We start from the raw sequence: 57,671 nt of genomic DNA on the forward strand, positions 1-57,671 counted from the left end.
AAAGTGGGATAGCATGCGATTCTAACGCTAACAGTGATTGATAAGCTTGTAACAGTTGCTGGTAGGCAGGATCTTGTGGGGTATTTTGATCGATCAAATCGGCCAGTGTTTGAGTACTAAGTGCGTTATGCAGAGCAACCAGTGCCGCCTCACTTGGCGCGGCGAGGGGGTTAGCGAGCTGCCCATCAAAAAACCAGCGCAGTCCAATAGTACCCGCCTGCTCAGCATAGCTGAGATACTGTAATAGCGTATCGGTTGCCAACAGATCATATTCATACCACTCTCCTTGCCGGCGATAGGTTTGCATCAACGCGAGTTGGCGACTAAACAGTGGACTAAAACCGGCACGACGCATCACTTCTAACTGATCTTCAAAACGATTGGCACTCGCCATATCACGCCACAATCGTTGGTCATCATGACGCCGATAAACCTGCTCAGTGATTTGCGGATTCATCATCTGCTGATAGATAGGAGAAGTCGAGTCAACCCAACCTAGTTCAACAAAATGTTGCATCGCCCAACATGGAATAGAAAATAATAATAATCCAATCGCAACAATTCTGCTTTTCATCTCAATACTCAACTGACTAACCATGCAATCAGTATGGCAAAGGAATACGCTAAATTTAAGCAATCGGATCAGATATTTTGATTATAAGTAAGGTTTTTGAGTGGTGAGTAGAAGTTACGCCTAAACGAGAAAAGGCCCTAGATTTTTCGGGCCTTATCATACCGTTTTTGATGCAAACCAAGTGCAGAAAATTACAGTTTTAACTGATGATTACCATGGGAAACTTTGGCTTTTAAATAATTTTCGTTGCCCGCTTTGATGTGTGCTGCCGTATGTACCACTTCAACAATTTCAATGCCATGCTGTTGCAACTCACGGATCTTTTTCGGATTGTTTGTCACCAGGCGGATTTTATTAACGCCTAATGCTTTGAGCATTTGCGCCGCTTCACCAAATTCTCGCAGATCATCACTAAAGCCAAGATGATTATTGGCTTCATAAGTATTCATTCCCTGGCTTTGCAAGCGATAAGCATCAATTTTATTGTATAAGCCAATGCCACGCCCTTCTTGGCGCAGATACAAGATGATGCCACCCGCCTCGCCCATCCGTGTGATGGTTTCTTCTAACTGCTCACCACAATCACAGCGTGAAGAGTGAAACACATCACCGGTCAAACACTCCGAATGCAGACGAACTAATGGAGCCTGCTGGCTTGTATCGGCAGATTTAAAGATCACCGCAACATGCTCTTTATCCGATGCTAATCCATGAAACGATAGGATCTCTGCGTCAATATTGCTTTGGGCACCGACTTTAAAATCAACTCTGGCTCTGACTTCCGCCATATTTATACTCACTTGAATTTCAGTAACGAAATGCATGTTTCTCAACAATTGCATAACGGGTCTCTACTCGTGAGTTAACTATGGGGGCGGATAGCCGATTTTTCAAAGAAAAGATCACCTTGAGCTGAAATTGTTAACGCATAACTCATTCTTTTGAGTAATAAAAAACCCAACCATCACGATTGGGTTAATTAAGTCAGTCAAATGGAAGCGACATCGATCCAATCATGCCTCTCAAAAAATGGCATCGCTATCCGTTTTGTGATTGCTTCCAAACACACAACTCGACCCACATCTGTTCTAATTGACGTAACTCTTCTTCCGTTAAAACGGCTAAGGTTGGCTTAGATTGTGGGGCAGCCTGAGCTTGCCACGCGCTTAATTGCGCGTGAAACTGTTTTTTCAACTGGGCAACAACCGAATTGTCCACCGTTTCTCTCCACCGCCACACCCATTTCTCAAAAAGGATACGCTCTTTAATGATTATTTCTCATCACGCCATAAGATATGGGAGTATGCTCACACAATTATTATACTACGCAAAATAATTACCGATTACCGCCGCCAAATGGTCAAACCACTCACCTCACTGACACTTTACTTTGCATCGCCAGACTGAGACTGACCTTGTGCTGTAATTGGCTAAACAAAACCAGCAAGAATAGAGCAATCACGACCCCGAAGAAAGATACGTATAACGTACTGAAATAGTTGAAATATTCACCAACAACGCCCACCGATAAACTGGCCACTAATGAACTGACACTCAGTAAGCTAGAAAACAGTGTGGAAGCGGTTCCCAGTCGATCTTGCATCATGTCCTGCAAGATCACCATGCCTAACGTCGCACAGACACCGATAAAAAAACCATTCAGTACTTGTGCTCCCATCATCGCGATAAAACCAGTATGGGTTAACATCAGGGCATAGAAAACAATGCCACTGGAGATACCCAGCATCAGCAATTTACTGGTTCCCCAGCGTTCAGTGAGCTTACCGGCCATCAGCATCACCGGGATCTCACACAGTGCCGCGACACCAAACAATAAGCCTAACCAGTGCTCAGGCACCATCAACTCACGTGATAAATAAAGAGGCATGCTGGTGATATACAAATTATTGGCTGCGAAGGTGAACACTAAGGTTACACAATACAACGTGATCAGTGCGCGTTTATGCAACGAATATTGAACTAACTTGACTCGCGGCTCTTGCCCGGACGCAGGCTGCGAAGTTTTCTCACCCGCCGGTAAATACCGAGCGATCAAGACGATTCCGAGCGCAACAATCAGTGCCGAAACCGCAAACGCGGCACTAAAACCGAAACTAGCTTTGAGCATAAATGCTGCCGGCGGGCCAAATACCCAAGCAATCGCAATCCCAGCCCGCATAGCACCTAAAAAAGTGGTTTTGTCATCCAGATGCCGATCCGCATATTCGCGGCCCAGCGCAAACAGTTGACCAAATGAAGCACCACTGACACTAGCAAACAGCACCACAATCACAATCGCCAAACTATAACTGCGGATAAAGATAAAACTGACCACGGTAATGAAATAGCAACTCAGCGCGACTAATAAAATCGTCTTACGCTGCCAATCACGATCCGATTGACGAGCAAGCCACTGCGATACCAGCACCGAACTGACCACCGCCACTACCATATATAGGCTGAGCTGCAGTGGTGAAGCATCCAGTGCCTCGACAATAAATAGACTAGAGAGTGGATAAAAGAATGCCCCACACAAGCCAGTCACCAAGGTGGACATAATAAACAGTAAGGCAGTTTTGTCTCGATGCATAGGTAGGGGGCTCCGGAACAGTAATCAGTCATCATTTACCGCGCTAGTGTACTCAATCTTACGCTCAGAGATTGATGTTATTCGAGCCACTTCTAATACTATTCATGCAAAAAATATTGATAGTTTGACAGAAATAGGCCATTAAATAGCCTAACTTGCCAATCAACCAAAACCATTTAGAGCAAACAAGGAATGTATCGTGCGCCCGTTAATTGAAAATGTTATGAGTGGTATCAGCCAAGATTGGGTGCTGCGTGAATTTCATAGCCAAGATCATAATCAAGAATTTGCCTGCCCATGGCACTACCACACCGAATATGAGCTGGTCCTCTACCAAAACCCGGATCAGCGCTTTGTCGGTAACTATTTTGCTGGTGATGCGATTGGCGGCATCGAGCAAAGTACTCTGCTACTCTATGGCCCAGGCTTACCCCATATGATTGCCGGTCGCCAGCGATTAAATAAAGCCAAAACGCTGCATTCCACCATTATCTGGTTTAAACAACAGTGGCTGGATAAACTGCAACTGGTGTTGCCACACACTCAAGCGTTGCAACGGCTGCAACAAAATTCGGCTTACGGGCTACATCTCAGCCCGCAAAGTACGCACCAAGTCATCCAATTGCTGACCAATATTGAGCAGCAAGCCCATCATTATCAAACCTTGCGCATCATTGAAGCGCTGTTGGTGATGGCCGATGATCAACAAGCACAGCGCCTTTCAGTCGCTCCTTATCTGATCACCGCATTTACTAGCAATAGCGATACCCACAAAAAAATTCAATTAGCCAAGCAATATATTGAACAGCACCATGCGCAAGCCATCAAAATCACCGATTTATGCCATCACTTACATTTGAGTGAAAGTTCAGCTTATCGCTTATTTGAAAAGCACTATGGAATGAGTTTTTCTGAGCATCTGAAACAATTTCGGATCGGCAAAGCGTGTGAGCTGTTGGCAAGCTCCTCTGTACCAATCGCCTTAATTGCTGAGCGAACCGGTTTTGGCAATTTATCCAACTTTAACCGCCAATTTAAAGCCCTCAAAGCGATAACCCCAAGAGTATTTCGCCAGCGTTTTCAAGCCGTGAGTAGCTAGCGGTGAATAGCTGCGGTCAAGAAAATCACCCTAGATAAAAACTGAGCTACATCAAGTACTTGAAATGGTTGAGGATCAAAAAAGCCGGACGATGGTCCGGCTTTGTAAGCGATAACGTTTAATAACGATTGGATGTTTGCAATCATGAATAGCAATAGCTAAGCCAATTACTCTTCTTCACCACTCTTATCCGTTACCACTGGTGTTTCGCCATCAAGCAGAGCTTCCTCACCTTCCGGTAATTCCGACTCTTCAACTTCATCGATACGCTGTAGGCCTACGACACTTTCCCCTTCCGAAGTCCGGATCAGAGTCACGCCTTGGGTATTACGACCGACTTGGCTAACTTCCGCCACGCGAGTCCGTACTAGTGTGCCTGCATTGGTGATCATCATAAATTCATCACCTTCAGTCACCTGCACAGCACCGACGACGCTACCATTACGTTCAGAGACTTTGATCGAAACCACACCCTGAGTACCACGACCTTTGGTTGGGTATTCAGACAGGCTAGTACGCTTGCCGTAGCCATTTTCGGTTACGGTTAATACGTCACCCTCGCTCTTCGGTACGATGAGCGATACCACTTGATCGCCTTCAGCCAGTTTCATGCCTCGAACACCTGCCGCGGTACGACCCATCGGTCTTACCCCTTTGAACTTGATCTCTGGCTGGCCATTTTCATCAAGGACAGGTTGACCATTTTCATCCACCACTGCGGTTTCTTCCGACTCTTTAAAGCGAACCACTTTGCCGAATTTAGAGAACAGCATAATTTCGCTTTCACCGTCGGTGATATCGACGCCAATCAATGAGTCTTCATCACGCAGGTTGAGTGCAATCAAACCATTAGCACGTACGTTGGCGAACTGATCTAGCGAGGTTTTCTTCACTGTGCCGTCACCGGTTGCCATAAAGATAAATTTATCTTGGCTAAATTCGCTGACAGGCAAGATCGCAGTAATGCGTTCATTCTCTTCCAAAGGAAGCAGGTTGACGATCGGCTTACCACGTGCAGTACGGCTCGCCAACGGCAGTTGGTAAACTTTCATACGGTAAGTCTTACCGCGCGTCGAGAACAGCAGAATGTTATCGTGAGTATTGGCCACCAGAAGACGCTCAATGTAGTCCTCTTCTTTCATTTTGGTGGCGCTCTTACCTTTACCACCACGACGCTGTGCTTCGTAGTCGCTGAGTAATTGATACTTCACATAGCCTTCATGTGACAACGTCACTACAACATCTTCACGGGCGATCAGCTCTTCCATGTCAATATCGTGCGTTGCTGCAGTGATCTCGGTACGGCGCGCATCGCTAAAGCCAGCACGGATCGCTTCTAGCTCTTCACGGATCACTTCCATCAAGCGCTCAGTGCTAGCCAAGATATGCATCAATTCGGCAATTTCTTCGAGCAGTTGTTTGTACTCATCGAGGATCTTTTCGTGCTCTAAGCCAGTCAGCTTATGCAGACGTAAATCCAGAATCGCTTGCGCTTGTTGCTCGGTCAGGAAGTATTGGCCATCACGAATACCGTATTGTGGCTCTAGCCACTCAGGGCGCGCTGCATCAGTGCCGGCACGCTCAAGCATTGCTGCCACGTTACCCAGATCCCAGCCACGAGCGATTAAGCCTTCTCGTGCTTCAGCCGGGGTTGCCGCACGACGGATCAGCTCAATGATCTCATCGATATTGGCCAGCGCCAGTGCCAAACCTTCAAGGATATGGGCACGTTCACGTGCTTTACGCAGTTCGAAAATCGTCCGACGAGTCACCACTTCACGACGGTGATCGACGAAACACTTCAGCATCTCTTTGAGGTTAAACAGCTTAGGCTGACCGTTATCGAGTGCCACCATGTTGATCCCGAAGGTAGTTTGCAGCTGAGTGTTGGCATAGAGGTTGTTTAGAACCACTTCACCAACCGCATCACGCTTACACTCAATCACAATGCGCATCCCGTCTTTATCAGACTCATCGCGCAGTGCACTGATCCCTTCGACTTTCTTCTCTTTCACCAGCTCAGCGATTTTTTCAATCAAGCGCGCTTTGTTCACTTGATAAGGAATTTCGCTAACAATGATGGTCTCTTTGCCGTTTTTATCCGCTTCGATATCAGCTTTCGAGCGCATATAAACCTTGCCGCGACCAGTTTTGTAAGCATCAATGATGCCTTTACGGCCACTGATCAGCGCAGCAGTTGGAAAATCTGGACCAGGAATGTAGCTCATCAGCTCATCAATGGTGATCGCTTCGTTATCGATATAAGCCAAACAGCCATCGATCACTTCACCTAAGTTATGAGGTGGAATGTTGGTCGCCATACCAACCGCAATGCCAGATGAACCATTGATCAACAGGTTCGGGATCTTGGTCGGTAGTACCGCTGGGATCTGTTCTGTACCGTCATAGTTCGGCACATAGTCAACCGTTTCTTTATCGAGATCGGCCAACAGTTCGTGTGCAATTTTCGACATCCGCACTTCGGTATAACGCATTGCCGCCGCAGAGTCGCCGTCAATCGAGCCAAAGTTACCTTGACCATCGACCAACATGTAACGGAGTGAGAAAGGCTGCGCCATACGCACGATAGTGTCATAAACTGCACTATCACCGTGTGGGTGATATTTACCGATTACGTCACCTACCACACGGGCAGATTTTTTATAGGCTTTGTTCCAGTCATTGCCCAATACATTCATCGCAAACAGTACGCGACGGTGTACTGGTTTAAGGCCATCACGCACATCAGGAAGAGCACGACCCACGATGACAGACATCGCGTAGTCCAAATACGAACTGCGTAGCTCGTCTTCGATGTTTACGGGCGTGATCTCTTTAGCAAGATCGCTCATAGAGCCATTATCCCTCTATAGTTTGATCGGTATACCCAAATTCTTACTCAAATGGGGCTCACTATAAGATTGAGCGCCAACTCAGTCGAAAGCTGGATATTCTTGATACATATAAGGTGAAAAAATATAACACATGTTTCGCCGCTTCGGCATTACTTTCCCTGACCTTTTATCAGGTTGTGACCTTGGTTGCGTCTTAAGTGCCGACAATTTACACATTCCTTACGATTGGCAACGTTAGATGGTTGTTTTTTAAACGATCATTCTCAAGAGCAGTATCTCAACTGGTGCGATTTATTCAGCGCGCTATAATAAGTACCCTACTCTCGGATGCGTAATACAGGCGATACCAGATGACTACCACACCGATCGTTGCTGCACATAATGTCGATCTTAATGAAATAAAAAAATTCGAGGATATGGCATCCCGTTGGTGGGATCTTGAGGGCGAATTTAAACCATTGCATCAAATTAACCCACTCCGTCTCAACTATGTGTTGGAAAAGGCCAATGGCCTATTTGGCAAAACCGTATTGGACGTCGGCTGTGGCGGCGGCATTTTAGCCGAAAGTATGGCGCGGGAAGGCGCACAAGTCACAGGACTGGATATGGGTAAAGAGCCGTTAGAAGTCGCTCGTTTACATGCTTTGGAAACGGGCGTCGTTTTAAGCTATATCCAGAGTACCGTCGAGCAGCATGCGCTGACCCATGCGCACACCTATGATGTGATCACCTGCATGGAGATGTTAGAACATGTACCCGATCCACTTTCGGTGATTCAAGCGTGTGCCAAGCTGGTCAAACCCGGCGGCCATGTGTTTTTCTCAACCCTCAATCGCAATATTAAGTCCTATTTATTCGCGATCGTCGGTGCAGAGCAGCTGTTAAAAATCGTTCCCGCTGGCACTCATGACCACAGCAAATTCATCCGCCCATCCGAGCTGATGAAGATGATCGACCAAACGGCTCTGCAAGAACAAGGAATGATTGGTTTACACTACAATCCACTGAGCAATACTTATCGCTTAGGTTCAAATGTCGATGTCAATTACATCGTCTATACGACTCTTGTTTAATCGACCCGGCACGCTAAAAAGCGGCGCAACACCACCCGATTGCGCGCTTTTTTAGCCGCAGCTGCATTAGGCTGATTCCATTTTAAACGATCCATTTTTAAGATCAGTTTTTGCTTAAAGATCAAGAGATTTTTTTTCGTTACTGGTTACCAAGAAAGCAATGTGCAAACGCCGATTTTTCACAATCAACTCTACCCTTTGATCATCAGTAAGCGAGCACTAACTGATTTTTTAAATTTTGCCACTTATCCACAATCTGTCCTTGAACTGTCACTTGCAATAGCCTGCCCATAGCACTATCTTGTAACTCGAACACCAAACAGCCCCTACATATAGTGTTTCCAACTCTATAAGTAGAGCGAGCTTGATCACATAAGCCGTGATTCCATTTACTAGAATTATACCAAAATACGGCTTTAATCAGTTTTGTTAGGAAAATGAAGCAGAATGAACCAACAACTTACTGTCACCAAGCGTGATGGCCGCAAAGAAAGTATTGATCTCGACAAGATCCACCGCGTGATCACTTGGGCCGCTGAAGGCCTACACAATGTCTCCGTTTCACAGGTAGAACTGCGCGCTCATATTCAGTTCTATGATGGCATTACCACGTCTGACATCCATGAGACGATCATTAAATCGGCGGCCGATCTGATTTCCGAAGAGACACCAGATTATCAATATCTTGCGGCACGTCTTGCAGTTTTCCACTTGCGTAAAAAAGCCTATGGCCAATACGAACCGCCAGCTCTGTTTGATCATGTGACAAAAATGATCGAAAAGGGCAAATACGACCGACATTTACTGCAAGACTATAGCCGTGAAGAATTGATGCAGATGGATCTGTTTATCGACCATCGCCGTGATCTGGATTTCTCTTACGGCGCGGTAAAACAGTTGGAAGGAAAATATTTCGTACAAAACCGGGTTACCGGACAAATCTACGAAAGTGCCCAGTTCCTGTATATTCTGGTAGCGGCTTGCCTGTTTGCTAAGTATCCAAAAGAGACACGCCTTGACTACATCAAACGTTTCTACGATGCGACGTCAACCTTTAAGATCTCCCTGCCGACACCCATCATGTCCGGCGTACGGACTCCAACTCGTCAATTTAGCTCTTGCGTGCTGATTGAATGTGGTGACAGCCTCGACTCGATCAATGCCACCGCCAGCTCGATTGTACGCTACGTATCGCAACGCGCCGGAATTGGCATCAACGCGGGACGCATTCGCGCACTCGGTTCGGAAATTCGTGGTGGTGAAGCATTCCACACCGGTTGTATCCCCTTCTACAAATACTTCCAAACAGCAGTGAAGTGCTGCTCGCAAGGTGGTGTACGCGGTGGTGCTGCGACAGTGTTCTACCCACTGTGGCACGGAGAAGCCGAATCTCTGCTGGTACTAAAGAACAACCGAGGTGTAGAAGAAAACCGAGTTCGTCATATGGACTATGGGGTACAACTCAACAAACTGATGTATCAGCGCCTAGTTGAAGGTGGCAACATTACCCTGTTCTCCCCTTCGGATGTGCCAGGACTGTACGATGCTTTCTTCCAAGATCAAGCGGAGTTTGAACGTCTATACGTACGCTACGAAAACGATCCTAGCATTAAGAAGAAAACCGTTAAGGCGCTGGAAATCTTCACATTGCTGATGCAAGAGCGAGCGTCTACTGGCCGTATCTACATCCAACACGTTGACCACTGTAATACACATAGCCCATTTGATGCGGCCGTGGCGCCAGTTCGTCAATCTAACTTATGTCTGGAGATTGCACTGCCAACCTCACCGCTGGAAAACGTGGAAGATGAAAGCGGTGAAATTGCCCTGTGTACCCTTTCTGCGTTTAACTTAGGCGCAATTCAGTCACTGGATGATTTCGAAGAGTTATCGGATCTGGTGGTGCGTGCGCTCGATGCCCTGCTCGATTACCAAGATTATCCACTACCGGCTGCGCGTCGTTCTTCAATGAACCGTCGTACCCTTGGTGTGGGTGTGATCAACTACGCTTATTACTTAGCTAAACATGGCGTGAAATACTCTGATGGCAGTGCCAATGCACTGACTCACCGCACCTTTGAAGCCATGCAGTATCATCTACTGCGCGCTTCCATGAAATTGGCGCAAGAGCAAGGTCGCTGCCCGCAGTTTGATCAAACCAACTACGCTAAAGGTTTGATGCCAATCGATACCTACAAAAAAGATATCGATTTGGTGTGTGATGAACCACTGCATTATGACTGGGATAAACTGCGTCACGAGATCATGCAACATGGTTTGCGTAACTCAACCTTAACTGCGCTGATGCCATCAGAAACTTCATCGCAAATCTCTAATGCTACCAATGGGATTGAGCCACCACGGGGTTATGTCTCGGTCAAAGCATCAAAAGATGGCATTCTTAAGCAAGTGGTGCCAGAATTTACCCGCTTAAAAGACAACTATGAACTGCTGTGGAACATCGGTTCAAACGATGGCTATCTGCACTTAGTCGGCATTATGCAAAAGTTCGTTGACCAAGCGATTTCTGCCAATACCAACTACGATCCAAGCCAGTATGATTCAGGCAAAGTGCCAATGAAAAAACTGTTGCAAGATCTGCTGACCGCCTACAAGTTTGGGGTAAAAACGCTGTACTACCATAACACGCGCGATGGTGCGAAAGATGAGCAGACGGAAAGCGTCAAAGTATCAGAAGACGATTGTGAAAGCGGCGCGTGTAAGATCTAAGCTTATAAGCACCAGATAATACTCTTTGATTTGCATGCCTCTTGCTTAAGCAAGAGGCCAAACGGATGAAGGCAACCATGGCTTACAGTACTTTTACCCAGAAAAAGAATGACCAATTAAAAGAACCGATGTTTCTTGGTCAACCGGTTAACGTGGCGCGTTATGACCAACAAAAATACGAAATTTTCGAAAAGCTGATCGAAAAACAGCTCAGTTTTTTCTGGCGTCCAGAGGAAGTTGATGTCTCAAGCGATCGCATCGATTATGGCAAGCTCCCTGATCATGAAAAGCACATTTTTATCTCGAACCTGAAATACCAAACCCTGCTCGATTCGATTCAAGGCCGTAGCCCAAACGTCGCGCTACTACCACTGGTCTCACTGCCAGAGCTAGAAACATGGATTGAAACTTGGTCATTCTCGGAAACGATTCACTCACGTTCGTACACTCATATTATCCGTAATATCGTTAATGATCCGGCGGTGGTGTTTGACGATATCGTTGAAAACGAACACATCATCAAGCGTGCCCAAGATATCGCCCACTATTATGATGATTTGATCCAACTGACCAATGACTACCACCGTTTTGGTGAAGGTCAGCATCAGGTCAACGGCGCAAGCGTTGACGTGTCGTTGCGCGAGCTCAAGAAAAAACTCTATCTGTGCTTGATGTCCGTCAACGCGTTAGAAGCGATCCGTTTCTACGTCAGCTTTGCCTGCTCGTTTGCATTTGCCGAGCGTGAGTTGATGGAAGGTAATGCAAAAATCATCAAATTGATTGCCCGTGATGAAGCGCTGCATCTTACTGGTACTCAGCACATGATCAATCTGCTACGTAATGGAATGGATGACTTTACTTTCCTACACATCGCTGAAGAGTGTAAACAACAGAGTTTTGATCTGTTCAAAGAAGCCGCCGAGCAGGAGAAAGAGTGGGCAGAGTATCTGTTTAAAGACGGCTCAATGATTGGCCTCAATAAAGATATTCTGTGTCAGTACGTGGAGTACATCACCAATATACGTATGCAAGCGGTTGGTTTAGAGCCTGCTTACCCAAGCGCGATCAATAACCCAATTCCATGGATCAATGCTTGGCTCTCCTCTGATAACGTGCAAGTTGCACCGCAAGAGGCCGAGATCAGCTCTTACCTTGTCGGTCAGATCGATAACGAAGTCAGCAGCGATGACTTTAAGGGCTTTGAACTGTAATGGCCGCGATTAAAATCAACAAACTGCTGACCATTGAAGCGACTCCGAGTCTTACTTTACTTGAGAGTATGGAACAGGCAGGGTTGGCACCAGAATACAATTGTCGCGATGGGCACTGCGGTGCCTGTCGTTGCCAGTTAGTCGCTGGTGAGGTCGAGTATGTTGGTTTTGCGATGGCTTATACTCAAGCCAATGAGATACTACCTTGCATTTGCCGTGCAAAAACGCCACTAGAATTAGAACAAGTCGTTTATCAACGCAATTTAGCCAGAGCTTAAGCTCTGGCTAGCTTCACACCACCCAACATCGCATCCGCTGTACGCATGGATACCCATTTATGACCAATTTCACGACCGCCATCATCCAACAGCGATAACCAATAACCTTGATTACTCGTATGATCAAATTGAGTTGGCGCGTGTAGCCACAACGCAACCACATCCTCCGTTGCGTTGCTATAAACCTCTCCCAATACCATTTTTTGGCTGGCAATTTTGTACCATACCAAGATTTTTGAGTGATGAAACATGTCAGCCTCCTGCCGCCACTGTTGGGTCCTTAATGGAGTGTAGTTCATCAACACCAACTGTAACGGATCTATTTTGAGACAACACCTCTATACTCATCCCTCACTCAACCACTCAGTTTTGATTCCATCCTATTTATTGCAGTGCACTATTGGGCAAATACATTTCTTTCACCCGCTGAACACCACTGTACTCAATAAACATTGGCCGGCCAGTGAGATAACGCAGCAACATGTCAGCCGCCAGCGTCGCAATCCACTCTTTTTGCTCTGCTTGGCTCAAATGGCCGACCAATTTGACGGTTTGCCCCCATTCCCCATTCGGGGTGGAAAGTGCAACCGAAACCTCTCCTTGCTTGAGTGTTCCGGTGACTAAGGCCATTTGTGTGCCGCATTTATCTTTCGTCGCGCCGGCTAAGGCAAACGCCGCGGCAAGAGGCTCTTGTTGAGCCAGCTCAGTGGCAACTCGATGACTCAGCACCCATGAATGTCCGGCTAATGCTTCTATCCGTGGCTCACTGAGCAGCCAATGTGACAGCCAGCCTTGAGTCGCTTGCTCGGCCAATGCCAGCGATAAGCCTTTTTCCGCCATCATATCACCAAGGTTGGCCAGCATTGGCTCATCCACACTCACCACATGCTGCTCTAAATGAGCATGCAAGATCTTCAGCAAACTTAAACGCCGTTGTGGATCGGACTTGGGGCCAAATAGTTTAACTTCAATAAATGGCAAATATGAGCGGTAACCTAAATGGTAACCGGCCGGTAACTGGATTTTATCCAGCTTGTCTGCGATCGAAGACTCGGATGAACCGAACGTATAAAGCCGGCTGCACTGCACGGGCACACAAGGAAATCGCTGCTGCAGATCAGGCAAAATTTGCTCACTGACCATACGGTAAAACTCTTGCGGTACCCCAGGGGTAAAATAGAACCAACAATCATTAAGCGACATTTTAAAACCACATGCGGTACCAATCGGGTTAGCAATGATCTCAGCGTTGGCCGGTAACATCGCCTGTTTACGATTACTTTGCGGCATGCTTTGACCGCGGTTGGCAAAAAACTGCTCAAGTTGACCCAGCCAATCGTGACTGAGCTGTAACGGCTGCTCAGCCGCTTGGGCCGCGGCTTGAGCGGTAATGTCATCACTGGTTGGGCCTAACCCACCATTGACGATCACCACATCCGCGTTAAAACTCAGCATCATTAACTCTTCCACCAACGCCGATAGTGCATCACCAACCGTAGAACGTTTATACAGAGGAAAGCCATGCTGATAAAACTCACGCGCTAACCAAGCAGCATTCGAGTCGACAATATCACCGTGTAAAACCTCTTCACCGGTACTGAGCATGATTATTTTCAACATATTTGCCATCCTGATGTAAATACTGCATTTCTATTGACCAAGAATAAGCCAATCGACAAGAAAATGTTATTGATCAAGCAATTTCGTACAACCGTTAATTAGCGGTTTTCTTGTTGATCAATTTTATGGATAATTGTGACCCTGATCGACCTATCACCTATAACTGGAGACATCTGTGCTCAAGAAAAACATCACACCCATGATGTTGTTGACATTTTCCGCCTGCGTAAACGCACAACAAGATGTGAACTTCCAATCTGATTTTGCCTACCAATTGGGCTGTGAACAGAGCAACTGCTACTCAAGCAATTATTATACCGATTCGCTCAACCCTGCTTTTTCTTTGAGTGTTAACGATGCTTCAACACTAAGGTTAGATGATCCACTGCCTAAATATTTACTGGTGCAAGACAGCCGGGACTGGGATTATCTCACAGGTCAAACCTATACCATTTTAGGCCTAAGTGTCATGACCGCAGGGTTGATGACACTGCTCCCGGAATCGATCACCAAATGGGATGCAGATGATCGCAAACTGAGCAACCTTGGTAAAAAATGGAAAGATAACGTCACTTCTGGCCCAACTTGGGATCGTGACGAGCATTTTCTGAACTACATTATGCACCCTTATTTCGGTGGGGTTTATTACACTGCTGCACGTCATGCTGGATTTAATGAGTTTGAGTCTTTCCTTTACTCAGCCACCATGTCGACCTTCTTCTGGGAATATGGGGTTGAATCATTTGCCGAAATCCCGTCATGGCAAGATATTTTTATCACCCCATTTTTTGGAGCAGTGGTTGGCGAACTGATGTTTGATGCCGAACAAAATATTGTGGCCAATGGCGGCCAAGTCATGGGTTCAAACGCAGCCGGTGATGTTACGCTGTTTTTCCTCAATCCGATCGGTCATATTCATGGCTGGGTGAGCGATGCTTGGGGTGGTTCGGCCGATGTCTCTTTCCAAAGCAACCCTTGGGCCAACAACCCAGAAGCGGCAAAGTATGCGATGGATGCCGGCGCAAACTACGACTCACAGTACTACGGGTTAAACGTCAAAATTACCTTCTAATCGCTTAAAACGGCGATACAAGGTGTCGCCTTTTTATGACCAGCACTGCGATCAGCATGGGCATTGTGCAATGAAAGTGCTACCCTTACCACATTATCTACTGCGAGAGAACAAAATGAGCAAATTAACGGCAGATATCGACGCGAATTTAGCGCTGTTTATTGAAGAAACCCAAGTAAACCAATTGGTTTGGGGATTACGTAACGAAGAAGGCTGGCTCTCTTGTGAATCAACAGAATTTGCAGAAAGTGAAGTGATGCCTTTTTGGTCATCCAAAGCTGATGCACAAATTCACAACGTGGAAGAATGGGCGGACTTTGAAGTCGTTGAAATCCCGTTTGATGTGTTTGTGGAAGATTGGTTAATCACCCTCGATGAAGATGGTGTGTTAGTTGGCCCGAACTGGAATGCTAGCCTCGAAGGTAAAGAATTAGAGCCAGCTCAACTGGCAAAACTCTACCTTTAATCGATGATTGACTGGATTGCTCAGTCTTAGTGTACACATCAACCCACGTAACCATCGAACAATAATCGAACCATACAAGGCGCGTTTTCGCGCCTTTTTGTCATCCCTCCCCCAGCAATCTCACCACTGCCATAGCCCGACGACACCAGCTTTGTTACACTTGCAGCCCTGTTAAATACCATCTGGAACGCAAGCATGCAATTAACTAAGCTGACGCAAGAGATCTTCGACCACCTGTACCGTGACATTCATCAATTTCGCCAAACCTTTGATCTGCCGGTTGCCGCACCACACACTTTAAACTCGCAAGCCGATACTTTGCACACGTCGTTAGCCATTGAAGAGTTGACCGAGCTTGCTCAAGCAGATAATAAAACCGAACAAGCAGATGCAATTGTCGATACTGTGTACGTACTGATGGGACGCTTAGTGCATTTAGGGCAAGCCAAAATTGAAGACAATCTCGCCATCAGTTATTTGATCGATTTGTTGTTGCATGTTGCGGATAATTTAAATATTGCGTTTTTAGCTTGCTGGGATGAAGTACATAGTTCAAACATGAGCAAAGTATGCCGCAACCAGCAGGAATATTTAGAGACCGAACAATTCTATGCCGAGCAAGGTATTAAGCTGATGGCGGTGCAGCAAGGGGAGTATATTATTGCCAAATGCGCACAAGACTTTATCTCTGCGTCAAAAACCGTTCGTCAAGGCAAAGTCCTAAAATCGGTTTACTATCGTCCGGCGAACTTGGTTGAATTAACTCAATAAGAGCAAGCGAAACATAGAAAACCGCCAGCAAAAAGCCAGTCAATTTGACTGGCTTACGGTTCGAAAGCATCCTAGCGATAATTAGCCGCGAGGTTTACGCGTATTCTGCTGCTGATTGGCCGCTTTATTACGTGAACTTGACTCACCTCCCGGCTTACGGCGCGCAGCCGCTTTACCACTACGCCCTGGAGTTGCAGTAATTCTCTCTTCGTGACGACGCACGGCACGACGAATTTTTTGGCTACGGGTACGCTCACGCTTACGAGTGGCGGCATCTGGTGCTAAGTTCAACACCGTTTCTTTCTCTGGACGCAGTTCAACTAACTCGCGCAGGTAATTGACTTGCTTGAGATCGAGCTCCATCCAACCACCACGTGGCAGTTTTTTATCCAAAAAGATGTCACCGTAACGCACACGCTTGAGGCGACTTACCGTAGTACCCTGCGATTCCCATAAACGGCGAACTTCACGGTTACGACCTTCGTTAATCACTACATAGAAAGTATGGTTGATGCCTTCACCACCGGCATACATAACATCTTCAAAACGCGCCATACCATCTTCGAGCTGCACACCGCGAACCAGGTTACGCACTTTTTCTTCGTTGACATCGCCAAATACGCGCACTAAATATTCACGCTCAACCTGACGACTTGGGTGCATCAAACGGTTCGCTAATTCACCATCAGTGGTAAACAGCAACAAACCGGAGGTGTTCGCATCCAAACGGCCAACTGAGATCCAACGTGAGCCACGAATTTTCGGCAGACGGTCAAATACGGTGCGACGACCTTCTGGATCATGACGGGTACACAGTTCACCTTCTGGCTTATAGTAAGCCAAAACTCGGCAAATCACCTCTTCTGGTGCTTTAGCCGATACCACGTGTCCATCGATGCGCACGACCGCAATCTCATCTTCTAGGCGTTCACCCAGTACAGCTACCTTGCCATTAACACTTACGCGCCCAGCTCGGATCAGAGCTTCAAGCTCACGACGAGAACCATGACCAGCACGTGCTAAAACTTTCTGTAACTTTTCGCTCATTTATCTACCTATGTGTCGTCTTCTCAGACGTCGAATGACGGGTTGCGATGTTAAAATCGCGGTCGCGTAGTATCGCAAATTTTATCGATAAAAGCATCCGTTTTGTCAGTGCAGCGCAACCGGATCATTCCACTATTGAAAGGGGCTAGGATCACCAGAGCCGATCCGCGCCACCGCCACTTCATCATCACTGAAATCAATGACTGTGGTGGGTTGCTGGCCCAAGTAACCGCCATTGAGGATCACATCGACCGCATGTTCTAAATGATCGCGGATTTCATCGGGATCCGATTCCGTAAAATCGTTGCCAGGTAAAATCAGCGAAGTCGACATTAACGGCTCACCTAATGCTTCGAGCAAATCCAATGCGATTTGATTATCCGGTACCCGAATACCAATGGTTTTACGCTTTTCATTCATCAAACGCCGAGGCACTTCTTTGCTGCCTTTAAAAATAAACGTGTAAGGCCCCGGCGTATTATTTTTCAGTAACCGAAACGCAGCATTATCAACTCGGGCATATTGAGATAGCTGCGACAAATCACGGCATAATAAAGTAAAGTTGTGCTTATCATCCAAACGACGGATCTGGCAAATACGCTCCATGCCATGTTTATTTTCTAACTGGCAACCGAGCGCGTAACCAGAATCGGTCGGATAGACGACCAATCCACCATTGCGAATGATCGCCACCGCTTGTTGGATCAAACGAACTTGGGGATTTTCAGGATGAACGTAAAAATACTGACTCATGGTTGTTCCTCTTCATTGAGTCTCTCGACTCTATCGCTTAGAGATAAAGGGCTTGCAGATAACGGGCTGAGAGATGAATGCTCTGCTGCTAAATACCAATCTTTCCATACCGGTTCAACCGCAGCTGGTAACCAAAGATTGCGCCCCAACTCCATCCAAGGTGAAGGATAGTGAAAATCGCTGCCTTGTGAGGCAAGCAATTGGTATTCGCGCGCATAGTCACCCAACATACGTCTTTCCTGTGGCGACTGCTGCGGTTGAGCCACTTCAATGGCATCACCACCGGCTTCCACAAATGCGCTCATTAAGCGCTTAAGCCATTTAGCCGTCAAGTCATATCGTCCAGGATGCGCTAATACCGCTTGGCCACCTGCGGCATGAATAGCCCTTACCGCTTCACTCATCGAACACCAGTTCGGCGGCACATAACCGGGATTATCTCGGGTGAGAAATTTTTTAAACACTTGCTGCATATTTGCTGCATAACCATTATCCACCAGCCATTTGGCAAAGTGTGCTCGAGTTAACGGCGCGCCAGCCGCAATCTGCTGCACCTCGGTTAATACCCCTTCACGCGTGGCTTTTTGCAAACGGTGCGCCATCAATTCACCACGTTCAATACGCCGCTGTTGTTGCTCGGCAATTAAATGCTGTAATGCCGCACTATTAGGATCGATGTTTAAACCGACAATATGAATATCTTTATTTTGCCAAACGGTCGATATCTCAATTCCATCAATCAATTGTAGTGGATATTGCTGCTGATCAATGTAAGCACGCGCATCACCCAAAGCCGCCACGGTATCGTGGTCGGTGATCGCTAATACATTAATCTCAAAGCTGATCGCGCGATCAATCAATTGCTGATAGGTAAACCGCCCATCAGAAGCGGTGGTGTGACTGTGCAGATCTATTCTCATATTTATATTTGCTTGATTTTTAGGCTTGACTTTTTAATCTCGCACTAGTTTACTAGTACACAAATGCAAGGCGCTTGATTCAGATTGGCTATGTTACAAGAATTTAACCCAAACCATAAAGCCAATTTCACGCCAGCACGAGTGGCAGCCGATAGTCGGCTTTTTATTGATACTGATTGCATCACCACGTCGAATCATGTTTAAGGAGATCTTATGAATAAGGCCATCAATATCCATCAAACTGCGCCGCTTGAGGTGCTGTATAGTGAACTGCCTTATACACAAGATCCGACCGCGCTATTTTACGCACTTTGCGCTGATCGCAGTGATTGCCTACTGCTGGAATCCGCGGAAATTGACTCCAAGCAAAACCTAAAAAGCTTACTGCTGATTGATGCAGCGGTACGGATCGTGTGCCAAGGCCATCAAGTGACCTATCATGCACTGAGCGCAAACGGGCAAGCGCTACTAAAGATTATTACCGCCAATCTTACCGAGAACGTGGTACACCAAATAGAGCAAGCCAAGCTCACCTTAACCTTTAGCGCCCCCTGTGATGGGCTAGATGAAGATGCACGCTTGCGCGAAGCCTCTTCGTTTGATGCCTTGCGTTTAGTGCAGCACAGTTTTGATCTCACCGGACAACATAAATTTGCGCTGTTTCTCGGTGGCTTATTTGCCTACGATTTGGTCGCCAATTTTGAGCCGCTAGGCACTGTACCTGCGAATAATCAGTGCCCTGATGCCGTTTTTTATGTGGCGGAAACCTTGATGGTGATCGATCATCAACGGCAAACTTGCCAGCTACAAGCCACTCAATTTCAGCCCAGCGTTGGCCTACATAGCCAGCTAAAAAGTCGTATGCGTGAGATTCGCGCTCAAGCTCATCAAACTCTGCCATTACCGCTCGCTGAGCCACTCACCGATGTCACCGTGACTAGCAATATCAGTGATGACGAATTTTGTGCGCTGGTGCGCTCGCTTAAACAATACGTCGTATCTGGTGATGTGTTCCAAGTGGTGCCATCACGCCGCTTTCAGCTACCTTGTCCTTCACCACTGGCCGCTTATCAACGCCTCAAACAAAGCAATCCTAGCCCTTATATGTTTTATATGCAGGATCAAAAATTTACGCTGTTTGGAGCATCACCGGAAAGTGCACTGAAATATGAGCGGCACACCAATCAAGTGGAAATCTACCCGATTGCAGGCACCCGCCGGCGTGGCAAACGAGCCGATGGTAGCCTTGATTTTGATCTCGATAGCCGCATGGAGCTGGAACTGCGCAGTGATAAAAAAGAGAACGCCGAACACATGATGCTGGTTGATTTGGCGCGTAATGATGTGGCACGTATCAGTCAAGCCGGAACCCGCCATGTCGCCGACTTACTGCAAGTCGATCGCTACAGCCATGTGATGCATCTGGTGTCACGCGTGGTTGGGCAATTACGTACCGATCTCGATGCGCTGCACGCTTACCAAGCTTGTATGAATATGGGCACCTTGACTGGCGCACCAAAAATTCGTGCCATGCAGTTGATCCGTGATGTCGAACAAACTCGCCGCGGCAGCTACGGCGGCGCAGTTGGTTACCTAACTGGCGAGGGCGATCTGGATACCTGTATCGTGATCCGCTCGGCTTATGTTGAAAATGGCATCGCCCAAGTACAAGCCGGTGCTGGAGTGGTCTACGACTCCGATCCACAAGCAGAAGCCGATGAAACACGCAGTAAGGCACAAGCGGTGATCTCTGCGATAGTCGATGCACACCAAGCGAACCGTTCAACTCAAACGATTAGTTCAAATCAAACGATCGCTACACACCAAACTATCAGTGCACATCAGACTATCGGTGCAAATTAAGGAGCGCTCATGGCTAATATTCTGTTTATCGATAATTTTGATTCTTTCACTTACAACTTGGTCGATCAATTTCGCTCGCTCGGCCACACAGTGACGATTTATCGCAATCACATCGCGGTCGAGGTAATTGAGCAAGCATTAGCACAGTTAGAGCAGCCAATTGTGGTGCTCTCCCCGGGCCCCGGAGCCCCCTCTGACGCAGGTTGCATGCCCGAGCTATTGCAACGCTTAAAAGGTCGCGTGCCACTGATTGGCATCTGTTTAGGTCATCAAGCGATTGTCGAAGCCTACGGCGGTGTGGTGGCGGGTGCAGGTGACATCGTGCACGGAAAAGTGTCGATGATGGAGCACCAAAATCACGCCATTTATCGCGGCCTGCCTTCACCGCTGGCGATTGCACGCTACCACTCGTTAGTCGCCACCCAAGTACCCAGTGCGCTGACGATTACCGCACAAGTCGACGGTTTAGTGATGTCAGTGGTGCATGAAACCGACAAAGTATGTGGCTTACAATTTCATCCGGAATCGATCATGACCACCCACGGTGCCGCGTTACTGGCTAACGTGCTTGGCTGGGCATGCTCTGCCCCACGGCTCGACACTCAATTCGCATAACCGCACAGGGAGAGAATGTTATGCATAACATAATGGACAAACTGTATCAGCAACAAGGGCTAAGCCAACTCGAAAGCCAACAGCTTTTCGACCTAATTATTCGTGGTGAAATCGATCCAATGTTAATGGCCGCCGCGCTGACCGCGCTGAAAATCAAAGGTGAGACACCGGATGAAATTGCCGGAGCGGCCAAAGCGCTACTGGCTAACGCCAATCCATTCCCACGCCCAACATACGATATTGCCGATATTGTCGGCACTGGCGGTGATGGCTCAAACACCATTAACATCTCAACCTCCGCGGCGTTTGTTGCCGCAGCCTGCGGCGTGAAAGTCGTCAAGCACGGCAACCGCGGTGTATCAAGCCAATCCGGATCGTCTGATTTGCTCAGCGCATTTGGCATCAACCTTACCATGAGTGCCGAGCAGTCACGTCAAGCATTGGACGATCTCGGAGTGGCCTTTTTATTTGCTCCTCACTACCATAGTGGCGTGCGCCATGCGATGCCAGTGCGCCAAAGCATGAAAACTCGAACTATTTTCAATATCTTAGGCCCACTGATTAACCCTGCTCGCCCCAACATTCAATTAATGGGTGTGTACAGTCCTGAATTGCTGCGTCCGATTGCACAAACCATGCTACATATGGGCTTGCAGCGCGCCGCCGTGGTACATGGTTCAGGATTAGATGAAGTGGCGATTCATGGAACAACCCAAGTGATAGAGCTTCAGCAGGGCCAATTGATTGAGTACACACTCACCCCACAAGATTTTGGCGTTAACCACTACCCATTAGATGCGATTCGTGGTGGAGGCCCCGCTGAAAATCGTGCCATCATCAGCCAAATTCTAACCGGTAATGGCAGTGACGCGCAGATGGCCGCGGTAGCCGTCAATGTAGCGCTGCTACTGCATTTATGTGGCCAACCCGATCTCAAGGCCAATACCGAGCAAGCACTAGCGGTGATGAAATCGGGCCAAGCGTACGCTTTAGTTCAGCAGTTAGCACAACGAGGTTAAACAGCATGTCCGAACAATTATCTGAGCATATTTCCCAACACACCGCGCAAATGGCGCAAGTGCTGGTCAAAATTGTTAACGACAAATACCAATGGATTGCAGAGCGCAAAGCCAAACAACCTCTGGCTAGTTTTCATCCATTATTAACTCGCTCAGATCGTGATTTTTATCAAGCCTTGAGCGGTGATAACACCGTATTCATTCTCGAATGCAAGAAAGCCTCACCCTCAAAAGGGCTGATCCGAGCTAATTTTGATCTAGATGAAATAGCTTGCGTGTATGACAAGTACGCTGACGCCATTTCTGTCCTCACCGATGAGAAGTATTTCCAAGGTCGTTTTGAATTTTTGCCCCAAGTGCGTGCCCAAGTTAGCCAACCCGTATTGTGCAAAGATTTTATGCTTGATCCATATCAGGTGTATTTGGCGCGCCATTATCAAGCGGATGCGATTTTGCTGATGTTGTCGGTACTCAATGATGATCAATATCGTCAACTGGCGGCGGTGGCCCACGATCTGGGTATGGGAGTGCTCACCGAAGTCAGTAACCAACAAGAACTGAATCGCGCGCTCGCTCTAAACGCGAAAGTCATCGGCATTAATAACCGTAATCTGCGTGATTTAAGCACAGATCTGAATCGCACCAAGCAGTTGGCTCCGCTCATTCCAGCCGGAACTATCATCATTTCTGAATCAGGCATTTACACTCATCAACAGGTGCGTGATTTAGCGACATTTGCCCATGGTTTCTTGATTGGCAGCTCGCTAATGGCGCAAGCGAATCTTGAACTGGCGGTGCGTAAAATAGTGCTCGGTGAACATAAAGTGTGTGGCCTCACTCGTGCGAATGATGCAGCTAAAGCTTACCAAGCTGGTGCCGTGTTTGGCGGATTGATTTTTGTTGAGCAGTCCAAACGCGTTGTCGATGTCGCACAGGCTCGACTGACGATGTGCGGTGCACCACTACACTATGTAGGGGTGTTTCAAAATCATCCCGCGGCACAAGTCGCTGATATCGCGAGCCAACTTGGCTTATTTGCGGTGCAACTGCACGGTGAGGAAAATGCACAATATGTGCGCGAACTGCGTGCTACCCTGCCCGCTTCGATTGAAATTTGGAAAGCGTATGGGGTCAGTGATACTTTGCCTCAGTTACTCACAGAATCGATCGACCGTCATCTGCTCGATGCCCAAATCGGCGCGCAAAGCGGCGGTACAGGGCACAGTTTTGATTGGCGTTTACTGCCTCAACATCACGACCTGATGCTCGCTGGTGGTTTGAGTGCTGAGAATGTTGCTCAAGCAGCACAACTTGGCTGCCGTGGGCTGGATTTTAATTCTGGGGTAGAAAGCGCTCCCGGCCAAAAAGATGCCAACAAGCTGCAACAGGTTTTTCAACAGTTACGGAATTATTAGATGATCAGCATGGCAACATGCATAAAAAAGGAATGTAAGCATGGCTAAGTTAAACGCCTATTTTGGCGAATTTGGTGGACAGTTTGTACCACAGATTTTGGTTCCAGCGCTCGATCAGTTGGAACAAGCCTTTATTGATGCCCAGCAAGATGAAAACTTTCGCGCTGAGTTTATGGCGCTACTGCAAGAGTACGCGGGACGGCCGACGGCGCTAACCCTCACTCGCAATATTACCCAAGGTACCAAGACCAAACTCTATTTAAAGCGCGAAGATTTGCTACACGGCGGCGCGCACAAAACCAACCAAGTTCTCGGTCAAGCTTTGTTGGCTAAGCGCATGGGTAAAGATGAAATCATCGCCGAAACAGGAGCTGGCCAACATGGGGTTGCCACCGCCTTAGCTTGCGCCTTACTCGGTTTAAAATGTCGAATTTACATGGGTGCCAAAGATGTGGAGCGCCAAAGTCCAAATGTGTTTCGGATGCGTTTGATGGGCGCAACCGTGATCCCGGTGCATTCCGGCTCTGCCACGCTAAAAGATGCCTGTAACGAAGCACTGCGTGACTGGTCAGCTAGCTACCAAACCGCACATTATCTGCTTGGCACTGCAGCGGGACCGCACCCATTCCCCACTATCGTGCGTGAATTTCAGCGCATGATTGGTGAAGAGACCAAACATCAGATCCTCGCTCGGGAAGGTCGTTTGCCCGATGCGGTGATCGCCTGTGTCGGTGGTGGCTCTAACGCAATTGGCATGTTTGCTGATTTCATCGAAGAAAAATCGGTACGTTTAATTGGAATAGAACCAGCAGGCAAAGGGATCGAAACCCATCAGCATGGTGCACCACTCAAACATGGTAAAACCGGCATTTTCTTTGGTATGAAAGCTCCCTTAATGCAAGATAGTGATGGGCAAATTGAAGAGTCTTACTCGATCTCGGCTGGACTCGATTTCCCATCAGTCGGCCCGCAACATGCTCACCTACACGCGATCGGCCGCGCCGAATATGACAGTATTACCGATGATCAAGCGCTCGACGCTTTCCAAGTTTTGGCACGCCGAGAAGGCATTATCCCAGCACTAGAATCCTCTCACGCTTTAGCCTATGCAATTAAAATGGCCTATGCCGAGCCAGATAAAGAGCAATTGTTAGTGGTTAACCTATCGGGGCGTGGCGATAAAGATATCTTCACCGTACATAAATTACTTGAAGAGCGAGGAGCACTGTAATGAACCGTTACCAAGCCCTATTCCAACGTCTAGCAGCCGCGCAGCAAGGCGCGTTTGTCCCCTTTGTCACCATTGGTGATCCTAACCCTGCGCAATCACTGGCGATTATGCAAACCCTGATCGATTCGGGAGCCGATGCACTTGAACTTGGCATGCCATTTTCCGATCCGTTGGCAGATGGTCCGACGATCCAAGGGGCCAACTTACGCGCACTAGCCGCCAATACTACGCCTGATGTCTGCTTTGAGCTGATTGCACAAATCCGCGCTCGTAACCCTGAGACACCGATTGGGTTATTGATGTATGCCAATTTGGTCTACGCCCGTGGTATCGAAAATTTTTATCAGCGTTGCCAAAAAGCTGGGGTGGATTCAGTGCTGATTGCCGATGTACCCACCAATGAAAGTCAGCCGTTCGTCGCCGCCGCAGAGAAGTTTGGCATCCAGCCGATCTTTATTGCTCCCCCCACCGCCAGTGATGCAACCCTACAAGCCGTAGCGCAACTGGGTAAAGGTTACACTTATTTGCTGTCGCGCTCCGGCGTGACCGGAGCAGAAACCAAAGCCAATATGCCGGTTCACACCATGCTGGAGCGTTTACAACAATTTGCTGCGCCACCCGCACTACTGGGCTTTGGTATATCGGAGCCAGCACAAGTCAAGCAAGCGCTTGAGGCAGGTGCTGCGGGAGCGATATCTGGATCGGCGGTGGTGAAAATCATTGCCCACCATTTAGATAATCCAAGCCAACAATTAGTCGAATTAGCACACTTTACCCAAGCGATGAAACAGGCTACCTATCTATCGCTAAGCTAAGCCTGCTCGACAACGCTTAATGATTTGCACCACCATCTTTTGCGGCGTGTCGCCCTGATACGCCGCATCATTTCATTAACAATTCGTCATCCACCAAGCGCATCAAAAACCACCTCACAAGTCAATAGCAAACGTTTACCTTGCTTATAAAACGCTAAATCTCTCGCTTTTTACTCGACGACAGACAAATCACTCGCGGCACTTATTGCCAAATGTAAATATTGAGTGTAAAAAACAAGAGCAAAATTTTTGCCCATTTAGCGACATAACACTAGTGGTCAATACTAGGAATGTATAATTAATTAGCACAGAGGTTACGGAAGTGTTAAACACAAAGAATTTACTAAACAACATCGGCGTACAAGTTGTCATCGCCATGCTCGTCGGTACCGTGGTCGGCGCGGCCATGGGTCACGAAGCAACCTTGTTTGCTCCCTTAGGCGCAATTTTTATTAATCTGATCAAAATGCTGGTTATCCCTTTAGTTGCTGTCGCGCTGATTTCTGGCGCAGCTGGACTAGGTGATAGCCATGCGGCAGGCAAAGTGGGTGCCGTTACCTTAAGTTATTTTGCCTTCACCTCAGCCGCCGCCGTTGCGCTCGCCCTAGTGATGGGTGAACTGTTCCAACCTGGCGTAGGTATTGATGTATCTGGGGTGGAAAGCATGTTTTCTGCCGAATACGCCGCCCAAGGTGAGCTGCCCACTTTCTGGGCGACCGTGATTGGTATGATCCCAACCAACGTGTTCCAATCACTCAATGAAGCCAATATCCTGCAAATCTTAGTCTTCTGCCTGTTTTTGGGTATTGCACTATCTAAGCAAGCCAAAGAAAAACGCGAACCGGTACTCAACGCAGTGAACACTGTGGTTGATGCGATGGTATGGATGATCAATAAAGTCATGATCATTGCACCGATTGGTGTATTTGGTCTAATGGCCGATGCGGTCGGCACTTTCGGTTTCAGCGCGCTCATGGTGGTGTTCAAACTGTTTGTGGTTTATGTCGCAGCGATTGCTATTTTCGGCTTTGTGGCTTACCCACTGATGATCCAATTGTTTAGCAAAACGTCGGCGAAAAAATTCCTCCAAGCGATGAAAAAACCACAAGCGGTTGCGCTGTCAACCGCATCATCGATGGCGACTCTGCCAGTCACTATGGATACAGTGAAAAATGAACTCGGAGTACGTAACTCCACCGCGTCCTTTGTACTGCCATTGGGTGCGACCATCAACATGTCGGGCAACGCGATTTACTACGGCTTAGTCGCAATTTTCTTTGCTCAATTGTTCAATATTGATTTAGGCATTGGTGCTTACATCGCGATCATCGTCACCGCAACATTAGGTGCAGTAGGTCAAGCCGGCGTTCCTGGGCCATCATTCTTGGTGGTTGCGGTACTCTTAGCCGCTGGTATTCCGATTGAAGGTCTACCACTGCTGTTCGCTCTCGACCGTATCTTCGACATGATCCGTACTGCACTCAATATCACGGGTGATGCGGCTTGTGCGGTGATTGTGGATGCCATCATCGAAGAAGAGCCAAGCACTGAATACCAAAATCGCGAAGCTTAATTATTGATGTGAAATTTAGCGATGCATGTGCAACTTAACTATCGATTGTCCCTTCAGTTGGGCTGCACTTCATTAAGCTAGCGATAAAATATTGCAATAGAAAAAGCCAGACTCTTGTCTGGCTTTTTAAGGTTTTAAGGCTATAAAATCAACGGCCTAATGCTTGCTTATAGTGCAGACGGCAAGCAGATAGATATTTATCATTGCCACCAATCGCGACTTGATCCCCTTCACTAATCGCTTTGCCATCTTGATCAGTGCGGATCACCATATTGGCTTTACGACCACAATGACAGATGGTTTTCAGCTCGATCAATTTATCTGCCCATGCCAGCAGATATTGGCTGCCTTCAAACAACTCGCCAAGAAAATCGGTGCGCAAGCCATAACACAGCACCGGAATATCCAATTTATCCACCACTTCGGTCAATTGGTAAACTTGCTGTTTCGAGAGAAATTGGCACTCATCCATTAACACACAATGGCGCGGCTCGATTTGGTGTAACTGAGAAATCACTTGGAAAAGATCGGTGTCGGCTTGGAAAAGCTGGGCTTCGGCTTCCAGCCCAATTCGAGAACTCACTTTACCAATCCCAAACCGATCATCAATCGCCGCGGTAAAAATCAATGGGTTCATGCCGCGCTCTTGGTAGTTAAACGCCGACTGCAATAAGGTGGTTGATTTACCCGCGTTCATTGCCGAGTAATAAAAATACATCTGAGCCAAAGCAAAAATCCTGTCTTAACATCTTACTCTCTGCGCTATCGTGCTGCGCAGGTCAATCGGCCACCGACTTACATAAAGTGAAATCGGTGACAACTACTCAAACGACTTGATGTTGCAGGTAGGCGGCAAGTAAGCGATTCCACATCAGCATAGATAAACTATGCGATTGGGGTGAGCGAACGTAGCCAACACCACTGCAACTTCAAGTAGGAAGAGTATAAAAAAGGGTGGCTAATGCCACCCTTCGCAAGGCGTTGCTTACGCGTTGTCTTTGGCCAGCTTAACCGCAATCGCTAACTCTTCCAATGCCGCAGGATTAGCCACACTCGGTGCATCGGTCATCAAACAAGCGGCAGCCGTGGTTTTCGGGAACGCGATAACATCACGGATATTTTCGGTGCCACACAATAGCATCACCAGACGATCCAGACCAAAGGCCAGACCGGCATGTGGTGGAGTACCAAACTTCAGCGCATCCAGTAGGAAGCCAAACTTGAGGGTTTGCTCTTCTGGTGTAATACCCAAAATATCAAATACCGCGGCTTGCATGTCTGCATTATGGATACGCACCGAGCCACCACCGACTTCATAGCCGTTTAACACCATATCATAAGCGTTGGACAGCGCCTCTTCTGGGTTAGCTTTCAACTGCTCAGGTGTTAAGTTGAGTGGCGAAGTGAATGGGTGGTGCATGGCCGCCATATTACCTTGGTCATCACCTTCAAACATTGGGAAATCAACTACCCACAGTGGTGCCCAAGCCGATTCATTGGTGATACCCAACTCTTTACCAGCTTTCAAACGCAGTGCGCCGAGCGCTTCCGCCACCACTTTGGCAGAATCAGCACCAAATAGAATAATATCGCCGGTTTGCGCTTGAGTGCGCTCGATGATGGCTTGGATGATCTCTGCGGTGAGGAATTTCGCCACTGGCGATTGAATCCCTTCCATACCAGCCGCCAGATCATTGACTTTCAACCATGCCAAGCCTTTCGCGCCATAGATAGCGACAAATGCGGTGTACTCATCAATTTGCTTACGAGTCAGCGCTGCACCACCCGGGATACGCAGTGCCGCCACGCGACCTTTAGGATCGTTAGCCGGAGCAGAGAAGACTTTAAACTCAACCTCTTTCAGCAAATCAGCCACATCCACCAGTTCCATCGGGTTACGCAGATCCGGTTTGTCAGAGCCAAAACGACGCATCGCTTCGCTGTACGGCATGATTGGGAAATCGCCGAGATCAACATTGAGCAGTTCAAGCCACATTTCACGGATCATCTGCTCGGTCACAGCACGCACTTGCTCAGCGCTCATGAATGAGGTTTCAATATCGATCTGAGTAAATTCAGGTTGACGGTCAGCACGCAAATCTTCGTCACGGAAACATTTGACGATTTGGTAGTAACGATCGAAGCCCGACATCATCAGCAACTGCTTAAACAGCTGTGGCGATTGTGGCAAGGCATAGAAACTGCCTTTGTGTACCCGGCTCGGCACTAAGTAATCACGCGCGCCTTCTGGGGTCGCTTTGGTCAATACTGGCGTTTCGATATCCAGAAAATTGTGGTTATCAAGGAAACGGCGCACAAAGCTTGAGGCTTTGGCACGCAGTTTGATGCGATCACTCATCTCAGGGCGACGCAGATCCAAGTAACGGTACTTAAGGCGCTGCTCTTCAGAGTTCTTTTGATTGAAATCGAGCGGTAGCACCTCTGAGCGGTTAATGATCTCAAGGCTACGTGCCAATAGTTCTACTTCACCGGTTGCCATATCTTGATTAATTTGGCTTTCAGGACGAGCGCGCACTTCACCCGTCAATTTGATACAAAATTCACCACGCAATTGGTTAGCAACGGCAAATACATCCGCCATATCGGGATCCACTACGACCTGAACAATACCTTCGCGATCTCGCATATCAATGAAGATCAGACCGCCTAAATCACGGCGGCGATTAACCCAACCGCACAGTTCTACAGTTTGTCCTACCAAGGACTTGTTCAGGTGACCACAATAATGGCTACGCATAGTGAATTTCCCAATTTCAATTAGTCATCAAATCTAACCCGAAAAAGCCATGCTGTGCTTGACAGACGACCATTTCAGCAAAGGTCCATTTATACGCCGAAAGGGATCTAAGATCGACCTTCCAGCGTACAATTTATTGTCTTTTCTTATCCCTTGCTGCTTTTTAAAGCAATAATGCCGCCAACGAAACCGTAAACGCGGATCGGAAGGGAAAATAGCCGCTGATTATAGCGCTAAAATCAATGATTCTTCAAAACTCTCGTGCAGAGGATTGAGGCAAAGGGTTTTCCCTCTGGCTGGGTTGGCGAGATTTCTGGCTAAATAAAGATGCGTAATGACAGGCGCGGCAATTTTGCATAAAATACGCGCCTTTTATTGTTCCTGCTGCGTTGGCACAGGTTTAGACGCTGTAATGAGGTCGGCATGAATCCCAAAGATACGCTGTTTTCTGCTCCAATCGATAAGATTGGCGATTTCACCTTTGACGAGCGGGTCGCCGAAGTCTTTCCGGATATGATCCAACGCTCGGTTCCAGGCTACAGCAACATTATTTCTGCGATTGGTATGCTGGCTGAACGCTTTGTTAAGCCGCATTCGCAAATTTATGATTTGGGCTGTTCACTCGGTGCGGCCACGCTTTCTATGCGTCGCCATATTCACCAAGAAGGCTGCCAAATTATTGCGGTCGATAACTCGGCGGCGATGGTAGAACGCTGTCAACGCCACCTCAATGCTTATCGCTCAGACACTCCGGTGCAGGTGATTAAGGCGGATATTCGCGATATTACGATTGAAAATGCCTCGGTGGTGGTGCTGAACTTTACCTTACAGTTTCTGGCCGCAGATGATCGTTACGCGCTACTTGAAAAAATTTATGCCGGATTGCGCCCTGGCGGTATTTTGATCTTGTCAGAAAAATTTGTGTTCACCGATCAAGAAGCGCATGAACTATTGATTGATTTGCACCACGATTTCAAGCGCGCCAACGGTTACAGCGAGTTAGAAATTAGCCAAAAACGCAGCGCGATTGAAAATGTGATGCGTCCAGATTCGATCCAGACCCATAAACAACGCTTGGCTAAATTGGGTTTCTCCAGCTTTGAAGTCTGGTTTCAGTGTTTTAACTTTGGTTCGATGTTTGCCATTAAATAGTGCCATCGTTATACCCAAACCACTTGGAGTTGCAGGCAGGCGGCAAGTGAGTGAGTCCCGATGCGCATAGACAAACTATGTGATTGGGGTGAACCAACCTAGCCAACACCGCTGCTTCAAGTCGGAAGGGGATACAGAGCGTAGACATTACATCATTTGGTTACTTGAGCGACTCTCTGCGCCAAGCTCCAGCCATAACCTTTGCAGAGAGCATCGTGTAGGTATTAAGCTCCATGTTCAATTTCGCCAACGTTTATCAACAGATCGCGCAACATCCTAAATTGCAGCCGTGGCTCAACACCTTGCCTCAGCAATTGACCGATTGGCAAGCTCAGCCGCATGGTGATCTGGATCGCTGGATACGCAATCTCAACAAAATTCCAGTGGGTCAACCAGAGGTGATGGATTTACAAACCGCGGTGAGCGTGCATAACCATCAGCCGCTCACTCTCGGCGAGCAGAAAAAACTTGAAGCGGTGCTGAAAACCTTTCATCCGTGGCGCAAGGGTCCTTATCATTTACACGGGATCCATATTGATACTGAATGGCGTTCAGACTGGAAGTGGGATCGCCTCCTACCACATATTTCGCCCCTGAAACATCGTTTGGTGTTGGATGTCGGCTGCGGCAATGGCTATCACATGTGGCGCATGCTCGGTGCCGGAGCCGAACAAGTGTTTGGCATCGACCCTTCAGAGCTATTTTTAATCCAGTTTGAAGCGGTACGTAAACTGCTAGGCGATGATCAGCGAGTACACCTTTTGCCACTCGGCATTGAGCAATTGCCTGAATTGAATGCCTTTGATACGGTATTTAGCATGGGAGTGCTTTACCATCGTCGTTCACCGCTGGATCACTTACTGCAACTGAAAAACCAGTTAACCTCTGGGGGCGAGTTAATCCTCGAAACCTTAGTGGTCGAGGGGGATGAGCAAACCGTTTTGGTGCCGTTTGATCGCTACGCGCAAATGCGCAATGTGTTCTTTTTTCCATCAGCACTCGCTTTAAAAGTGTGGTTAGAAAAAACCGGTTTTATCGATGTGCGTATTGTCGATGAAAACGTCACTTCAGTAGGTGAACAGCGTACCACCGAGTGGATGAATCACAATTCACTGCCCGATTACCTCGACCCACAAGATCCAAGTCAAACTATTGAAGGCTACCCAGCACCTCGCCGTGCCATTTTGATTGCTAAAAAACCATAATTGACACAGTATTAACTCGTTGATTTGGGTATCACATTACCCTTACCCGCCCAAGGATGCTCAACGCATCCTTGGTTCGTATTATCTGTACATTGATTAGACAATAAATAAGGTCGCATATGTTTAAGCGAATTGCACCCTTTGCCGCATTGAGTCTGCTTTCTGGCTGTACCCTTACTAGTAGCGAGCAATACCATCAAGCCACTCTCGCCGCGATTCAAAGCTCCGAAACCAATTTGACCCAAACCATCACCCAGTTAGAATCGCAAATGGGTCTCCAAAACCAATATATTGAAAATCTTGAACTGCAAATCAATGAGCTGAAAACGCAAGTCAGCCAAATTAAATTGCCGCCGCCAGCGCCAAAACGAACGCCAGTCGCCAAACCCGCGAATCAACCGAATACCATATCCACCACCCCGCTACACGATGTCGTACTTGGCGAAATTGAAAGTGTAACAATTGAGACCATCAAACAGAGCTTTGATGCGCGAATCGATACTGGTGCCGCAACCTCCTCTCTGAACGCGGTCGATATTGAAGAGTTTGAACGCAATGGCAAAAACTGGGTGCGTTTCCACCTCGCCGATGAGAAAACCCCAAAAACTGACAGTAACTGGATTGAAGCGCCAGTATTACGTTATGTGCGAATTCGCCAATCGACCAATGAAAGCACCGAGCGCCGTGCGGTGGTTGAACTGTGGGTTAGACTCGGTTCGATCCATGAGAAAGCCCAATTTACCCTCGCTGACCGTACCCAAATGACCAATCCCGTACTACTCGGTCGCGAGTTTATCCGTGATATCGCGGTTGTCGATGTCAGTCGTAAGTATATTCATGGTGAAAACAAATAGGCGCAGCAATGACTTCGAAAATCCCTTTTTATATTTCTGTGTTGCTACTGTTTACGGTGGGCATCACGCTCAGTCTCTTACGTCACCAAGATTATGGCGTACCTTGGGTGCCTGGCGAAACTCGCCAAGTATGGGATATTGAAGCGCGAATTGAATTTGCCGCACAGGGCAAAGAAGCGAAGGTCTCGTTAGCCGCTCCGCTAACCCAAGAAGGCTACACACTTATCAATGAAACCGCTTCATCACCTGGTTATGGCATCTCTTACCTCAACACCGATTCAGGACGCCGAGTCGAGTGGTCGATTCGTCAAGCCAGCGGCCCACAAACCATCTACTATAAAGCGCAGTTTTTGGTTGACCCACAATCCAAAGCGCTACAAATCCCCCCGACTCAAGAGATCGTCAAACCGACGTTTGATGGGCCTGAAGAATCCGCGGCGATCGCATTGATTGCCAATGCAACTCAACGTTCAGCCGATCACATCACTTTTGCTCGCGAGTTAATTAAAGGGCTCAATGATGCCGAAAGCCAAAATGCCTCGCTACTGCTCAATAAAATGAGCAAAGTGGAAGCGGCGCAAAAACTGCTGTCATACGCGCAAGTGCCCAATAAAGTGGTCGGGGTGATCCAGTTGGAAGATGGCCGCCGCCGCCAAACCATTCAGCATATGAATGAGGTATGGGACGGCAGTGCGTGGATGTTGTTTAACCCAGAAACGGGCACCCAACCGACTCACCCTAATCTATTAGTTTGGGATGAATCAAACGTTTCACTGCTCGATGTAGTCGGTGGTCAAAACAGCCAAGTCATGTTCAGTATGCTGGCGCAAACGGTAGCACCACAACAAGCCACCAACAGTAAAGTCGAAGCCGATGGTCTACTGAATTTATCGATTCATAGCTTGCCACTGGAAGAGCAAGCAATGTTCAAAACCATCATGTTGATCCCGATTGGCGCATTGATTGTAGTGTTTCTACGCGTGATTGTCGGACTCAAAACCTCTGGCACTTTCATGCCAGTGTTGATCGCGGTTGCCTTTGTACAAACCCAACTCACCACCGGGATTGTTGGCTTTTTGCTGATTGTCGGCACCGGGCTGATTATTCGCAGTTACCTTTCCAAGCTTAATTTGTTGCTGGTTGCACGGATTTCGGCGGTGATCATCACGGTAATTTTGATTATTTCGGTGTTTACCGTGATGGCGTTTAAACTTGGGCTCACCGAAGGCTTAACCATCACGTTCTTCCCGATGATTATTTTGTCGTGGACCATTGAACGAATGTCGATCCTATGGGAAGAAGAAGGAGCAAAAGAGGTTCTATTACAAGGTGGCGGCTCACTGTTCACCTCGATTTTGATCTACTTAGCCATGACCAATGCCTATGTACAGCACTTAACCTTTAACTTCATTGGCTTGCAATTGGTGGTGTTAGCAGCAATTTTGCTGCTCGGCACTTATACAGGCTATCGGATTTCTGAACTCCGCCGCTTCAAACCCTTGGTGGAGGAGAAATAATGTGGTTTTCATTTTCACTGTCGGACTATACCTCCCCTTTTAAGTTACGCCGTAAAGGGATTATGGGCATGAATAAGCGTAATCACGCTTATATTGGCCGTTATAATGACCGTTCTAAATACCCATTAGTGGATGATAAACTCCAGACTAAACTGATTGCCCAACGGGCCGGATGTACCGTACCCAAATTGATTGGTGTGATCACCAATCAAGCGGAAGTTCCACGCATTCATCAAATGGTCAAAAACTGGCCTGGCTTTGTAATTAAGCCAGCACGTGGCAGTGGCGGCAAAGGCATTTTGGTGGTGACTTCACATCAAGATGGGGTTTATACCAAACCCTCCGGTGCTACCATCAATCAGCAAGATGTCGAACGGCATATCAGTAATGCGTTAGCCGGATTGTTCTCGCTGGGCGGCAAAAATGATGTAGCACTGGTCGAAAATCTGATCCAGTTTGATGACTGTTTTGAAGGCTTTAGCTACGAAGGGGTGCCAGATGTGCGAATTATCGTATTTAAAGGCTACCCTGTGATGGCGATGATGCGTCTTTCCACCTCGGTTTCCGATGGTAAAGCGAATTTGCACCAAGGTGCGGTTGGGGTTGGTCTTGATATTGCCACTGGTAAAGCGGTACGCGCAGTGCAATTTAATAAGCCCGTGACCCATCATCCGGATACCGGCAAATTGCTTTCAACCTTAGTCGTACCCCAGTGGGAACGGTTACTCACCTTAGCCGCCAGCGCTTGGGAAATGACCGGTTTAGGTTATATCGGCACCGATATGGTACTGGATAAAACCGAAGGCCCGATGGTACTGGAACTCAATGCTCGGCCGGGGCTCGCCATTCAAATTGCCAATGGCGCAGGTTTACTGCCTCGTCTGCAACATATCGAAAACTTAGGCTCTTCGTTGATTTACCCAACGCCGGCTGAACGTGTCGCTTATTCGGTGCGTAAATTTGCGGTTCAATCGCTTGATTAACCCAACTCTGAGTACACAACCCGCCACCTTCTTAGTCATGAAGGGATACTTTTAGTCACTAAGAAGGTGGTGGGGCGCGTTCAAGCAATCAAACAATTAATCAAATAATAAATAAGCCTCTCCCGCCAGCTCAGCGCGACGAATCGTGGTGCCAAATACCGCTTGCAGGATTGCTGGCTGCAATACTTCATTAGCCTGACCCGCACGATGGAGCACGCCATTACCGAGCAGTAATACCTGATCAGCGTGGCGCAAGGTCCGATTAAGATCATGATTAGCCATGACAACGGTTAAGCCCTGCTCGGCCATGTGCGCGATTAAGCGATATAACAAACTCTCTTGCGCAATATCAAGTGCTGCGGCGGGCTCATCCCAGATCAAAAGCCGTGCGGCCGAATTTAAACGCGGCGCAACCTGTAAACAGCTGCCTGCTAAACGCACTCGCTGCCACTCACCGCCCGAGAGCTGATGAATCGAACGATGCAGTTTATCGTCAATATCGAGCAGGCGGCTGATCTGCTCAATTTCACCAGCAACCTCAGGACTGTCGATCGTCATCCCTGCTGGGATCGACAGCGCTAGATATTGAAATACCTGCAATTGAAAGCTGGGTTTATCATTTTGTGCCAGATAAGCGCGATAGCGTGCCAATTCCGCTAAGCTGGCATTGCCGACGGACAGCCCATCAATCTGAATTGAACCCGCAAAAGGGATCATACCGGCTAAGGCGGCAAGCAAGGTACTTTTACCACTGCCATTAGGGCCAACCACATGCCAAATTTCACCGGCGTTAATGTGCAGTGAAAGTGGCAATAGACGAGCATCAACCTGCAAACTTTCAACACGAATCATGATTTTTTACCAACATCCAGATAAAAATCGGCGCACCTAAAGTGGTCGTGACCACCCCGAGCGGCAATTCACCACTGCTCAATGCCAAACGCGCCACTAAATCGGCACTGATCAGTAACAACGCGCCACACAATGCCGACATCGGCAGTAGTAAACGATTTTCTGAGCCAAGGGTTAAGCGCAGTAAATGCGGCACCACCAAACCAACAAAACCGATCACGCCCCCGAGCGCAACGGCCGCGCCAATCAGTAAGGCAATCGCAAGAATTAACCGCCAGCGGATACGATGAATATCCACCCCTAACTGCTTGGCATGCCCTTCGCCAAGCATCAGTTTATCCAATACGCCACCTTGGAGCGCAAGCCACACCAGCACCGGAAGTGCAAGCAAGGAGAGTAAATGTTGATACCAACTCACCCCCGCGACACTGCCCATTAACCAGTACATTAATTGGCGCAAACCTAAATCATCACTAAAGTAGAATGCCCAAGTCACCACCGCGCCAGATAAAATCCCTAATGCCACCCCGACTAACAGTAATCTCGCGGTGGTGAGGCGCAGTTTGCGCGCCATGCTCACTAACAGCAAAGTAAACAGTAGCGCCCCGCACACCGCAGCGAGCATAAACGCCAGCGGCGAATTTAACGTTGGGAAAAATAGCAGCAAGATCACCATCGCCACACTGGCACCACCGGAAACCCCAATCACGCCCGGTTCAGCCAGCACATTACCAAGTAGGACTTGTAACGTCGCACCAGCGATAGCCAAACAGCCGCCGATCACTGCCGCTGCTAATAAACGAGGTAAGCGCAGTTGCCATACCAATTGCTGCTCTAAAGGCGACCAAGTAGAAAATGGCGATAGCCACAGCTCGCCCACCAGCAGATAAACCGTACACAGCACGAAAAGAAATCCGCATAGCCAATAACCGCTGCGTCGCCAGCGCTGGTGTTTTTGTTGGAGTAATCGATGAAAATCCATCTTGTCATTCATAGCAAAAAGAATGGCCTAACCTTACCGTTAAGCCATTTAAATAGAAAGGAGTTCATACCAAGGTATTCATCAAGATCAAACGATGGGTCAGTCGTACACCAGTTGGTCATCCTCATAACGCGCATTTACTTTGCAAACCATCAATGCTGCCGCTTGACCGATCGCCACATGAGGATCAGGGAACACAATCGCCTCCCCTTCATTTTTAGCCATCAAGGGTTTATCCCCATCATAACCAAACACTTCACCGTGCATAAACGTGGTGAAATTCTCGACATTCTCATTAAATCGAAAAGTAAAGTTTTCATGCAAACGCACAATCGTGCGACTCACGCGATACATCACCGTTTTGCGTGGCAAATGCTCAGGGGCGTGGCGTGCTATCAGATCACGCACGGCTAAATCAAATGCGACCAACTTGTGCAACGAATGCTCACCTAAACGCGTGACCTGCCCTAACTCTAAAGTCAATGCTTGCGCGGCAAATTGCTCGGCTGAATAGCAGCTAAAACGGTTAGAAGGTGCATTAGATAACATGACCGCATCAATATGAGCGTGCTCGATAAACTGCAGCAAACGGCGACTGCGCACTGCATGACGCGACTTAGGGCTGATAGCAAAGGAATAGTGCTTCGAGTCGCGACTGGCACATTGCAGATCAAAATGCCAACGCGAGCTAGGCTCTGTCCCTTGAAAAAATGACTTAAGCCGCGCCTTTAACGTTTCGGCAATCGCCAGTTCGCAGCTCGCGGCGTGTGCTTGTTCATCAAATAATTGATTAAGATCCTGATCAATAAAGCGCACCTGACGTTGAATGGCCAGTGGATGGGCCAAGATAAACAGGCAGCGCTCCGTCACCACTTGAAATCCACTCTGAATATCTTCCAGCCATTTATCCATCAGCTCGATCGGAGCGGCATCATCGCCATGTAGTGCAGCGCAGATCACAATGTGCTGAGTCTGTTGATCCTGCTCGGCCGGGATCACTTCCAACACGCCAGGTTGATGCAGTTGCAAGGTCACACCTTGTGCCGTCGTCACTGACTGCGCCAGCATCGGATGATCAACATCTAAGCTGTCGAGAAGAAAAGATTGGCGAAAGAGGGATTTCGTCATGCGCTACTCCTTTATTGCACAGCGGTATGTTAAGAAATCGTGCGAGCAATTTATGCCAAGGCGATCCCACTTATCACTCACGATTGACGATCGATTGATGAAAACAAGCGCTAGCCGATCCTTTTTATAATCAGCAAGATGGCTGCGACAAGGTGACAAATTCTAGCATTTATCAAGGGTGACACTCTATATTCAACCGGCTTTATAATGGCTGACTAAGCGGGCTACCGATCCGATTGACACACACCACTGGTGGCTCGCCGCGATACACCGTCAGTTCAGTCACCGATTGATAAGGAATATTGAGTCGACTGTACCAGTGAGGATTGCGCCAATCGACACCTAACACTTGAGCCAAAATCAAGCGGATAGTACCAGCATGGCAGATAATCAGCGTATCGCGGTCTAATTGAGCTAGCCATTGCAGCCATGCTTGGGTGACACGTTGATAAGCGTCGGCTAACGATTCAGCTTGCGGCAAAGTATGCTGAGCCGGATCTTGCCAAAAAGCTTCCAATAATGGCCATGCACTGGCTAATTGGCTAAAACTCTGACCATCAAACTGGCCAAAATTGAGCTCTTGCAGTTGGGGATCGAAATCGAGACGGATCTCTGGACGAGCTTGTTGAATGTGTTGTGCTAACTCGGCACAGCGGCGTAAAGGCGAGCTGATCACCCGAGCAAAAGGTAACGCCACCACCTGCGCGGCAATTTGCTGCTGCACTGAACCGGGCACTGCGACATCGGTCACTCCATTCAACGCAGCGACGCCTTCCGTTTTACCATGGCGCAGCAACCAAATTCGAATCATGGTTGGCTCACTCCTCTTTTAAACGCTGGGGCAATCCCGCCACCACAAAAGTCACCGCATTGGCTAACGCGGCAATTTTCTGATTCATCCAGCCAGCATGATCGACAAACAGGCGCGTCAATTCCCCCATCGGCACCACACCCATCCCCACTTCATTACTGACCAATATAATTTTCGCTGGACTGTGTGCCAAAGCCGCCAGTAATTGCTCAATCTGCTGTTCTAATAACGCATGAGTCAACGTGGCTTGATACTCAAACAGCACATTGTTGAGCCACAAGGTCAAACAATCCACCAGCACCACATCGTCGGCGGTAAATTGCAACAAAACCTCCGCGAGCTTGAGCGGTACTTCATGCTCAACCCACTCAGCCGTACGCCGAGCTTGATGATGCGCAATACGCGCACTCATTTCAGCATCTAGGGCGGTGGCGGTCGCCACATAATGCAAAGTGGCCGAGTGCGAATGCGCCGTTTGCCGAGCTAACTGCTCGGCGTAGCCAGATTTGCCACTGCGCGCGCCACCTAAAATCAAATGCACACTCATCTCGCCTCCTAAATCAGCCACTCGTGCTGCAAGAAAGCCAGCAATATTAAATAGATGCTAATTTCCATCAATTGCTGTGCCGCACCGAGACAATCGCCAGTAAAACCGCCTAACCGTTTAAGTAGCCAGTGGCGAAACAACAGGCGAAAAACCAAGCTAAATGCAATCATGCTCCAGATCACTGGCCAAGAGAACCACAGCAATACTACCAATGCACTCAATACTAATATCGCCACATCACTAGCCGACTGCTGCTGAGCCAGTGGTTTACTTTTACTGCTGTCAGTATCCGAAACATACGGTGTATTGTGGATCAGTGAAGCCGCTACTGTGCGGCTTAAGGTATAAGCCAGCAGCCAAACCGGGGTTAAAGCGGTCAAATCCGCCAACTCAGTCAGCAGTACATATTTACCCAGCAATACCATCAATAGCGCACTGGCTCCGTATGTCCCAATCCGGCTATCTTTCATGATCGCTAAACGACGTTCAGTAGTCATCCCGCCGCCAACACCGTCCGCCATATCGGCTAAACCATCTTCATGGAATGCTCCCGTCAGCAATAGGCTGAAAACGATGGTTAGAAACACACTAATATTGGTTGAAAAAAGTTGCGTCGCCAGAGAATAAATCACGGCGCACAGCCCACCTAACAGCAATCCAACCAAAGCAAAATAACGCCCAGCCTGATTCATTCGCTGACTGCTATAGGGCAAATTTACGGGTACTGGTAAGCGTGAAAAAAAACTCACTGCCAGCAAAAAAAGTTCCAGTTGATAACGAAAGATAGCTGCCATTACACCGTCACTCCCGCGTCAGCAAAACTGGCCATATGGTTATAAAACTCCACCGCCGCACGCACTAGACTCAGCGCCAGCACGGCGCCGGTACCTTCACCTAAGCGTAAGCCTAAATCAAGCAGTGGCTCAGCGCCGAGTAATTGCAATACCGCCCGATGACCCGTTTCTTGCGAACTGTGGGCAAACAACAAATAATCACGCAGGTTCGGCTCAATTAAGGTCGCTACATAAGCTGCTACCGTAACAATAAAACCATCCATCAATACAGGGGTTTGCTTTTGATAAGCGCCAAGAAAAGCCCCCACCATCTGTACAATTTCGAAGCCACCAACTTGGCATAACACCTCGTGGGGTGACGCCCCTAAACAGCGGCTAGCGCCTTCGCCGACCAACTGCAATTTGCGCTTAAACTGGGCATCGCTAATTCCAGTTCCACGTCCGACACACACCTCAAGTGGTAGCCCAGAAAGTGCCGCCAAAATCGCCGCTGCGCTACTGGTATTGCCAATGCCCATTTCACCAAACATCAATACGTTACAACCCGCAGCCACTTCACGCTCAATCAAGGCGTTACCAAGTTCTAACCCGATTGCCACTTGCTGCGCACTCATCGCCGCTTGTTCCGCAAAATTGTGCGTACCGGCACCAAGACGCTGTTCAATCAAAGCAGGATGGGCAGGCTGCTCGCGCAAAATGCCACAATCAACCACCCGTAACGCGGCTTGCTCGGTTCGACAAAAACAGTTGATCGCAGCGCCACCGGCAAGGAAATTACTCACCATTTGCTCGGTCACCGCACTCGGTGCAATACTGACCCCTTGCGCCGCAATACCGTGATCGGCGGCAAACACCAACACGGTCGGTTGGCAAATTTCAAGCTGGGTGACCACATGCGGCTTATTTTGACTTTGGATTAAAGCCAGTTGATGAGCAACGCGTTCAAGTTGACCTAACGCACCAAGCGGTTTGGTTTTTTGATCAATCCGTTGTTGGATTTCGGCGCTGAATGAGCGATCTAGCATGTGGGTGTCCTTACGTCTTTTTGAGGCATGAGAAAGAGTTGGCACAGTCTACTCGCTCTACACCACAAAGCCAAAACCTTCACATGCTTTAACTGACCAGCACGTCCCAATCAATTAGCCATCAACGACGTCGATTGATTGCGCAAGTTGCTCTCGGATAATGCATTTGGGGGCTAGTTTTATTGCGACTCATGAGTCAATCGCTCACAAAAACACCACCAATCACACAAAGTGCGTGCAGACTGATTTGAGATTAATCAAATCTCGATGTTTGATAACGATTAGTTATAACACATGATTTTTTCTGCGTTTATTTTTGTGATAGTGATCGCTATATTGCTGACAAGTGTTCTCATTTAGGATGGTGGCGTTGAGCTTGATCAAGCATGCCATCCCTGCCAATAAGGATTATATGATGTCGGTGATTACTCTCGCTGCGCTGGTGATTTTCGCAGGTTTATTGCTGTTTCTGTTTGGGCTGCAAAAAAAATCAGCCACTCTTTCTCGTCAAGTTTTATTCGGTTTAATGCTTGGTAGTGCCTTTGGTTTGGCTCTACAAGTAATTCTAGGTGAAGGCCATTTGGCCATTCAAGAGACTCTGTCTTGGATTGGCATTGTCGGCGATGGCTATGTCGGTTTGCTGAAAATGGTCATCATGCCACTGGTGCTGGTTTCGATGATTTCGGCGGTGGTACGCCTAGATAAAAATGGTTCACTTGGCAAAATTTCTGGTTTAACGATTGGTATTTTGCTGATCACCACAGCGATTTCAGCCTTGATCGGTATTGTGATCACCCAAGCTTTCGGCCTAACCGCTGAAGGGCTGATTACCGGTAGTCGTGAAACCGCGCGGATTGCCGTTTTAGAAAGCCGCGTATCCAGTGTGGCGGATCTCACCATTCCACAACTGCTGGTCAGCTTTATACCCACCAACCCGTTTGCCGATTTAACCGGTGCGCGTTCGACGTCTATTATCGCGGTGGTGATCTTTGGAGTGCTGACCGGTATTGCGGCACGTAAAGTGATTGCCGATAAACAAGAGCTCGCCACCCCAATTCGTACTTTTGTCGAAGCGGCACAAGCGATTGTGATGCGTCTAGTGAAAATGATCATGGCGCTGACCCCTTACGGGATTGCCGCACTAATGGCTAAAGTAGTGGCGACATCCAGTGCGGCAGATATTCTCAGTCTGCTCGGCTTTATCGTCGCCTCCTATGTGGCGATTGCACTGATGTTTGTGGTACATGGCCTACTGGTCGGGCTGGTTGGCGTCAACCCAACGGTTTACTTTAAAAACATCTGGCCAGTGCTGACCTTCGCGTTCACCTCACGCAGTTCAGCTGCGACCATTCCACTTAATGTGGAAGCACAAATCACCAAACTGAACGTGCCACCCGCGATTGCGAACCTTTCTGCGTCATTTGGTGCCACAATTGGTCAAAATGGCTGTGCTGGGATTTATCCTGCCATGTTGGCGGTAATGGTCGCCCCAACCGTAGGCATCAACCCACTTGATATTCATTTTATGCTATCACTGATCGCGATGATCACCATTAGCTCATTTGGTATCGCTGGGGTCGGTGGCGGTGCAACCTTCGCCGCTCTGATTGTGTTGCCAGCCATGGGCTTACCAGTAACGATTGCCGCGCTGCTGATCTCTATCGAACCGCTGATTGATATGGCGCGTACTGCACTTAACGTCTCTGGCTCGATGACCGCAGGCACAGTCACTAGCCGTTTGCTCAAGCAAACCACGTCAAGTGAGCCACAAACTCAACAAGCCTAAATTGCCCTTCTATTCAAGCCGATGCCCTGCATCGGCTTTTTGATGATAAAAAACCACAAATCCGCCGCAAGCCCCGAGCAGCAATTGCTATGTCAGAGACAGGATGGTCTAATAACCGCACCTTTCGCGATTTGGTCAGCCACATGCAGCAAGAACACCAACCCACTTTTTTCTTCCTCGATTATGAGACTTGGGGAGTTAATCCCGCGCAAGATCGTCCTAGTCAGTTTGCCGGTGTTCGAACCGATATGGATTTCAACATTATTGGCGAGCCGCTGGTGATTTACTGTCAATTGCCGAATGATTATTTACCTGGCCCAGAAGCGGCGCTGATCACTGGCATTACCCCACAAACCGCTAACCAGCAAGGTTTGCCTGAACCGGAATTTATTGCACGGATCCACGCGGAGCTCTCCACGCCAAATACCATTAGCCTTGGCTATAACAGCATCCGTTTTGATGATGAAGTGACTCGCTATACTTGCTATCGCAACTTTATTGACCCTTATGCCTGGAGCTGGCAGCACGGTAACTCGCGCTGGGATCTGCTTGATGTGATGCGCGCTTGTCACGCATTGCGCCCAGATGGGATCGTCTGGCCGGAAAATGAGCAAGGCTTTACCAGCTTTAAGTTGGAGCACCTTTCAGTGGCCAATGGCATAGAACACAGCAACGCGCACGATGCAATGGCCGATGTGCTGGCCACCATTGAGTTGGCCAAAAAAATTAAAGCGGCCCAGCCGAAGCTGTTTGAGTATTTTTTCACCATGCGCCACAAGCGTAAACTGACCGAATTGATTGATATTGTAAATCAAACTCCACTGATGCATGTTTCCGGCATGCTGGGGCGTGAGCGTCAATACACCAGTTGGATTGTGCCGATTGCTTGGCATCCCACCAACCAAAATGCAGTCATTGTGGTCGATTTGGCCAAGGATCCTCAGCCTCTCTTCGATCTGGATGCGGAAACCTTGCACGATCGTCTTTATACTCGTTATGAAGATTTAGCCGCCGATGAACAGCCAGTGCCGGTGAAACTGGTGCATCTTAATAAGTGCCCAATCCTCGCGCCGGCCAAAACCCTAACCGCAGAGAATGCCGAGCAGATCGGTATTGATCGCGCCCAATGTCTGGCCCATTTGCAGTTGATCCGTCAGCATCCTGAAATTCGTGAAAAATTGGTCAACGTATTTAGTCAATCACGGGAGTTTAGCCAAGCACAAGATGTGGATAGCCAGCTGTACGATGGATTCTTCTCACCCGCCGATCGCGCCGCAATGGAGATCATCCGCACCACCGACCCCGACTATCTCGCTAGTTTAGCGATTCGCGTGGCCGATAAACGCATCGAGCCCCTGCTCTTTCGCTATCGCGCACGCCATTATCCACAAACGTTAAATGATAGCGAACAACGTCGCTGGGCAGCACATTGCCGCGACTATTTCGAACGCCATCTTGAGAGTTATATGCTTAATTTGGAAAACTTAGTTCTTGAACATCAAGCTGACCAAAAGAAAATGGCAATTCTAAAATCGGTTTACCATTACGTTGAACGACTGGCTTATTAACTTAACGTTTATTTTTTACTTGCTGATGTGAACCATGCTGAAAACAATCGCGCAATACGTGGTCTCGATGGGACTGATTTTCCTCTGTCTGCTTGCCGGCGTCCATTTACAAACTTGGCTCGGCATTGCTATTCCTAGCAGTATCTTAGGCTTACTGATTTTATTTGCTCTGATGGCCAGCGGCTTAGTACCGGTAGAATGGGTCAAACCGAGTGCCAGCTTATTTATTCGCTATATGATCCTGCTGTTCGTGCCGATCAGCGTTGGTTTAATGGTGCATTTCGATACTTTAGTCGCCAATATCGCTCCAATTTTAGCCGGTGCGATTGGTGGCACATTATTGGTGATGGTCACGCTAGGTCTGCTGCTCGATCGTCTACTCAAGAAGGGGAAAAAATCATGTGGTTGATTGTCACCCTACTGGTCTTTTTTAGCGCGCGCTGGGTAGCGCAAAAATGCAATACACCATTAGCCAATCCGTTACTGATCAGCATTGGCCTGCTGATCCCGTTGTTGACTTATCTTGATGTGCCGTTTGACACCTACTACGCCGACAACCAGTGGCTGAGTTATTTACTGCAACCAGCCGTGGTAGCTTTGGCATACCCACTGTATGAGCAGCTACCACAAATTCGCGCCAACTGGCGAATTATCACCTTTGCCTGTGGCGTAGGCAGTGTGATGTCGATGATCACCACCAGTGTGATTGCAGTTAGTATGGGCGCAGATAGTCAACTGATCGCCGCATTAATGGGCAAATCGGTCACCACTCCGATCGCGATGGAAGTGACTCGTCAATTAGGGGGCGAGCCGGCTATTGCGGCCATTCTAGTGCTTCTGGTTGGGTTATTTGGCGCAATCCTCGCTTATCCGATTTATCAACTGCTCAACATTACTCACCCGATTGCTAAGGGGCTGACCATGGGCACGGTATCACACGCGTTAGGTACCGCGAGCTGCGCAGAAAAAGATCCGCGTGATGCCGCCTTTAGCTCATTGGCACTGGTGGTATGCGGTATTATTACTTCGCTATTAGCCCCAAGCCTGTTTGCTTTGGCTCTGTGGTTGCAATAGATCTGTGGTTGAAACAGAACTGTGGTTGAAACAAAACTCTCGTTGCGATTGCACTGGCTAATAACACCGATCGCTAACTAGGGTTAGCAACCAAATACCCGCCCACAACGTTCGTGAATCGACCTCATTCGCGTGACCTCACTCTAATAATGTAATTATTGGTAAAATTACATTATTAGGTGTGATTTTTATCACCTTATTAAATCTGATATAGCCTAAAATAAGCAGCCATGCAACCAAAAGGAATCAAAATGAGAGACCGTATTGAGCAAGCATTACAAACAATGCCGGCTTCTTTTGCCCCATATCTACGTGAATTGGTATTCGTCGAGGATTTTGATGCCACTTTCTCTGTCGAGCAGTATCAACAACTGTTAACCCTCTCTGGGCTAGAAGATGCCGATCTGCGCATTGCACTGCTTCCGTTGGCGGCTGCTTACTCTTACGCACCCATCTCTGAATTCTATGTCGGTGCTATCGTGCGCGGCGTCTCTGGGCGTCTGTATTTGGGCGCCAATATGGAATTTACTGGCACCCAATTAGGCCAAACCGTGCATGCTGAACAATGTGCGATCAGCCATGCGTGGATGCAAGGTGAAACGGGAGTAGCGGACATCACCATCAACTTTAGCCCTTGTGGACACTGCCGCCAGTTTATGAATGAGCTCACCACGGCAGCATCGCTCAATATTCAATTACCCAACCGTGCGGCAAAAAGCTTACAACAATATCTGCCTGAATCATTTGGTCCAGCCGATTTAGGCATTCAAGATGGTTTGATGGCTTCCATCAATCACGGCCAAAGCTGTAACGATGATGATGAGCTGATCCAACACGCGGTGCGCGCAATGAACCGTAGCCACTCGCCTTATACCCACAACTTGAGTGGAGTCGCCCTACACATGCGCAATGGTCGTCTATTCTTAGGGGCTTATGCGGAAAATGCGGCGTTCAACCCAAGCTTGCCGCCACTACAAGTCGCGTTAGCACAACTGATGCTCAATGGTGAATCTTTTGCAGAGATCCAAGCGGCCGCCCTAGTAGAAAGCTGCAACGGTAAAATTAGCCATCTCGCTGATACCCAAGCCACCCTAGAAGTGCTGAATCCCGACATTCCTCTCGCCTACTTATCACTCTAATCATCTGAAGAGGCGATCCGCCTCTTTTTTTTGCAAACGGCTCACCCACCGTTTTCGCCATAAAACTGTCATCAACTTGACGCGATTAATGGTTAACCTGGCGGGCTACAGCGGGAAGCAAACGTTTTCTTTTGCATTTCGTTCCAGTATGATGGCCGCTGTTTTTGCTAATGTGACTGAATGATTATAAGGATTGTCTATGTTTGGGACTGCTACTCGGGATAACGCCACACGAGTACTTTTACTTGGCTCTGGAGAACTGGGCAAAGAAGTTGCCATTGAGTGCCAACGCCTAGGCCTCGAAGTCATCGCCTGTGATCGTTACGCCGATGCACCTGCCATGCAGGTCGCCCATCGCAGCCATGTGTTCGATATGCTCGACGCCGATGCACTACAGCAAGTGATCGATCTAGAGAAACCGCACTTTGTCGTGCCTGAAATTGAAGCGATTGCTACCAGTAAACTGGTCGAATTAGAAGCGCAAGGCTTAAATGTCGTACCCAGCGCGCAGGCGACGTTACTCACTATGAACCGTGAAGGTATCCGTCGTTTAGCCGCAGAAGAGCTCGCGCTACCCACTTCCCCTTATCAATTCGCTGATAGCTATCCAAGTTTTGTCAGTGCCGTTGAAGCGATTGGCTTCCCTTGCGTCTGCAAGCCAGTGATGAGCTCTTCAGGCAAAGGACAAAGCGTGATCCGTACGCCAGAGCAAATTGAAGCCGCTTGGCAGTGTGCCCAACAAGGTGGACGCACGGGTGCAGGCCGGGTGATTGTCGAAGGTTTTGTCGATTTTGATTACGAAATCGCGCTGCTCACAGTTCGCGCGGTCGATGGCGTGCATTTCTGTGCCCCGATTGGTCATCGTCAAGAAGAGGGGGACTACCGCGAATCTTGGCAACCACAGCAAATGTCGGAAAACGCAATTAAAGCGGCAGAATACATTGCTGAGCAGATCGTCAACGCGCTGGGTGGCTATGGATTATTTGGTGTCGAGCTGTTTATTAAAGGTGATAAAGTCATCTTCAATGAAGTTTCACCACGCCCACATGATACCGGAATGGTAACGCTGATTTCTCAAGAGTTGTCTGAATTTGCCTTGCATGTGCGAGCTTTTACTGGCTTGCCGGTTGGCCAAATCGTACAGTATGGCCCAGCCGCTTCAGCGGCGATTCTTGGTAACGGCCAATCAGACAATATTCAGTTTAGCGGATTAGATGAGGCATTAAGCGTGCCGCACGCCCAAGTGCGTTTGTTTGGCAAACCAGACATTGCCGGTCGTCGCCGTTTAGGAGTAGCGCTGAGTCGGGCTAAAACCACTCAACAAGCCATCGAGCGCGCGATTGAATGCGCAAAAGCGATCAAGATCGATTACTAATTAAACTCGCAGCTTCATACCATACCTAACGTGCGCTGATCAAACAGCGCGCGTTTTCATCCCCAGCAAACCAACCTGTCACTCCACTCGCAATCTCAAAATCCCTGGCGCCCGCTTACCGGTTACATTTATTTACTCTTCGAGTTTGAACTCGATTAATCATGTACAGTCTCAAACAATACTGATTAGAAAATGATTTATTGGTGATCTGAGTGTGATCAACTACTCGCTTCCGATCAGACGTGAGTTGTAAAAATCATCCCCCAACCCCATTGAATAACATAGGTAACAGCAAGATAACCCAAACCAGTAACCACTTTAATTGCTCTGTCAGGCCCCCCTTGTCGGTCCATTTTTTAACCCAACAGCGCAAACTAAGGAGAGTGAATGAGTTTATTGTTCCGTACCACGGCACTTATGCTTTTATTGCTCAGCCGAGCTCCAGCCATGGCAGCTATGCCATTAATTTTAACTCCAAGCCCAGATAACCGTGAGGAGTCGCAGCAAAATGAAGTCAGCTCGACACTTTTTCGCCACAGCCTGAGTGGCTTATATGGCATTGCTAGTCAAACCAACCTAGTAACCCAGCCTTATCAGGATTTCGATGTACTTTATAGCAAAGCACACCAAGCACAGCTGGAATTAGAAACGCTGTGCAAAAGCACGGTATTACTCACTAATACCCAAGCCTATTTTGCGGGAGCGAAATCTCGCCAACGGGCATTAGAAAAAGTCACCCTAGAGTTGGATGGCCAAGTCGAGCGGATCACCGATTTAGCTCGGGCAACCATTGTCGCGAATGATATTGCCAGCTTAGTCAACGCTTATGAAACACTCAGTCGATCGGCCACGATTGTACGAGTCAAAAACCGCTTTAAACACCCGGTCGAATCGGGCTATCGCGATCTCAACGTACTGGTTCAACTACCAAAAACCCAGATTATCGCTGAAGTGCAATTTCATTTAGCGGCGATTGCTAAGGTGAAAAATGGTGCAGAACATCAGTTGTATGAGCAGATCCAACATATTGAACGCACCGCTCGCCAACAACAGCGCCCTGTAACGGAGTGGGAACAAGCGCAGATCAACAAAATACGTGGTATCTCACGTGATTTGTACCAACAAGCGTGGCAACCTTACATCACCACCCATATTCAAGCGGCTTAATTCAAGTAGCCGCAGACTGTCAGACGAACGGCTTAAGTAGAATCGACCTAAAGCAAAAAGACCACGCATAAGCGTGGTCTCTTGTTTGCTCGGTCTTATTGTTCGATCTTGATGTTCTCGACACGGGCTTTCAATTTTTGCCCTGGGCGGAACGTTACGACACGTCGAGCGGTAATCGGAATATCTTCACCCGTTTTTGGGTTTCGACCCGGACGTTCATTTTTATCTCGTAGGTCAAAATTACCAAAACCGGAGAGTTTTACCTGTTCGCCACTTTCTAGTGCTTTACGAATTTCTTCAAAAAACACTTCAACCGTATCCTTGGCATCCCGCTTGCTCATGCCGAGCTTTTCGAACAGGGCTTCAGCTAATTCGGCCTTTGTGAGCGCCATAAAACTTCCCTCAAAGCTAAGTTAAACCTTGCTGCTGGTTGGCAGCGCCAAAGCAATTTTGCTCGGCCAATCAATCACCTAATTGCCGAACAGTGAAAGTGTATGCCAACCTTCTGATTTTCGCCAACTTTTTTATTACACACTCAGCGATTCAAAAAGCCACAACCGACCACCCTTTCCACAAATCACTTACTCTCTCTTAAGTGATAAGTATAAAAAAATCTGCATTTTTAGTTATTTACATCATTATCACTAAAATAGATTTCCAATCCTCATCCCTATTTAGCGTAGATAATTTTTACCGATACGCCAAAAATTTTTTCTGAGTTTCATCTAAAAATCAGGAGGTTGTTGGCAAAGTTGCACATTGCCATGATAAAAAACAGGCTCCTAGGAGCCTGTCTTATCTTATTCAGCACAAGTGGCTTACGTTTAGTCGCGCAGCGCCGCACCAAACTGAGCCGATACCGCTTGCACAATCGCTTCAACCGCCGCAGCAATATCCGCTTCTTCAAGCGTGCGTTCAACCGATTGTAGAGTCAGTGCGATAGCGAGGCTCTTATTACCTTCGGCAACCCCTTTACCTACGTAAACGTCAAACAATTTGGCCTCTTGCAGCAACTCACCGCCAGCAACACGACATGCCTCAACAATTTCGCCAGAAGCAATATTGCCATCGACCACCAACGCGATATCACGGCGGTTGGCCGGGAACTTAGAAATCGCTGCCGCTTCTGGGATCACGCGAGTGTTGATCGCATTCCACTCAATCTCAAATACGATAGTACGACCGTTAAGGCCAAACTTACGCTCAAGTTCTGGGTGAACCGTACCAATCACGCCGACAGCTTGACCATCGACCATAATCGCTGCCGCTTGGCCAGGATGCAGTGCAGGATGCGAAGTGGCCGCGAAGCTGTAGGCTTTGCCTTTCGCGGTCAGTTCAAGCACCGCTTCCAGATCGCCCTTCAGATCGAAGAAATCCACTGTCGCGGTTTCCATATTCCAGTGCTCTTCACCACGAGCGCCAGAAATGACCCCTGCCAGCATTGGTTCTTGGCGCATGCCGTTTTCAGCCGCCGCATCAGGAATAAAACGCAGACCGTATTCAAACAGACGAACACGAGGTTGCTGACGTTTTTGGTTATGCACCACAGTATTGAGCAGACCTTGGATCAGGCTCAAACGCATCGCCGACATTTCAGCAGAAATTGGGTTCGGCAGGATCAACGCATCAATACCCGGTACCACCAGTTTTTGCTGCTCAGGCTCCACAAAGCTATAAGTGATCGCTTCATGGTAACCACGGTCAACCAGCAAATCGCGCACACGCTTCAGCGGTAATTTCGCTTCGTTGTGCAGGTTCATGTTCAACGCCGCGATAGGTGCTTGGTTAGGAATGTTGTTGTAACCATAGATACGGCCAACTTCTTCCACCAGATCTTGCTCGATCGCAATATCAAAACGCCAAGTTGGCGCAGTCGCTTGCCAACCTTCTGAACCGGTTTCAACCTTCATGCCTAAACGCTCAAGGATCTCTACCACGTCCGCATCAGGAATCACATGACCTAGCAGTTGATCAAGTTTGCTACGACGCAGTGCCACTTGGTTTGGTTTAGGTAAATCGGCCTCAGACTCAGCGGTGACCACTGGAGCCACTTCACCACCACAGATCTCAACTAATAGCTGTGTCGCGCGCTCCATTGCAGTGTGTTGCAGTGCATAATCCACACCACGCTCAAAACGCATAGAAGAATCGGTATGCAAGCCGTAGCTACGAGCACGACCACGGATGTGATCGGGTGCGAAGAACGCACACTCCAGCAATACATCTTGAGTTTCGCTGCTCACACCAGAATGTTCGCCACCAAACACACCGGCAATCGCCAATGCTTTTTGTTGATCGGCGATCACTAGCGTATCGGCGTTGAGTTTGGCTTGTGAGCCGTCAAGTAACGTCAGCGCTTCATCTTGTTCAGCCAGACGTACTACAATTCCGCCTTCAATCTTGGCCAGATCAAACGCGTGCATCGGTTGGCCTTGCTCTAACATCACAAAGTTGGTGATATCAACCACAGGGTCGATCGAGCGAATGCCACAGCGACGCAGTTTTTCTTGCATCCACAATGGGGTTGACGCTTGAACGTTAACCTTCTTCACGATACGACCAAGGTAGCGTGGGCACGCCGCAGGCGCTTGCACGTCAATCGCGATCGCATCTTTAATGGTCGCCGCCATCGCGTTCACCGCAGGTTCAGTCACATCAGCACGGTTGAGTACGCCCACTTCGCGAGCCAGACCACGCAGGCTGAAACAATCCGCACGGTTAGAGGTCAAATCCACATCGATCGTCACATCATTCAGTGACAGAAAATCGCGAAAATCCATCCCAATCGGTGCATTTTCCGCCAGTTCCATAATGCCGTTCGATTCAACATCAATACCTAGCTCAGAGAATGAGCAGAGCATACCGTGTGACGGTTGGCCACGCAGTTTGGCTTTCTTAATTTTGAAATCGCCGGGCAGGGTCGCGCCTACAGTTGCAACGGCAACTTTCAGACCTTGGCGACAGTTAGCCGCACCACACACGATGTCCAGCAGCTCTGCTTCACCGACATCGACTTTGGTTACGCGTAGTTTGTCGGCATCAGGGTGCTGAGCACACTCCACCACGTGACCCACTTTTACGCCATCGAACACACCAGCCACTGCCAGTACGTCGTCCACTTCCAGACCCGCCATTGTAATTTGGTGGGTTAATTCGTCAGTGGTAATTGCTGGGTTAACCCACTCACGAAGCCATGATTCGCTGAATTTCATTGTCTATACCTCTTGGGAACCCTGAATTACTTGAACTGTTTTAGGAAACGCAGATCGTTTTCAAAGAATGCACGCAGGTCATTCACGCCGTAACGGAGCATAGTTAAACGCTCAACGCCCATGCCAAACGCGAAGCCTGAGTATTTCTCAGGGTCGATGCCTACACTACGCAGTACATTTGGATGCACCATACCGCAGCCTAGCACTTCTAGCCATTTGCCGTTTTTGCCTTTCACATCCACTTCCGCTGAAGGTTCGGTGAACGGGAAGTAAGAAGGACGGAAACGCACTTCCAGATCTTCTTCGAAGAAGTTACACAGGAAGTCATGCAGGATGCCTTTCAACTGTGCGAAGTTGACGTTTTCATCAACCAGCATACCTTCCACTTGGTGGAACATTGGGGTATGGGTTTGATCGTAGTCGTTACGGTAAACTCGGCCCGGTGCGATGAAACGCAGTGGCGGTTGACGCTCTTCCATGGTGCGAATTTGCACGCCAGAAGTGTGGGTACGCAGCATCAGCTTCGGATTGAAGAAGAAAGTATCGTGATCGGTACGTGCTGGGTGATCGGAGGCAATGTTCAGTGCATCGAAGTTATGGAAATCATCTTCAATTTCAGGGCCAGACTCAACCGTAAAGCCAAGCTCACCAAAGAAGCTTTCAATCCGCTCGATTGTACGAGTCACTGGGTGCAAACCGCCATTTTCAATGCGGCGACCCGGCAGAGTCACGTCGATGGTTTCAGCCGCTAATTTAGCTTCCAGCTCAGCGCGTTGCAGCGCATCTTTGCGCTCAGCTAGTGCTTTTTGCACCGCTTCTTTCGCCACGTTAATTTCTTGGCCTGCCGTACGGCGCTCTTCCGGTGGTAGTTTGCCCAGACTTTGCAATTGTAAGGTTAACTCACCTTTTTTGCCCAGATACTGAACACGCACTTCATCGAGTGCGACCAGCGACTGTGCAGCATTCGCCGCAGTAGTCGCATTAGCAATAATCTCTTGTAGATGTTGCATCGTTTCCTCGTCTGCCAATCAGCAGTTTCCTTTAGGAGCCCGAGTGGGTCTTTGATGGTGGCAAGACCATCAATAGAGTGTCACCGTAAGGGATTGTTGGGGTTTTCAAATAGCTGTACATAGTACCGAAAGCGAGGATTAAAGCCAAATTGAAATCTGTGCTGTATGCATTATTGGTGCATTATTCATGCACTTACTTCTGTTTGGCTAAAGTAGAAGAATTGACAACCTATTCAGACCTGTTAAAAAACCTCATCAGTATGTAAAAAATCATCTCAAGGAATCTGTTCATGACGCTGGAAATTGTCCCTATCCGCCCAGAATTTGATGGCGTTATTTGTCAAATTATCCAAACAGTAGGCGCGGAGTTTGGTGCAATTGGTGAAGGCTTTGGTCCATCGGATGCCGAAGTGCTCGCCATGAGCCAACACTATCATGTACAAAAACGCAGCGCTTATTTTGTGGCGCTGCTGAATGGAATCGTGGTCGGTGGTGGTGGGATTGCTGCTTTTGCTCAAGATACTAATGTTTGTGAATTGAAAAAGCTTTTTCTACTGCCGACTGTGCGTGGACAGGGTGTCGGACGAGCGCTCAGTGAGCACTGTTTGAATTTTGCCAAACAGCAAAATTATGCCGCATGTTATCTAGATACGCTTTCTTGCATGACTCAAGCCATCAGGCTCTACCAACAACTTGGCTTTGAACATTTATCTCAACCTCTGGTTGGGAGTGTGCATAACGGCTGCGATGTCTGGATGTTTAAATCGCTACGCTAAGCAACGTTAAACCGATAGCGACTCGGTCCTGGTCACTTTAAGGTCGAAAAACAACGTCTGTGCTCATCATTTCGTGCAACTGCCTAGCTGGGGTCATTGTCTATGATAAAGCCCGCCGTACGGCAGGGAATTGGTCTACGCTTAATATGTCCAGTGCATAATACCAAGACTAGGTGGAGTAAGACGGACTATTCAACGGCAATAAGTTTGAACCTGAATCTATACCCTTGTTTTACTAATGATGGCAAAGGGTCGAAGCAAGCCAGTTTCGGCCTCTATTAGGCTAATAATACGCTAACTAAAGGAAGAGATATGATTGCTCAACATCAAAAATTACCTGCGGCAACCTTAAGCCAACTTACCAAACAGGGGGTGATTCAGCATCAAGTCACCGAACTGTTTGCTGGCAAAAAAGTGGTACTGTTTGCCGTGCCTGGTGCTTTTACCCCAACTTGCTCTGAAGAGCATCTACCTGGTTATGTGGTACTCGCCGATCAATTTAAAGCTAAAGGTGTCGATATTATTGCCTGTGTAGCGGTGAATGATGCCTTTGTGATGCATGCATGGGGAGAAACGCATAATGCTTCTGAATTGATGATGCTGGCTGATGGTGATGCAAGCTTTACTAAAGCACTCGGCTTAGAGATGGAGACCGCTGGTTTTGGCGGTGTGCGTTCACAACGCTATGCGATGATCATTGATGATGGTGTTGTCACGCTACTCAATGTTGAAGCACCGAAATCGTTTGAAGTCAGTAAAGCTGAAGTAGTGTTAGCCCAGTTGTAAACAAGCACTATATCCCCATCTATGCGCTTAGCTAACTGAATATCGAGGTTACTGAGCAATCAAAAAGTAGCCAATGGGCATCCGTTTGGCTACTTGTCTAGATTTATTGAATAATGTCAATGAAGTCAGTATCAATCGTCACTTCAGACCAATCTTTATCCACCTCACCTCGAATTATTACTTGAGTTTGTGGGGTGACCGTTTTCCCTCGCCAAAGATCATCATCAATTTCCACTTTGATCTCCCCTGTTGCATCACGAAAAATATAATCATCGTGGCCACTTGAAGAGATTATATGCCCTATCAATTCAACTTTCGTATCATCACTGGCATTAAGCGCACTCACTACATCTCGAATGATTTGCTGTGCACTGGGGCCTTGAAAGCCGCCTTGTAACGGCGATTCGCCAGTCGTTGGCTGGAATCCTGCGTGGCTAGTAACGGCACTCAATGCCAATCCAATGGCTAAACAGCTCAAGCTAATCTTGTTCATTTGGATCTCCTCTGTTAGCAGGTACCGCTTTGGCAACGAATGCATAGCGAATATCATATCAAATGTCACATGAAGCGGTTATGAAGAGAGCTACCTATCGGATATTGATGAGGCTTTATCATTCATAATGATCCATAAAGTGAATATCAGCAATATAGTTATCTGCTTGGCTTCTAACCATGGATTGCCACCCCATACGGCAAACCTAAACTCCAATAGGCAGCGTAGAGCTATTCTCTCTGCTCATTTTTTATAGGTAATTTAGCCGATTAACAAATAGAATCACCACGGTGATAATATGGTAGTTTAGGATGACAACAAAAAACCCAGCCTTAGGCTGGGTTTTTTTATTTGGAGCGACACACGAGGTTCGAACTCGTGACCTCAACCTTGGCAAGGTTGCGCTCTACCAACTGAGCTAGTGTCGCGAAATGGAGATGGTGCCCCGGGCCGGACTTGAACCGGCACGACTCGAAAGTCGAGGGATTTTAAATCCCTTGTGTCTACCGATTTCACCACCAGGGCACGCAAAATCTTTGCGATGGAAGACACCATCTTTGATACCGCTTAACGCCATATCATTAAACTTGGAGCGACACACGAGGTTCGAACTCGTGACCTCAACCTTGGCAAGGTTGCGCTCTACCAACTGAGCTAGTGTCGCAATGGAGGCGCGTCCCGGAGTCGAACCGAGGTCCACGGATTTGCAATCCGCTGCATGGCCACTCTGCCAACGCGCCTCTGTAACTCAAGCCGCTTCGTTTTCGATAACTGCCTGACTACGGGGATGCATTCTACGCATTCACGTTATTGAGTCAATACAATTTTTTTGCCTTTCGAATCGTTTGACTATTTAACGTGCAAAAACATCAGATTCGCTCACTTTAATAGCAAAAAAGTCCGTTTTTTATGAAGATAAATCGGTTAGCCGCTCAATCTATCACGCGATCTATCGAGCATGAGAGGCATTAACTAACTAATGCGATAAAAAAACGGGCTTACGCCCGTTTTTTAGTGATGCTCTTCATTAAGCAGATCATCTTTGGCTGCCGCCAAATACTGTACCATCGACCAATAGGTTAATGCG

The 57,671-nt window shown here is 48.0% G+C and carries 52 protein-coding genes, 4 tRNA genes and 1 pseudogene (2 of these 57 running past the window's edge); 29 read left to right on the forward strand and 28 right to left on the reverse strand.

The window, feature by feature from the left end:
- The 4 genes from PUN32_RS04415 to PUN32_RS04430 form a co-directional block, all read right to left on the reverse strand.
- Positions 1-574: the 5' portion of a L,D-transpeptidase family protein gene (locus PUN32_RS04415; RefSeq protein WP_274721960.1), read on the reverse strand. 965 nt of this gene lie to the left of the window's left edge; only the first 574 of its 1,539 coding nucleotides appear in the window; its start codon is at positions 572-574; its stop codon lies off the left edge, out of view.
- Between the two features lie 191 nt (positions 575-765).
- Positions 766-1,362, reverse strand: coding sequence for a GTP cyclohydrolase II (locus PUN32_RS04420; protein ID WP_166013099.1), 597 nt, complete (start codon positions 1,360-1,362; stop codon positions 766-768).
- 250 nt (positions 1,363-1,612) lie between these two features.
- Positions 1,613-1,792: a hypothetical protein gene (locus PUN32_RS04425; RefSeq protein ID WP_166013100.1), complete on the reverse strand. Its 180-nt coding sequence runs from the start codon at positions 1,790-1,792 to the stop codon at positions 1,613-1,615.
- 151 nt (positions 1,793-1,943) lie between these two features.
- Positions 1,944-3,164, reverse strand: coding sequence for a sugar efflux transporter (locus tag PUN32_RS04430; RefSeq protein WP_274721961.1), 1,221 nt, complete (start codon positions 3,162-3,164; stop codon positions 1,944-1,946).
- A 199-nt stretch (positions 3,165-3,363) separates the two neighbouring features.
- Between PUN32_RS04430 and PUN32_RS04435 the strand changes: the two genes are divergently transcribed.
- Entirely contained in the window at positions 3,364-4,263 is a 900-nt protein-coding gene (locus tag PUN32_RS04435; RefSeq protein ID WP_274721962.1) for a helix-turn-helix domain-containing protein, read from the forward strand.
- Between the two features lie 167 nt (positions 4,264-4,430).
- On the opposite strand, the gene gyrA is transcribed toward PUN32_RS04435, so the two are convergent.
- Complete coding sequence (gene gyrA / locus PUN32_RS04440) at positions 4,431-7,115, reverse strand: DNA topoisomerase (ATP-hydrolyzing) subunit A (RefSeq protein WP_274721963.1); 2,685 nt, start codon at positions 7,113-7,115, stop codon at positions 4,431-4,433.
- A gap of 353 nt (positions 7,116-7,468) precedes the next feature.
- On the opposite strand from gyrA, the gene ubiG reads away from it, so the two are divergent.
- The 4 genes from ubiG to yfaE all read left to right on the forward strand — a co-directional run bounded on the left by ubiG (position 7,469) and on the right by yfaE (position 12,410).
- The gene (ubiG, locus tag PUN32_RS04445) at positions 7,469-8,191 is read left to right on the forward strand and encodes a bifunctional 2-polyprenyl-6-hydroxyphenol methylase/3-demethylubiquinol 3-O-methyltransferase UbiG (RefSeq protein ID WP_166013104.1); all 723 of its coding nucleotides are present in this window, start codon (positions 7,469-7,471) and stop codon (positions 8,189-8,191) included.
- Between the two features lie 447 nt (positions 8,192-8,638).
- Entirely contained in the window at positions 8,639-10,921 is a 2,283-nt protein-coding gene (gene nrdA / locus PUN32_RS04450; protein WP_274721964.1) for a class 1a ribonucleoside-diphosphate reductase subunit alpha, read from the forward strand.
- 77 nt (positions 10,922-10,998) lie between these two features.
- A complete protein-coding gene (gene nrdB, locus PUN32_RS04455; RefSeq protein ID WP_274721965.1) occupies positions 10,999-12,132 on the forward strand; it encodes a class Ia ribonucleoside-diphosphate reductase subunit beta in 1,134 nt (377 codons plus the stop codon).
- Positions 12,132-12,410 (forward strand): class I ribonucleotide reductase maintenance protein YfaE, encoded by a 279-nt coding sequence (yfaE, locus tag PUN32_RS04460; protein ID WP_274721966.1) that lies wholly within the window; start codon positions 12,132-12,134, stop codon positions 12,408-12,410. Before nrdB ends, yfaE begins: the two co-directional genes overlap by 1 nt.
- On the opposite strand, the gene PUN32_RS04465 is transcribed toward yfaE, so the two are convergent.
- Both PUN32_RS04465 and PUN32_RS04470 read right to left on the reverse strand, forming a co-directional pair.
- Positions 12,407-12,661 carry a hypothetical protein gene (locus tag PUN32_RS04465; RefSeq protein ID WP_274721967.1) on the reverse strand — a complete coding sequence of 85 codons (255 nt, stop codon included), beginning with the start codon at positions 12,659-12,661 and terminating at the stop codon, positions 12,407-12,409. The two genes, yfaE and PUN32_RS04465, sit on opposite strands and share 4 nt — an antisense overlap.
- A gap of 133 nt (positions 12,662-12,794) precedes the next feature.
- The gene (locus PUN32_RS04470; RefSeq protein ID WP_274721968.1) at positions 12,795-14,030 is read right to left on the reverse strand and encodes a CinA family nicotinamide mononucleotide deamidase-related protein; all 1,236 of its coding nucleotides are present in this window, start codon (positions 14,028-14,030) and stop codon (positions 12,795-12,797) included.
- Between the two features lie 175 nt (positions 14,031-14,205).
- On the opposite strand from PUN32_RS04470, the gene PUN32_RS04475 reads away from it, so the two are divergent.
- From PUN32_RS04475 to PUN32_RS04485, 3 genes are all read left to right on the forward strand, one after another.
- Positions 14,206-15,102, forward strand: a complete 897-nt coding sequence (locus PUN32_RS04475) for a DUF3943 domain-containing protein (RefSeq protein WP_274721969.1) — start codon at positions 14,206-14,208, stop codon at positions 15,100-15,102.
- Positions 15,103-15,217: 115 nt separating this feature from the next.
- On the forward strand, positions 15,218-15,568 hold the full coding sequence (locus tag PUN32_RS04480) for a DUF2750 domain-containing protein (protein ID WP_274721970.1): 351 nt from the start codon (positions 15,218-15,220) through the stop codon (positions 15,566-15,568).
- A 195-nt stretch (positions 15,569-15,763) separates the two neighbouring features.
- Positions 15,764-16,339 (forward strand): nucleoside triphosphate pyrophosphohydrolase family protein, encoded by a 576-nt coding sequence (locus tag PUN32_RS04485; RefSeq protein ID WP_274721971.1) that lies wholly within the window; start codon positions 15,764-15,766, stop codon positions 16,337-16,339.
- An 81-nt stretch (positions 16,340-16,420) separates the two neighbouring features.
- Here PUN32_RS04485 and rluB read toward each other — a convergent pair whose 3' ends face one another.
- The 3 genes from rluB to rnm form a co-directional block, all read right to left on the reverse strand.
- Positions 16,421-17,386 (reverse strand): 23S rRNA pseudouridine(2605) synthase RluB, encoded by a 966-nt coding sequence (gene rluB, locus PUN32_RS04490; RefSeq protein ID WP_274721972.1) that lies wholly within the window; start codon positions 17,384-17,386, stop codon positions 16,421-16,423.
- Between the two features lie 132 nt (positions 17,387-17,518).
- Positions 17,519-18,139 carry an L-threonylcarbamoyladenylate synthase gene (locus PUN32_RS04495; RefSeq protein WP_274721973.1) on the reverse strand — a complete coding sequence of 207 codons (621 nt, stop codon included), beginning with the start codon at positions 18,137-18,139 and terminating at the stop codon, positions 17,519-17,521.
- Positions 18,136-19,059, reverse strand: coding sequence for an RNase RNM (rnm, locus tag PUN32_RS04500; protein ID WP_274721974.1), 924 nt, complete (start codon positions 19,057-19,059; stop codon positions 18,136-18,138). Before rnm ends, PUN32_RS04495 begins: the two co-directional genes overlap by 4 nt.
- Positions 19,060-19,272: 213 nt before the next feature.
- Here rnm and PUN32_RS04505 point away from each other — a divergent pair.
- The 7 genes and pseudogenes from PUN32_RS04505 to PUN32_RS04535 all read left to right on the forward strand — a co-directional run.
- Positions 19,273-20,832 (forward strand): annotated as a pseudogene (locus tag PUN32_RS04505) (anthranilate synthase component 1); the annotation flags it as partial.
- Positions 20,833-20,931: 99 nt separating this feature from the next.
- The gene (locus tag PUN32_RS04510) at positions 20,932-21,537 is read left to right on the forward strand and encodes an aminodeoxychorismate/anthranilate synthase component II (RefSeq protein ID WP_274721975.1); all 606 of its coding nucleotides are present in this window, start codon (positions 20,932-20,934) and stop codon (positions 21,535-21,537) included.
- A 20-nt stretch (positions 21,538-21,557) separates the two neighbouring features.
- Complete coding sequence (gene trpD / locus PUN32_RS04515) at positions 21,558-22,556, forward strand: anthranilate phosphoribosyltransferase (RefSeq protein WP_274721976.1); 999 nt, start codon at positions 21,558-21,560, stop codon at positions 22,554-22,556.
- 5 nt (positions 22,557-22,561) lie between these two features.
- A complete protein-coding gene (trpCF, locus tag PUN32_RS04520) occupies positions 22,562-23,971 on the forward strand; it encodes a bifunctional indole-3-glycerol-phosphate synthase TrpC/phosphoribosylanthranilate isomerase TrpF (protein WP_274721977.1) in 1,410 nt (469 codons plus the stop codon).
- 40 nt (positions 23,972-24,011) lie between these two features.
- The gene (trpB, locus tag PUN32_RS04525) at positions 24,012-25,202 is read left to right on the forward strand and encodes a tryptophan synthase subunit beta (RefSeq protein ID WP_274721978.1); all 1,191 of its coding nucleotides are present in this window, start codon (positions 24,012-24,014) and stop codon (positions 25,200-25,202) included.
- Positions 25,202-26,017: a tryptophan synthase subunit alpha gene (trpA, locus tag PUN32_RS04530; RefSeq protein WP_274721979.1), complete on the forward strand. Its 816-nt coding sequence runs from the start codon at positions 25,202-25,204 to the stop codon at positions 26,015-26,017. The genes trpB and trpA overlap by 1 nt, the downstream gene beginning before the upstream one ends.
- Positions 26,018-26,318: 301 nt before the next feature.
- Positions 26,319-27,590, forward strand: coding sequence for a dicarboxylate/amino acid:cation symporter (locus tag PUN32_RS04535; RefSeq protein WP_406707961.1), 1,272 nt, complete (start codon positions 26,319-26,321; stop codon positions 27,588-27,590).
- 148 nt (positions 27,591-27,738) lie between these two features.
- Here PUN32_RS04535 and PUN32_RS04540 read toward each other — a convergent pair whose 3' ends face one another.
- Together PUN32_RS04540 and aspS are read right to left on the reverse strand one after the other, a co-directional pair.
- Positions 27,739-28,317 carry a thymidine kinase gene (locus PUN32_RS04540; protein ID WP_274721980.1) on the reverse strand — a complete coding sequence of 193 codons (579 nt, stop codon included), beginning with the start codon at positions 28,315-28,317 and terminating at the stop codon, positions 27,739-27,741.
- Positions 28,318-28,575: 258 nt separating this feature from the next.
- Positions 28,576-30,348: an aspartate--tRNA ligase gene (aspS, locus tag PUN32_RS04545; RefSeq protein WP_274721981.1), complete on the reverse strand. Its 1,773-nt coding sequence runs from the start codon at positions 30,346-30,348 to the stop codon at positions 28,576-28,578.
- Between the two features lie 423 nt (positions 30,349-30,771).
- Between aspS and cmoA the strand changes: the two genes are divergently transcribed.
- The 5 genes from cmoA to PUN32_RS04570 all read left to right on the forward strand — a co-directional run bounded on the left by cmoA (position 30,772) and on the right by PUN32_RS04570 (position 36,059).
- Positions 30,772-31,500 carry a carboxy-S-adenosyl-L-methionine synthase CmoA gene (gene cmoA, locus PUN32_RS04550; RefSeq protein WP_274721982.1) on the forward strand — a complete coding sequence of 243 codons (729 nt, stop codon included), beginning with the start codon at positions 30,772-30,774 and terminating at the stop codon, positions 31,498-31,500.
- A 233-nt stretch (positions 31,501-31,733) separates the two neighbouring features.
- Complete coding sequence (gene cmoB, locus PUN32_RS04555; protein WP_274721983.1) at positions 31,734-32,705, forward strand: tRNA 5-methoxyuridine(34)/uridine 5-oxyacetic acid(34) synthase CmoB; 972 nt, start codon at positions 31,734-31,736, stop codon at positions 32,703-32,705.
- A 119-nt stretch (positions 32,706-32,824) separates the two neighbouring features.
- On the forward strand, positions 32,825-33,559 hold the full coding sequence (locus PUN32_RS04560) for an ATP-dependent zinc protease family protein (RefSeq protein WP_274721984.1): 735 nt from the start codon (positions 32,825-32,827) through the stop codon (positions 33,557-33,559).
- 8 nt (positions 33,560-33,567) lie between these two features.
- Positions 33,568-35,076, forward strand: a complete 1,509-nt coding sequence (locus tag PUN32_RS04565) for an inactive transglutaminase family protein (protein ID WP_274721985.1) — start codon at positions 33,568-33,570, stop codon at positions 35,074-35,076.
- Positions 35,076-36,059, forward strand: coding sequence for an alpha-L-glutamate ligase-like protein (locus tag PUN32_RS04570; protein WP_274721986.1), 984 nt, complete (start codon positions 35,076-35,078; stop codon positions 36,057-36,059). The genes PUN32_RS04565 and PUN32_RS04570 overlap by 1 nt, the downstream gene beginning before the upstream one ends.
- A 96-nt stretch (positions 36,060-36,155) precedes the next feature.
- Here PUN32_RS04570 and btuD read toward each other — a convergent pair whose 3' ends face one another.
- From btuD to cobT, 7 genes are all read right to left on the reverse strand, one after another.
- Entirely contained in the window at positions 36,156-36,911 is a 756-nt protein-coding gene (gene btuD, locus PUN32_RS04575; protein WP_274721987.1) for a vitamin B12 ABC transporter ATP-binding protein BtuD, read from the reverse strand.
- Complete coding sequence (btuC, locus tag PUN32_RS04580) at positions 36,898-37,893, reverse strand: vitamin B12 ABC transporter permease BtuC (protein WP_274721988.1); 996 nt, start codon at positions 37,891-37,893, stop codon at positions 36,898-36,900. The genes btuD and btuC overlap by 14 nt, the downstream gene beginning before the upstream one ends.
- A 99-nt stretch (positions 37,894-37,992) precedes the next feature.
- Positions 37,993-39,021 (reverse strand): succinylglutamate desuccinylase, encoded by a 1,029-nt coding sequence (locus tag PUN32_RS04585; protein ID WP_274721989.1) that lies wholly within the window; start codon positions 39,019-39,021, stop codon positions 37,993-37,995.
- A gap of 202 nt (positions 39,022-39,223) precedes the next feature.
- Entirely contained in the window at positions 39,224-39,832 is a 609-nt protein-coding gene (locus PUN32_RS04590) for a histidine phosphatase family protein (protein ID WP_274721990.1), read from the reverse strand.
- 7 nt (positions 39,833-39,839) lie between these two features.
- The gene (cobU, locus tag PUN32_RS04595; protein WP_274721991.1) at positions 39,840-40,379 is read right to left on the reverse strand and encodes a bifunctional adenosylcobinamide kinase/adenosylcobinamide-phosphate guanylyltransferase; all 540 of its coding nucleotides are present in this window, start codon (positions 40,377-40,379) and stop codon (positions 39,840-39,842) included.
- A gap of 8 nt (positions 40,380-40,387) precedes the next feature.
- Positions 40,388-41,173 carry an adenosylcobinamide-GDP ribazoletransferase gene (locus tag PUN32_RS04600; protein ID WP_274721992.1) on the reverse strand — a complete coding sequence of 262 codons (786 nt, stop codon included), beginning with the start codon at positions 41,171-41,173 and terminating at the stop codon, positions 40,388-40,390.
- Entirely contained in the window at positions 41,173-42,198 is a 1,026-nt protein-coding gene (gene cobT, locus PUN32_RS04605; protein WP_274721993.1) for a nicotinate-nucleotide--dimethylbenzimidazole phosphoribosyltransferase, read from the reverse strand. Before cobT ends, PUN32_RS04600 begins: the two co-directional genes overlap by 1 nt.
- Positions 42,199-42,613: 415 nt before the next feature.
- On the opposite strand from cobT, the gene PUN32_RS04610 reads away from it, so the two are divergent.
- The 7 genes from PUN32_RS04610 to PUN32_RS04640 all read left to right on the forward strand — a co-directional run bounded on the left by PUN32_RS04610 (position 42,614) and on the right by PUN32_RS04640 (position 50,307).
- The gene (locus tag PUN32_RS04610; protein ID WP_274721994.1) at positions 42,614-43,984 is read left to right on the forward strand and encodes an L-cystine transporter; all 1,371 of its coding nucleotides are present in this window, start codon (positions 42,614-42,616) and stop codon (positions 43,982-43,984) included.
- A 143-nt stretch (positions 43,985-44,127) separates the two neighbouring features.
- Positions 44,128-45,552 (forward strand): exodeoxyribonuclease I, encoded by a 1,425-nt coding sequence (gene sbcB / locus PUN32_RS04615; protein WP_274722107.1) that lies wholly within the window; start codon positions 44,128-44,130, stop codon positions 45,550-45,552.
- 34 nt (positions 45,553-45,586) lie between these two features.
- Positions 45,587-45,961 carry a CidA/LrgA family protein gene (locus PUN32_RS04620; RefSeq protein WP_166013138.1) on the forward strand — a complete coding sequence of 125 codons (375 nt, stop codon included), beginning with the start codon at positions 45,587-45,589 and terminating at the stop codon, positions 45,959-45,961.
- Positions 45,952-46,626 carry a CidB/LrgB family autolysis modulator gene (locus tag PUN32_RS04625; RefSeq protein WP_274721995.1) on the forward strand — a complete coding sequence of 225 codons (675 nt, stop codon included), beginning with the start codon at positions 45,952-45,954 and terminating at the stop codon, positions 46,624-46,626. The genes PUN32_RS04620 and PUN32_RS04625 overlap by 10 nt, the downstream gene beginning before the upstream one ends.
- 251 nt (positions 46,627-46,877) lie before the next feature.
- A complete protein-coding gene (gene cdd, locus PUN32_RS04630) occupies positions 46,878-47,765 on the forward strand; it encodes a cytidine deaminase (RefSeq protein ID WP_274721996.1) in 888 nt (295 codons plus the stop codon).
- 199 nt (positions 47,766-47,964) lie between these two features.
- On the forward strand, positions 47,965-49,140 hold the full coding sequence (gene purT / locus PUN32_RS04635; protein WP_274721997.1) for a phosphoribosylglycinamide formyltransferase 2: 1,176 nt from the start codon (positions 47,965-47,967) through the stop codon (positions 49,138-49,140).
- Between the two features lie 387 nt (positions 49,141-49,527).
- Positions 49,528-50,307: a nucleotidyltransferase family protein gene (locus tag PUN32_RS04640; RefSeq protein WP_274721998.1), complete on the forward strand. Its 780-nt coding sequence runs from the start codon at positions 49,528-49,530 to the stop codon at positions 50,305-50,307.
- 95 nt (positions 50,308-50,402) lie between these two features.
- Here the strand turns inward: PUN32_RS04640 and ihfA are convergent, their stop codons facing one another.
- The 3 genes from ihfA to pheS form a co-directional block, all read right to left on the reverse strand.
- Positions 50,403-50,699, reverse strand: a complete 297-nt coding sequence (gene ihfA / locus PUN32_RS04645; RefSeq protein ID WP_166013143.1) for an integration host factor subunit alpha — start codon at positions 50,697-50,699, stop codon at positions 50,403-50,405.
- A gap of 432 nt (positions 50,700-51,131) precedes the next feature.
- Entirely contained in the window at positions 51,132-53,519 is a 2,388-nt protein-coding gene (gene pheT, locus PUN32_RS04650; RefSeq protein WP_274721999.1) for a phenylalanine--tRNA ligase subunit beta, read from the reverse strand.
- Positions 53,520-53,545: 26 nt separating this feature from the next.
- Positions 53,546-54,529: a phenylalanine--tRNA ligase subunit alpha gene (gene pheS / locus PUN32_RS04655; protein ID WP_166013145.1), complete on the reverse strand. Its 984-nt coding sequence runs from the start codon at positions 54,527-54,529 to the stop codon at positions 53,546-53,548.
- A 290-nt stretch (positions 54,530-54,819) separates the two neighbouring features.
- Here pheS and PUN32_RS04660 point away from each other — a divergent pair, with 290 nt between their 5' ends.
- Positions 54,820-55,305, forward strand: a complete 486-nt coding sequence (locus PUN32_RS04660; protein ID WP_274722000.1) for a GNAT family N-acetyltransferase — start codon at positions 54,820-54,822, stop codon at positions 55,303-55,305.
- 312 nt (positions 55,306-55,617) lie between these two features.
- Positions 55,618-56,091, forward strand: a complete 474-nt coding sequence (locus tag PUN32_RS04665) for a peroxiredoxin (RefSeq protein ID WP_274722001.1) — start codon at positions 55,618-55,620, stop codon at positions 56,089-56,091.
- 103 nt (positions 56,092-56,194) lie between these two features.
- Here PUN32_RS04665 and PUN32_RS04670 read toward each other — a convergent pair whose 3' ends face one another.
- From PUN32_RS04670 to pgsA, 6 genes are all read right to left on the reverse strand, one after another.
- Positions 56,195-56,584: a YgiW/YdeI family stress tolerance OB fold protein gene (locus PUN32_RS04670; protein WP_274722002.1), complete on the reverse strand. Its 390-nt coding sequence runs from the start codon at positions 56,582-56,584 to the stop codon at positions 56,195-56,197.
- Between the two features lie 352 nt (positions 56,585-56,936).
- Positions 56,937-57,012: transfer RNA gene (locus PUN32_RS04675), tRNA-Gly, on the reverse strand.
- 10 nt (positions 57,013-57,022) lie between these two features.
- Positions 57,023-57,109 (reverse strand) — tRNA-Leu (locus PUN32_RS04680).
- A 63-nt stretch (positions 57,110-57,172) separates the two neighbouring features.
- Positions 57,173-57,248 (reverse strand) — tRNA-Gly (locus tag PUN32_RS04685).
- A gap of 2 nt (positions 57,249-57,250) precedes the next feature.
- A tRNA-Cys gene (locus PUN32_RS04690) sits at positions 57,251-57,324 on the reverse strand.
- Between the two features lie 271 nt (positions 57,325-57,595).
- Positions 57,596-57,671: the final stretch of a CDP-diacylglycerol--glycerol-3-phosphate 3-phosphatidyltransferase gene (gene pgsA / locus PUN32_RS04695; protein ID WP_274722003.1), read on the reverse strand. It continues 482 nt past the right edge of the window; the window shows 76 of its 558 coding nt (coding positions 483-558); its start codon lies beyond the right edge, outside the window — the gene reads right to left on this strand; it ends in the stop codon at positions 57,596-57,598.

This window comes from Vibrio chanodichtyis (assembly GCF_028863985.1).
Taxonomy (GTDB): Bacteria; Pseudomonadota; Gammaproteobacteria; order Enterobacterales; family Vibrionaceae; genus Vibrio; species Vibrio chanodichtyis.

What these genes read in the sequence shown, in the direction of transcription:
- ihfA (WP_166013143.1), bottom strand. Translation starts at nt 50,699, where the DNA reads ATGGCGCTCACAAAGGCCGAATTAGCTGAAGCCCTGTTCGAAAAGCTC.
- PUN32_RS04625 (WP_274721995.1), top strand. Translation starts at nt 45,952, where the DNA reads ATGTGGTTGATTGTCACCCTACTGGTCTTTTTTAGCGCGCGCTGGGTA.
- PUN32_RS04560 (WP_274721984.1), top strand. Translation starts at nt 32,825, where the DNA reads ATGTTTAAGCGAATTGCACCCTTTGCCGCATTGAGTCTGCTTTCTGGC.
- rluB (WP_274721972.1), bottom strand. Translation starts at nt 17,386, where the DNA reads ATGAGCGAAAAGTTACAGAAAGTTTTAGCACGTGCTGGTCATGGTTCT.
- PUN32_RS04665 (WP_274722001.1), top strand. Translation starts at nt 55,618, where the DNA reads ATGATTGCTCAACATCAAAAATTACCTGCGGCAACCTTAAGCCAACTT.
- PUN32_RS04480 (WP_274721970.1), top strand. Translation starts at nt 15,218, where the DNA reads ATGAGCAAATTAACGGCAGATATCGACGCGAATTTAGCGCTGTTTATT.
- PUN32_RS04510 (WP_274721975.1), top strand. Translation starts at nt 20,932, where the DNA reads ATGGCTAATATTCTGTTTATCGATAATTTTGATTCTTTCACTTACAAC.
- PUN32_RS04590 (WP_274721990.1), bottom strand. Translation starts at nt 39,832, where the DNA reads ATGATTCGAATTTGGTTGCTGCGCCATGGTAAAACGGAAGGCGTCGCT.
- rnm (WP_274721974.1), bottom strand. Translation starts at nt 19,059, where the DNA reads ATGAGAATAGATCTGCACAGTCACACCACCGCTTCTGATGGGCGGTTT.
- cmoA (WP_274721982.1), top strand. Translation starts at nt 30,772, where the DNA reads ATGAATCCCAAAGATACGCTGTTTTCTGCTCCAATCGATAAGATTGGC.
- PUN32_RS04565 (WP_274721985.1), top strand. Translation starts at nt 33,568, where the DNA reads ATGACTTCGAAAATCCCTTTTTATATTTCTGTGTTGCTACTGTTTACG.
- sbcB (WP_274722107.1), top strand. Translation starts at nt 44,128, where the DNA reads ATGCAGCAAGAACACCAACCCACTTTTTTCTTCCTCGATTATGAGACT.
- btuC (WP_274721988.1), bottom strand. Translation starts at nt 37,893, where the DNA reads ATGGATTTTCATCGATTACTCCAACAAAAACACCAGCGCTGGCGACGC.
- cmoB (WP_274721983.1), top strand. Translation starts at nt 31,734, where the DNA reads ATGTTCAATTTCGCCAACGTTTATCAACAGATCGCGCAACATCCTAAA.
- PUN32_RS04470 (WP_274721968.1), bottom strand. Translation starts at nt 14,030, where the DNA reads ATGTTGAAAATAATCATGCTCAGTACCGGTGAAGAGGTTTTACACGGT.
- PUN32_RS04570 (WP_274721986.1), top strand. Translation starts at nt 35,076, where the DNA reads ATGTGGTTTTCATTTTCACTGTCGGACTATACCTCCCCTTTTAAGTTA.
- ubiG (WP_166013104.1), top strand. Translation starts at nt 7,469, where the DNA reads ATGACTACCACACCGATCGTTGCTGCACATAATGTCGATCTTAATGAA.
- aspS (WP_274721981.1), bottom strand. Translation starts at nt 30,348, where the DNA reads ATGCGTAGCCATTATTGTGGTCACCTGAACAAGTCCTTGGTAGGACAA.
- PUN32_RS04670 (WP_274722002.1), bottom strand. Translation starts at nt 56,584, where the DNA reads ATGAACAAGATTAGCTTGAGCTGTTTAGCCATTGGATTGGCATTGAGT.
- PUN32_RS04485 (WP_274721971.1), top strand. Translation starts at nt 15,764, where the DNA reads ATGCAATTAACTAAGCTGACGCAAGAGATCTTCGACCACCTGTACCGT.
- btuD (WP_274721987.1), bottom strand. Translation starts at nt 36,911, where the DNA reads ATGATTCGTGTTGAAAGTTTGCAGGTTGATGCTCGTCTATTGCCACTT.
- PUN32_RS04600 (WP_274721992.1), bottom strand. Translation starts at nt 41,173, where the DNA reads ATGGCAGCTATCTTTCGTTATCAACTGGAACTTTTTTTGCTGGCAGTG.
- PUN32_RS04495 (WP_274721973.1), bottom strand. Translation starts at nt 18,139, where the DNA reads ATGAGTCAGTATTTTTACGTTCATCCTGAAAATCCCCAAGTTCGTTTG.
- trpD (WP_274721976.1), top strand. Translation starts at nt 21,558, where the DNA reads ATGCATAACATAATGGACAAACTGTATCAGCAACAAGGGCTAAGCCAA.
- PUN32_RS04585 (WP_274721989.1), bottom strand. Translation starts at nt 39,021, where the DNA reads ATGACGAAATCCCTCTTTCGCCAATCTTTTCTTCTCGACAGCTTAGAT.
- nrdA (WP_274721964.1), top strand. Translation starts at nt 8,639, where the DNA reads ATGAACCAACAACTTACTGTCACCAAGCGTGATGGCCGCAAAGAAAGT.
- cdd (WP_274721996.1), top strand. Translation starts at nt 46,878, where the DNA reads ATGAGAGACCGTATTGAGCAAGCATTACAAACAATGCCGGCTTCTTTT.
- nrdB (WP_274721965.1), top strand. Translation starts at nt 10,999, where the DNA reads ATGGCTTACAGTACTTTTACCCAGAAAAAGAATGACCAATTAAAAGAA.
- PUN32_RS04620 (WP_166013138.1), top strand. Translation starts at nt 45,587, where the DNA reads ATGCTGAAAACAATCGCGCAATACGTGGTCTCGATGGGACTGATTTTC.
- cobT (WP_274721993.1), bottom strand. Translation starts at nt 42,198, where the DNA reads ATGCTAGATCGCTCATTCAGCGCCGAAATCCAACAACGGATTGATCAA.
- PUN32_RS04660 (WP_274722000.1), top strand. Translation starts at nt 54,820, where the DNA reads ATGACGCTGGAAATTGTCCCTATCCGCCCAGAATTTGATGGCGTTATT.
- yfaE (WP_274721966.1), top strand. Translation starts at nt 12,132, where the DNA reads ATGGCCGCGATTAAAATCAACAAACTGCTGACCATTGAAGCGACTCCG.
- PUN32_RS04465 (WP_274721967.1), bottom strand. Translation starts at nt 12,661, where the DNA reads ATGTTTCATCACTCAAAAATCTTGGTATGGTACAAAATTGCCAGCCAA.
- PUN32_RS04420 (WP_166013099.1), bottom strand. Translation starts at nt 1,362, where the DNA reads ATGGCGGAAGTCAGAGCCAGAGTTGATTTTAAAGTCGGTGCCCAAAGC.
- cobU (WP_274721991.1), bottom strand. Translation starts at nt 40,379, where the DNA reads ATGAGTGTGCATTTGATTTTAGGTGGCGCGCGCAGTGGCAAATCTGGC.
- trpCF (WP_274721977.1), top strand. Translation starts at nt 22,562, where the DNA reads ATGTCCGAACAATTATCTGAGCATATTTCCCAACACACCGCGCAAATG.
- PUN32_RS04610 (WP_274721994.1), top strand. Translation starts at nt 42,614, where the DNA reads ATGTCGGTGATTACTCTCGCTGCGCTGGTGATTTTCGCAGGTTTATTG.
- purT (WP_274721997.1), top strand. Translation starts at nt 47,965, where the DNA reads ATGTTTGGGACTGCTACTCGGGATAACGCCACACGAGTACTTTTACTT.
- pheT (WP_274721999.1), bottom strand. Translation starts at nt 53,519, where the DNA reads ATGAAATTCAGCGAATCATGGCTTCGTGAGTGGGTTAACCCAGCAATT.
- pheS (WP_166013145.1), bottom strand. Translation starts at nt 54,529, where the DNA reads ATGCAACATCTACAAGAGATTATTGCTAATGCGACTACTGCGGCGAAT.
- PUN32_RS04640 (WP_274721998.1), top strand. Translation starts at nt 49,528, where the DNA reads ATGAGTTTATTGTTCCGTACCACGGCACTTATGCTTTTATTGCTCAGC.
- trpA (WP_274721979.1), top strand. Translation starts at nt 25,202, where the DNA reads ATGAACCGTTACCAAGCCCTATTCCAACGTCTAGCAGCCGCGCAGCAA.
- PUN32_RS04430 (WP_274721961.1), bottom strand. Translation starts at nt 3,164, where the DNA reads ATGCATCGAGACAAAACTGCCTTACTGTTTATTATGTCCACCTTGGTG.
- trpB (WP_274721978.1), top strand. Translation starts at nt 24,012, where the DNA reads ATGGCTAAGTTAAACGCCTATTTTGGCGAATTTGGTGGACAGTTTGTA.
- gyrA (WP_274721963.1), bottom strand. Translation starts at nt 7,115, where the DNA reads ATGAGCGATCTTGCTAAAGAGATCACGCCCGTAAACATCGAAGACGAG.